This window comes from Pseudomonas sp. P20 (genome assembly GCF_016463925.1).
GTDB classification, from domain to species: Bacteria; Pseudomonadota; Gammaproteobacteria; order Pseudomonadales; family Pseudomonadaceae; genus Pseudomonas; species Pseudomonas aeruginosa.
This window is the reverse complement of record NZ_JAEMVM010000035.1, coordinates 1-56,342: the sequence shown is the minus strand read 5'-3', so window position 1 is coordinate 56,342 and position 56,342 is coordinate 1. Positions and strand designations below refer to the sequence as shown.

Annotated in this window: 52 protein-coding genes, 3 tRNA genes and 5 pseudogenes; 17 read left to right on the top strand and 43 right to left on the bottom strand. The window is 63.6% G+C overall.

The annotated features are described in order from the left end of the window. The first annotated feature begins 234 nt into the window (after nt 1-234). A complete protein-coding gene (locus JHD77_RS28770; protein ID WP_003102498.1) occupies nt 235-1,998 on the top strand; it encodes a cyclic di-GMP phosphodiesterase in 1,764 nt (587 codons plus the stop codon). A 58-nt stretch (nt 1,999-2,056) separates the two neighbouring features. Here JHD77_RS28770 and JHD77_RS28765 read toward each other — a convergent pair whose 3' ends face one another. The 5 genes from JHD77_RS28765 to JHD77_RS28745 form a co-directional block, all read right to left on the bottom strand. Continuing rightward, nucleotides 2,057-2,464, bottom strand: a complete 408-nt coding sequence (locus JHD77_RS28765) for a hypothetical protein (RefSeq protein ID WP_003102495.1) — start codon at nt 2,462-2,464, stop codon at nt 2,057-2,059. 121 nt (nt 2,465-2,585) lie between these two features. Continuing rightward, complete coding sequence (locus JHD77_RS28760) at nt 2,586-2,927, bottom strand: hypothetical protein (protein ID WP_003120049.1); 342 nt, start codon at nt 2,925-2,927, stop codon at nt 2,586-2,588. 273 nt (nt 2,928-3,200) lie between these two features. Then, complete coding sequence (gene lecA, locus JHD77_RS28755; RefSeq protein ID WP_003102492.1) at nt 3,201-3,569, bottom strand: PA-I galactophilic lectin; 369 nt, start codon at nt 3,567-3,569, stop codon at nt 3,201-3,203. 415 nt (nt 3,570-3,984) lie between these two features. Further along, nucleotides 3,985-4,071, bottom strand: a tRNA-Leu gene (locus JHD77_RS28750). Nucleotides 4,072-4,184: 113 nt separating this feature from the next. Beyond that, complete coding sequence (locus JHD77_RS28745; protein ID WP_031629074.1) at nt 4,185-5,597, bottom strand: ATP-binding protein; 1,413 nt, start codon at nt 5,595-5,597, stop codon at nt 4,185-4,187. Between the two features lie 77 nt (nt 5,598-5,674). On the opposite strand from JHD77_RS28745, the gene JHD77_RS28740 reads away from it, so the two are divergent. After that, nucleotides 5,675-7,018 (top strand): response regulator, encoded by a 1,344-nt coding sequence (locus JHD77_RS28740; protein ID WP_003102481.1) that lies wholly within the window; start codon nt 5,675-5,677, stop codon nt 7,016-7,018. A gap of 10 nt (nt 7,019-7,028) precedes the next feature. Here JHD77_RS28740 and JHD77_RS28735 read toward each other — a convergent pair whose 3' ends face one another. Next, entirely contained in the window at nt 7,029-8,636 is a 1,608-nt protein-coding gene (locus JHD77_RS28735; protein WP_031755459.1) for a methyl-accepting chemotaxis protein, read from the bottom strand. A 111-nt stretch (nt 8,637-8,747) separates the two neighbouring features. Then, a complete protein-coding gene (gene alkB1 / locus JHD77_RS28730; RefSeq protein ID WP_003102475.1) occupies nt 8,748-9,896 on the bottom strand; it encodes an alkane 1-monooxygenase AlkB1 in 1,149 nt (382 codons plus the stop codon). A 346-nt stretch (nt 9,897-10,242) separates the two neighbouring features. Here alkB1 and JHD77_RS28725 point away from each other — a divergent pair, with 346 nt between their 5' ends. Beyond that, entirely contained in the window at nt 10,243-10,845 is a 603-nt protein-coding gene (locus tag JHD77_RS28725) for a nitroreductase family protein (RefSeq protein WP_003113348.1), read from the top strand. 62 nt (nt 10,846-10,907) lie between these two features. On the opposite strand, the gene JHD77_RS28720 is transcribed toward JHD77_RS28725, so the two are convergent. Then, on the bottom strand, nt 10,908-11,807 hold the full coding sequence (locus tag JHD77_RS28720; RefSeq protein WP_003102472.1) for a DMT family transporter: 900 nt from the start codon (nt 11,805-11,807) through the stop codon (nt 10,908-10,910). Nucleotides 11,808-11,939: 132 nt separating this feature from the next. Here JHD77_RS28720 and JHD77_RS28715 point away from each other — a divergent pair, with 132 nt between their 5' ends. Beyond that, nucleotides 11,940-12,377 (top strand): Lrp/AsnC family transcriptional regulator, encoded by a 438-nt coding sequence (locus tag JHD77_RS28715; protein ID WP_003102469.1) that lies wholly within the window; start codon nt 11,940-11,942, stop codon nt 12,375-12,377. Nucleotides 12,378-12,391: 14 nt separating this feature from the next. Continuing rightward, nucleotides 12,392-12,953 (top strand): annotated as a pseudogene (locus tag JHD77_RS28710) (GNAT family N-acetyltransferase). 31 nt (nt 12,954-12,984) lie between these two features. On the opposite strand, the gene kynA reads toward JHD77_RS28710, so the two are convergent. Continuing rightward, a complete protein-coding gene (gene kynA, locus JHD77_RS28705; protein WP_003120044.1) occupies nt 12,985-13,851 on the bottom strand; it encodes a tryptophan 2,3-dioxygenase in 867 nt (288 codons plus the stop codon). Nucleotides 13,852-14,175: 324 nt separating this feature from the next. Next, nucleotides 14,176-14,766, bottom strand: a complete 591-nt coding sequence (locus JHD77_RS28700) for an NAD(P)H-dependent oxidoreductase (protein ID WP_003113351.1) — start codon at nt 14,764-14,766, stop codon at nt 14,176-14,178. 423 nt (nt 14,767-15,189) lie between these two features. Between JHD77_RS28700 and JHD77_RS28695 the strand changes: the two genes are divergently transcribed. Beyond that, complete coding sequence (locus JHD77_RS28695; RefSeq protein WP_017149102.1) at nt 15,190-16,230, top strand: hypothetical protein; 1,041 nt, start codon at nt 15,190-15,192, stop codon at nt 16,228-16,230. 392 nt (nt 16,231-16,622) lie between these two features. On the opposite strand, the gene JHD77_RS28690 is transcribed toward JHD77_RS28695, so the two are convergent. The 8 genes from JHD77_RS28690 to pqsH form a co-directional block, all read right to left on the bottom strand. Further along, nucleotides 16,623-16,696, bottom strand: a tRNA-Cys gene (locus tag JHD77_RS28690). Nucleotides 16,697-16,985: 289 nt separating this feature from the next. Further along, complete coding sequence (locus JHD77_RS28685) at nt 16,986-17,519, bottom strand: ProQ/FINO family protein (protein ID WP_003099002.1); 534 nt, start codon at nt 17,517-17,519, stop codon at nt 16,986-16,988. A 90-nt stretch (nt 17,520-17,609) separates the two neighbouring features. Further along, nucleotides 17,610-20,588: an ATP-binding protein gene (locus JHD77_RS28680; RefSeq protein WP_031755461.1), complete on the bottom strand. Its 2,979-nt coding sequence runs from the start codon at nt 20,586-20,588 to the stop codon at nt 17,610-17,612. A 641-nt stretch (nt 20,589-21,229) separates the two neighbouring features. Beyond that, a tRNA-Gly gene (locus JHD77_RS28675) sits at nt 21,230-21,305 on the bottom strand. Nucleotides 21,306-21,373: 68 nt separating this feature from the next. Beyond that, complete coding sequence (pgsA, locus tag JHD77_RS28670; RefSeq protein WP_003090349.1) at nt 21,374-21,934, bottom strand: CDP-diacylglycerol--glycerol-3-phosphate 3-phosphatidyltransferase; 561 nt, start codon at nt 21,932-21,934, stop codon at nt 21,374-21,376. A 33-nt stretch (nt 21,935-21,967) separates the two neighbouring features. Continuing rightward, nucleotides 21,968-23,794, bottom strand: coding sequence for an excinuclease ABC subunit UvrC (uvrC, locus tag JHD77_RS28665; protein WP_031755462.1), 1,827 nt, complete (start codon nt 23,792-23,794; stop codon nt 21,968-21,970). Next, nucleotides 23,795-24,439, bottom strand: a complete 645-nt coding sequence (gacA, locus tag JHD77_RS28660; protein WP_003090351.1) for a response regulator transcription factor GacA — start codon at nt 24,437-24,439, stop codon at nt 23,795-23,797. Between the two features lie 341 nt (nt 24,440-24,780). Beyond that, nucleotides 24,781-25,929 carry a 2-heptyl-3-hydroxy-4(1H)-quinolone synthase gene (gene pqsH, locus JHD77_RS28655; protein WP_191519435.1) on the bottom strand — a complete coding sequence of 383 codons (1,149 nt, stop codon included), beginning with the start codon at nt 25,927-25,929 and terminating at the stop codon, nt 24,781-24,783. Between the two features lie 617 nt (nt 25,930-26,546). On the opposite strand from pqsH, the gene JHD77_RS28650 reads away from it, so the two are divergent. Further along, nucleotides 26,547-27,575, top strand: a complete 1,029-nt coding sequence (locus JHD77_RS28650; RefSeq protein ID WP_003097554.1) for an AraC family transcriptional regulator — start codon at nt 26,547-26,549, stop codon at nt 27,573-27,575. 15 nt (nt 27,576-27,590) lie between these two features. On the opposite strand, the gene JHD77_RS28645 is transcribed toward JHD77_RS28650, so the two are convergent. From JHD77_RS28645 to vqsR, 3 genes are all read right to left on the bottom strand, one after another. Further along, on the bottom strand, nt 27,591-28,805 hold the full coding sequence (locus tag JHD77_RS28645) for an MFS transporter (RefSeq protein ID WP_003113355.1): 1,215 nt from the start codon (nt 28,803-28,805) through the stop codon (nt 27,591-27,593). A gap of 10 nt (nt 28,806-28,815) precedes the next feature. Beyond that, the gene (locus JHD77_RS28640; RefSeq protein WP_031755463.1) at nt 28,816-31,470 is read right to left on the bottom strand and encodes a TonB-dependent receptor; all 2,655 of its coding nucleotides are present in this window, start codon (nt 31,468-31,470) and stop codon (nt 28,816-28,818) included. Between the two features lie 119 nt (nt 31,471-31,589). Next, nucleotides 31,590-32,396, bottom strand: a complete 807-nt coding sequence (gene vqsR / locus JHD77_RS28635) for a transcriptional regulator VqsR (protein ID WP_003097562.1) — start codon at nt 32,394-32,396, stop codon at nt 31,590-31,592. Nucleotides 32,397-32,548: 152 nt separating this feature from the next. Between vqsR and JHD77_RS28630 the strand changes: the two genes are divergently transcribed. Together JHD77_RS28630 and qteE are read left to right on the top strand one after the other, a co-directional pair. Further along, nucleotides 32,549-33,652 (top strand): polyamine ABC transporter substrate-binding protein, encoded by a 1,104-nt coding sequence (locus JHD77_RS28630; protein ID WP_023464797.1) that lies wholly within the window; start codon nt 32,549-32,551, stop codon nt 33,650-33,652. A 206-nt stretch (nt 33,653-33,858) separates the two neighbouring features. Next, nucleotides 33,859-34,431 (top strand): quorum threshold expression protein QteE, encoded by a 573-nt coding sequence (gene qteE, locus JHD77_RS28625; RefSeq protein WP_003090369.1) that lies wholly within the window; start codon nt 33,859-33,861, stop codon nt 34,429-34,431. Nucleotides 34,432-34,497: 66 nt separating this feature from the next. Here the strand turns inward: qteE and JHD77_RS28620 are convergent, their stop codons facing one another. The 8 genes and pseudogenes from JHD77_RS28620 to JHD77_RS28585 all read right to left on the bottom strand — a co-directional run bounded on the left by JHD77_RS28620 (nt 34,498) and on the right by JHD77_RS28585 (nt 43,144). After that, nucleotides 34,498-35,457 carry an aliphatic sulfonate ABC transporter substrate-binding protein gene (locus JHD77_RS28620; RefSeq protein ID WP_003097598.1) on the bottom strand — a complete coding sequence of 320 codons (960 nt, stop codon included), beginning with the start codon at nt 35,455-35,457 and terminating at the stop codon, nt 34,498-34,500. A gap of 135 nt (nt 35,458-35,592) precedes the next feature. Beyond that, nucleotides 35,593-36,549: an ABC transporter substrate-binding protein gene (locus JHD77_RS28615; RefSeq protein WP_003097601.1), complete on the bottom strand. Its 957-nt coding sequence runs from the start codon at nt 36,547-36,549 to the stop codon at nt 35,593-35,595. A gap of 11 nt (nt 36,550-36,560) precedes the next feature. Then, nucleotides 36,561-37,547 (bottom strand): aliphatic sulfonate ABC transporter substrate-binding protein, encoded by a 987-nt coding sequence (locus JHD77_RS28610; protein ID WP_003113358.1) that lies wholly within the window; start codon nt 37,545-37,547, stop codon nt 36,561-36,563. Nucleotides 37,548-37,654: 107 nt separating this feature from the next. After that, nucleotides 37,655-38,806 (bottom strand): acyl-CoA dehydrogenase, encoded by a 1,152-nt coding sequence (locus JHD77_RS28605; RefSeq protein WP_191519434.1) that lies wholly within the window; start codon nt 38,804-38,806, stop codon nt 37,655-37,657. 4 nt (nt 38,807-38,810) lie between these two features. Beyond that, nucleotides 38,811-39,893, bottom strand: a complete 1,083-nt coding sequence (locus JHD77_RS28600; RefSeq protein ID WP_003097607.1) for an LLM class flavin-dependent oxidoreductase — start codon at nt 39,891-39,893, stop codon at nt 38,811-38,813. Between the two features lie 9 nt (nt 39,894-39,902). Continuing rightward, entirely contained in the window at nt 39,903-40,847 is a 945-nt protein-coding gene (locus tag JHD77_RS28595; RefSeq protein ID WP_003097609.1) for an ABC transporter substrate-binding protein, read from the bottom strand. A gap of 9 nt (nt 40,848-40,856) precedes the next feature. Beyond that, nucleotides 40,857-41,908: pseudogene (locus tag JHD77_RS28590) on the bottom strand (LLM class flavin-dependent oxidoreductase). Between the two features lie 339 nt (nt 41,909-42,247). Beyond that, nucleotides 42,248-43,144 carry a LysR family transcriptional regulator gene (locus JHD77_RS28585; RefSeq protein ID WP_003090383.1) on the bottom strand — a complete coding sequence of 299 codons (897 nt, stop codon included), beginning with the start codon at nt 43,142-43,144 and terminating at the stop codon, nt 42,248-42,250. 112 nt (nt 43,145-43,256) lie between these two features. Between JHD77_RS28585 and JHD77_RS28580 the strand changes: the two genes are divergently transcribed. The 3 genes and pseudogenes from JHD77_RS28580 to JHD77_RS28570 form a co-directional block, all read left to right on the top strand. Then, a complete protein-coding gene (locus JHD77_RS28580) occupies nt 43,257-43,862 on the top strand; it encodes a 3-mercaptopropionate dioxygenase (RefSeq protein ID WP_003097613.1) in 606 nt (201 codons plus the stop codon). Beyond that, on the top strand, nt 43,859-45,442 hold the full coding sequence (locus JHD77_RS28575) for a rhodanese-related sulfurtransferase (RefSeq protein WP_031755470.1): 1,584 nt from the start codon (nt 43,859-43,861) through the stop codon (nt 45,440-45,442). Before JHD77_RS28580 ends, JHD77_RS28575 begins: the two co-directional genes overlap by 4 nt. A 426-nt stretch (nt 45,443-45,868) precedes the next feature. Further along, nucleotides 45,869-46,378: pseudogene (locus tag JHD77_RS28570) on the top strand (hypothetical protein); the annotation flags it as partial. A gap of 273 nt (nt 46,379-46,651) precedes the next feature. Here the strand turns inward: JHD77_RS28570 and JHD77_RS28565 are convergent. The 10 genes and pseudogenes from JHD77_RS28565 to JHD77_RS28525 form a co-directional block, all read right to left on the bottom strand. After that, entirely contained in the window at nt 46,652-47,140 is a 489-nt protein-coding gene (locus tag JHD77_RS28565; protein WP_021263881.1) for a hypothetical protein, read from the bottom strand. A 104-nt stretch (nt 47,141-47,244) separates the two neighbouring features. Continuing rightward, the gene (locus JHD77_RS28560) at nt 47,245-47,508 is read right to left on the bottom strand and encodes a hypothetical protein (RefSeq protein ID WP_003160542.1); all 264 of its coding nucleotides are present in this window, start codon (nt 47,506-47,508) and stop codon (nt 47,245-47,247) included. Between the two features lie 35 nt (nt 47,509-47,543). Beyond that, nucleotides 47,544-47,807: a hypothetical protein gene (locus JHD77_RS28555; RefSeq protein WP_003130908.1), complete on the bottom strand. Its 264-nt coding sequence runs from the start codon at nt 47,805-47,807 to the stop codon at nt 47,544-47,546. Next, nucleotides 47,804-48,172: a hypothetical protein gene (locus JHD77_RS28550; protein ID WP_031755474.1), complete on the bottom strand. Its 369-nt coding sequence runs from the start codon at nt 48,170-48,172 to the stop codon at nt 47,804-47,806. Before JHD77_RS28550 ends, JHD77_RS28555 begins: the two co-directional genes overlap by 4 nt. Next, nucleotides 48,169-48,798: a glycoside hydrolase family 19 protein gene (locus JHD77_RS28545; RefSeq protein ID WP_031755475.1), complete on the bottom strand. Its 630-nt coding sequence runs from the start codon at nt 48,796-48,798 to the stop codon at nt 48,169-48,171. Before JHD77_RS28545 ends, JHD77_RS28550 begins: the two co-directional genes overlap by 4 nt. 42 nt (nt 48,799-48,840) lie before the next feature. Next, nucleotides 48,841-49,248 (bottom strand): phage tail fiber protein, encoded by a 408-nt coding sequence (locus JHD77_RS28540; protein ID WP_223309039.1) that lies wholly within the window; start codon nt 49,246-49,248, stop codon nt 48,841-48,843. Further along, nucleotides 49,218-49,763: a hypothetical protein gene (locus JHD77_RS32515; protein WP_023088262.1), complete on the bottom strand. Its 546-nt coding sequence runs from the start codon at nt 49,761-49,763 to the stop codon at nt 49,218-49,220. Before JHD77_RS32515 ends, JHD77_RS28540 begins: the two co-directional genes overlap by 31 nt. Before the next feature lie 34 nt (nt 49,764-49,797). After that, nucleotides 49,798-49,977, bottom strand: a pseudogene (locus JHD77_RS32510) (DnaT-like ssDNA-binding domain-containing protein); the annotation flags it as partial. Nucleotides 49,978-50,558: 581 nt separating this feature from the next. Further along, entirely contained in the window at nt 50,559-51,131 is a 573-nt protein-coding gene (locus tag JHD77_RS28530) for a hypothetical protein (RefSeq protein ID WP_023088261.1), read from the bottom strand. Between the two features lie 31 nt (nt 51,132-51,162). Continuing rightward, nucleotides 51,163-51,381, bottom strand: coding sequence for a transcriptional regulator (locus JHD77_RS28525; RefSeq protein WP_016561979.1), 219 nt, complete (start codon nt 51,379-51,381; stop codon nt 51,163-51,165). Nucleotides 51,382-51,479: 98 nt separating this feature from the next. Between JHD77_RS28525 and JHD77_RS28520 the strand changes: the two genes are divergently transcribed. Both JHD77_RS28520 and JHD77_RS28515 read left to right on the top strand, forming a co-directional pair. After that, on the top strand, nt 51,480-52,331 hold the full coding sequence (locus tag JHD77_RS28520; RefSeq protein WP_021263391.1) for a S24 family peptidase: 852 nt from the start codon (nt 51,480-51,482) through the stop codon (nt 52,329-52,331). Nucleotides 52,332-52,464: 133 nt separating this feature from the next. Continuing rightward, nucleotides 52,465-53,115, top strand: a complete 651-nt coding sequence (locus JHD77_RS28515; RefSeq protein ID WP_031755477.1) for a BRCT domain-containing protein — start codon at nt 52,465-52,467, stop codon at nt 53,113-53,115. Nucleotides 53,116-53,142: 27 nt separating this feature from the next. On the opposite strand, the gene JHD77_RS28510 is transcribed toward JHD77_RS28515, so the two are convergent. After that, a complete protein-coding gene (locus JHD77_RS28510) occupies nt 53,143-53,463 on the bottom strand; it encodes a hypothetical protein (protein ID WP_153562506.1) in 321 nt (106 codons plus the stop codon). 207 nt (nt 53,464-53,670) lie between these two features. Here JHD77_RS28510 and JHD77_RS28505 point away from each other — a divergent pair. The 3 genes and pseudogenes from JHD77_RS28505 to JHD77_RS28495 all read left to right on the top strand — a co-directional run. Next, nucleotides 53,671-53,772 (top strand): annotated as a pseudogene (locus JHD77_RS28505) (transposase domain-containing protein); the annotation flags it as partial. Nucleotides 53,773-53,832: 60 nt separating this feature from the next. After that, the gene (locus tag JHD77_RS28500) at nt 53,833-54,192 is read left to right on the top strand and encodes a nuclear transport factor 2 family protein (RefSeq protein WP_071536349.1); all 360 of its coding nucleotides are present in this window, start codon (nt 53,833-53,835) and stop codon (nt 54,190-54,192) included. A 136-nt stretch (nt 54,193-54,328) separates the two neighbouring features. Next, nucleotides 54,329-54,754 carry a GNAT family N-acetyltransferase gene (locus JHD77_RS28495; protein WP_071557658.1) on the top strand — a complete coding sequence of 142 codons (426 nt, stop codon included), beginning with the start codon at nt 54,329-54,331 and terminating at the stop codon, nt 54,752-54,754. A 196-nt stretch (nt 54,755-54,950) separates the two neighbouring features. Here the strand turns inward: JHD77_RS28495 and JHD77_RS28490 are convergent, their stop codons facing one another. The 3 genes from JHD77_RS28490 to JHD77_RS28480 form a co-directional block, all read right to left on the bottom strand. Further along, nucleotides 54,951-55,400, bottom strand: a complete 450-nt coding sequence (locus JHD77_RS28490; protein ID WP_031300117.1) for a GNAT family N-acetyltransferase — start codon at nt 55,398-55,400, stop codon at nt 54,951-54,953. 277 nt (nt 55,401-55,677) lie between these two features. Then, nucleotides 55,678-55,920, bottom strand: coding sequence for a DUF1654 domain-containing protein (locus JHD77_RS28485; protein WP_223697257.1), 243 nt, complete (start codon nt 55,918-55,920; stop codon nt 55,678-55,680). Then, nucleotides 55,917-56,342 (bottom strand): DDE-type integrase/transposase/recombinase (locus JHD77_RS28480; protein ID WP_199506542.1); only part of this gene is annotated, 426 nt, incomplete at its 5' end. The genes JHD77_RS28485 and JHD77_RS28480, both read right to left, overlap by 4 nt.

Genomic DNA, 56,342 nt, shown 5'->3' with positions numbered 1-56,342 from the left:
TGCGACCGTTTTAGCGAGCGGTGATGCTGGCCGATATAGGAAGAGTCCGTTTACCAGGTAATCGATTTCGCAGAGCTGGCGTCGGCGTCGAAGGCCGTACCGGCATGACCGCGATCAACCTCCACGCCCTTTCATCGCTGCAATCTGGGAAAAGAGCCCGCGCTCCACGAAATAAAGGCACAATGACATCATTGATTGCCGATGCCCGACATCGCAGTAGCCCAGGAGTCCAGCATGGCAACCCCACCCTATCCCGAGGACGAGCATTCGAGACAGGCCTACGTCGACCAACTCGGTCTGCTGGAAGAAGGTGCGGACGAGGTATTCGAGGAAATCCTCGCCGCCGCTACGTCCTACTTCCAGACGCCCATCGCGCTCATTTCCATCCTCGACCATCAGCGCCAGTGGTTTCGCGCGAGCATCGGCCTCGATATCCGGCAGACGCCGCGACGGGATTCGTTCTGCGCCTACGCGATCCTGGGCAAGGGAGTCTTCGAGGTGGCCGACGCCACCCTCGACCCGCGCTTCCGGGACAACCCCTATGTGCAAGGCGAACCGCGCATCCGCTTCTACGCCGGGGCTCCGCTGGCCACCGCGGAAGGTCTCAACCTCGGCAGCCTCTGCGTCATCGACCGGGAACCACGCGGGCCGCTGGCCGAGCGGGACGTCGCCATGCTCGAGCACTTCGCTCGGCTGGTGATGGCCCGTATCCATACGCTCCGCTCGACCAACTACATCGACGAGCCAACCGGCCTGTACAACCGTCTCCGCCTGCAGGAGGACGTTTCCCTGCGCCTGCAGCGCGACGGCGCCCTCACCGTGATCGCCGCCGACCTCCTGCCCCTCGCCCTGCTGAATACCATCATCCGTACGCTGGGCTATCCCTTTTCCAACGACCTCATGCTCGAGGCGCGCGACCGCATCCGCGCGGAACTGCCGGATTTCACTCTCTACAAGATCAGCCCGACGCGCTTCGGACTGCTCCTGCCACGGCAGCAACAGGAAGAAACCGAGTCGGTCTGCCTCCGCCTGCTGCGGGCCTTCGAAAGCCCCGTCGTATGTCGCGGGATCCCGATCAAGGCCAACGTGGGCCTCGGCGTACTACCGCTTGCCGACGATCCCCTCGACGGCGATCAGGACTGGCTGCGCCTGGTGGTCAGCGCGGCCGACGACGCCCGCGACCGCGGTGTCGGCTGGGCCCGCTACAACCCGCCGCTGGACCAGGCCCAGCAGCGTGCCTTCACATTGCTGACCTCGCTGTCCCAGGCGATCGGAACCGAAGAAGGCTTCCATCTGGTGTATCAGCCGAAAATCGACCTGCCGACAGGCAGGTGCACAGGCGTGGAAGCGCTGCTGCGCTGGCGGCACCCGCAACTCGGCTTCGTCAGCCCCGCCGAATTCGTGCCCCTGGCGGAGAAAACCGCACTGATGCGCCCCCTCAGCGACTGGGTGCTGCGCCATGCCATGGCCCAGCTGGCGCAATGGAACGCACGGAACATCCCGCTCAGGCTGGCGATCAACGTATCGGCATCGGACATGGAAGACAGCAGCTTCCTGGAAGAGGCCGTCAGACTCGCCAAAACCTACGACATCGACCTTTCCGCCCTCGAGCTGGAATTCACCGAAAGCGTACTCATCCGCGACGCCTCGGCGGTCGGCTCGGTGCTGCTGCGTGCCCGGGAGCTTGGCATGGGCATCGCGGTGGACGACTTCGGCACCGGCTACAGCAACTGGACCTACCTGCGCGATCTGCCAATCACCGCCATCAAGCTCGACCAATCGTTCACCCGCGACCTCGCCGGCTCGCCGAAGGCGCAGAGCGTCACCCAGGCGGTGATCGGCCTGGCCAGCCAGTTGGGTTATCGGGTGGTCGCGGAAGGCATCGAGACCCACGACACCTTCCACCTGCTGCAGGCCTGGGGCTGCCACGAGGGCCAGGGCTATCTGATCGCCCAGCCGATGCTGCCGGAGCAACTGGAGGACTGGCTGCGGCGTTAGCCAACGCAGGCACGTGGAATGGGCCGTACCAGCATGCTCGCCAGCCTCGGCGCGTCGCTCAGGGACTGGCGAGCAAGGCCCAGACCAGATAGATCGAGTAAAGGGTCAGGAGTATCAGTGCCAACAGCACCGCCCTGCTGGCATGGCGCGCAGCCACCCAGCGGGAATTGCGCCCGCAGCGCCAGACCACGACGAGGCTGAGGCACAGGTAGGCCAGCCTAACCAGCTCGACACCGACCATTCCCCACAAGGTCAGGGCCACCGCATGTTCGCCGGGAGCTTCCTGCATCAGCGGATCGACAATGGCCACCATCGCCTGCCTGGCGGCGACGCTGAGCAATAAGAAACCCGCAGCGAAGAACAGCCAGAATGCCTTCCACAGCGGCTGCCCGCCGGAAAGGAAACCTCTCGCAGTCAGCTTCTCCTCGGCCAGGTCCGCCTCTGGGGTCTTGTATGGGTGCTCCATGCCCTGGGTCCTCCCTGCAAACAACGGGCACCCTAGCACATCCCACGCCGCTCGCCTTCTTCAGCGGGCGGCAGACCGTCCGTTGCACCTCGCGATGTTTCCAGCGCTCGGCCGAGCGTCTCTAGCGCGGGCAGGAGACCTGCGTGCCTTCCACCTTGCGGATGTGATCGCGATAGGAGCCGGAAACCAGGATCGATTGCGTGCCGCCCTTCTCGCTGAGAATGCCATCGCAACTGTAATCGCAGCCAGCCTCGATGCTGAGGCACACGTCCTGTCCCTCGAAACGGTACAGGTTGGCAGGCCACCCCGTGCAATCGTACAGGCCTGCGCCAGGGCATTCGACGGCCTCGAGTCTTCCGGCAACGACGATGGTCGAACCTGCCATGTCCTTGAGTTCCTCCGCGGCGCCAGCGGCAATGGAGAAGAGAGCGGGAAATACAACCAGGGAAAGTCGGCAGGGCATCGGCTTCGGTACTGTCTACTATGTGGACGGAATTCTGAATCGGGTCAGGAATCGATATTCCCGTTCAGACCGAAGCGTGTTGAAGCAGTTCCCCGCCCCCTCTCGCTCGGTTTCCCACGACCGCGGCAGCCCCAGGAGTTCGATACCCTTGTCATTGGTAGTCGCAACTGCGAAGCGCTGCCTGTCCGTTCATAACGGCCACACGGGCAACTTCACTTTATTTGCATTTAAAAAAAGAGCCCATTCGGGCCCTTTTTTTTCCGAGACAAGTTATCAGGACTGATCCTTTCCAATATTGACACTGAACGAGCCGGAGTTATTGCCATAGGTTCCGGGCACGTCGTTGTAGATAAGAGTGATTGCACCCTGGACATTATTGGGTGCAACCCAACGGAACAACCCGGTATTGACCGGAATGGTTCCGCTGTTGCCAATCTTCATGACCAGCGCACCACAAAACGCATCGTGGCAGATCAGCCCTTGGTCCGGATGCTCCCGATCGCCCTGCGGCCCCCATTTCTGGGTAGGTCCGTAACTGGCCCAACCGGCGGCGACGATGGTAATGACATCGCCCGGATTGTAGATAATCGACGTTACCTGCCCTGCTTCGTTATTAGCCAGAACCTCACCTTTCCAAGCCATGATTGATCTCCGATATATGAATTCCTGTTCATAAACGAAAGAGGCGAAAAACCCTGATTCGCGATCCTTCCCTGTCAGCAAAGCACAGCAACGAGGAAGTACCGCCTACCAATTCATGCAGGAGAAAAGAGGATAATTCCGCCAGTGAATTGAATATATTCGGAAAGGAAATTAAAAAGCAGGAGCAGAAGATAACGACAAAAAATCAAACTTCCAAAGACAACTACTTCAAGCTGCACAAACACTCCCGCACACCAGCCAGGGCGAACCCTATACGGAGCCGTACTAGAATGAAACGCCTCCAAGGCCGAGAAGGGAAAGAAGGCAACGTCGACTCGTTGACTGCCGCGCGATTGCGGGCCGGAAGAAAATCGGGGAAGGAGCGCAGAAGTCGGCTGAACGCCAGGAAACACAATGGTGCCCGGAGCCGGGGTCGAACCGGCACGGGGTTACCCCCGAGGGATTTTAAGTCCCTTGCGTCTACCGATTTCGCCATCCGGGCAGGATCTCGCTTCAAGTGAGCCGGCAACGGGAACCAAACCGGCATCCCAACCCGAGACCCACCCCAAACGGTAGATAAATCATTGTCTTACGTTACTCTAGCCGGCGCAACAGTTAATTTCCGTGGGCTCCGCCCAGGTTGCCGGGTGATTCCAGGGGAAGCACGATCCGGAAAGCGCTGCCGACTCCCGGCTGGCTGCGTACCTCGATGGTGCCGCCGTGTTTCTGGACGATGCCGTAGGAGAGCGACAACCCCAGGCCGGTCCCCTTGCCTACCGGCTTGGTGGTGAAGAACGGATCGAAGATGCGCGGCAGGATCTCGGGGGAGATACCCTGCCCCGAGTCTTCCACTTCGATCCAGGCATGCTCCACGGTATGCCCCGTGCGAATCACGATGCGACCCCGCTCCGGCCCCATCGCCTGGGCCGCGTTCATCACCAGGTTCATCACCACCTGGTTGATCTGCGACGGCAGGCACTTCACCTCGGGTAGATCGCCGTATTCGCGGACCACGTCGGCCCGGTACTTCAGTTCGCTGGCGACGATATTGAGGGTCGACTCGATCCCCTGGTGCAGATCGGTCCACTGCCAGTCGTCCTCGGCGTCGACGCGGGAGAAGTTCTTCAGGTCCTGGACGATCTTGCGCACCCGCCCTATACCTTCCCTGGATTCGCGCAGCAACACGGCGACATCCTCCTTGACGAAGGCCAGTTCGACCCGCTCGCCGAGCTGCTCCAGGCGTCTTGCCAGCGCCTCGTCGCGGATCGCGGGGCGAGCCTCTTCATAGGCTTCAAGTACCTCCAGCAAACGCCTGACGTGCTCCTCCAGGGTGGTGTAGTTGGAGGAAACGTAGCTGATGGGGTTATTGATCTCATGGGCGACGCCGGCGGCCAGGTGGCCGATCGAGGCAAGCTTCTCCGTCTGCACCAGTTGGCTTTCCAGTTCCTTGCGCTCGCCGATCTCTTTCTCCAGCGCCTCCTTGGCCTGGCCGACTTCCCGGGTGATCTCCTGGATGGCAGCCTCCATCCGGCTCATCTGCAACTGGAGGTGAGCCGTCACGTTCCACTTGGCGCTGAGATTGCCGGCCATCTGGCGGACCTCCTGTCCCTGCAAAGGCAGGCCGAGGAGCAGCAGGCGCTCTTCCGCAGCCCACGGCGCCAATAGCGGAAAATCGGCGGGAGGCGCATGCACCACGACCTGCAAGCGGGAGTCGAGACGCCAGAACCGCTCGAGAACGGGAATATCCGCGCCTACCGACGGCATCCCGAGAAACACCACGGCATACGGCGCATCGGCCTGGAGGGCCGAGCGTATCCGCCCCAATGCCTCCTCGGCGCTTCCCGCCGTATCCACCTGGTAGCCCCACTCAGGCGCCACGGGAGGCGATTCGGCCCCTAGGGTTCCCTGCAACAACCCGCATACACGGTCTCGATCCGCCTGCCGCTCATCGATCACCAGCAAGCGCCGGTTCCTGATGGGTAACGTCTCCATGATCCGCACCTCCGCTCGCCCAGCCGCCGCGTGCATGCGCCCTCGTCCAGGCCAGACTCGGACTATGCTTGCCTGAAGCATTCAGGCAAAACTCACCCGGTGGACAGACACTCATGAACGATAGCGCACCTCCTTCCAACGAGACGGAGATCCGCTTCAGCGTGCTGCTGGTCGACGACGAGCCGCTGATCCTCAGCAGCCTGCGCCGGCTGCTACGCAACCAGCCCTACGACCTGTTGCTGGCGGAGAGCGGCGAACAGGCCCTGCAACTGCTGGAAAGCCGGCCCGTGGACCTGGTGGTGTCCGACGCCCGCATGCCGAACATGGACGGCGCTGCCCTGCTCGCGGAAATCCATCGCCGCTCCCCGGAAACCATTCGCATCCTGCTCACCGGCCATGCCGACCTGCCAACCATCGCCAAGGCCATCAATGAAGGGCGCATCCACCATTACCTGAGCAAGCCGTGGAACGACGACGAGTTGCTGCTGACCCTGCGCCAGTCGCTCGAATACCTGCATTCCGAGCGCGAGCGGCGGCGCCTGGAGCGACTTACCCAGGAGCAGAACGACCGCCTCCAGCAACTCAACGCCACGCTGGAAAAGCGCGTTCAGGCGCGCACCGCCGAACTGCAGCAGACCGCCGACATGCTCGACCTCGCCTATGAGGAGCTAAAGCGCAGCTACGTGGTCGGCACCGAGGTCTTCTCGCTGCTGGTCAACCAGCGCCTGCCCAAGGACAAGCAGACCAACCAGCAAATCATCGAACTGGTCCGCGCCTGCTGTGCCAGCGGCCTCGTCGACGAATCGGATGGTCGCGACCTGGCGATGGCCGCGGCGCTCTACAACATCGGCAAGCTGAGCTGGAACGACACCCTGCTCAGCTCGCCCTCGGACCTGCTCTATCACCACGACCGCGATCGTTTCCGCGGCTACCCGGAGCTCAGCGAGTCGCTGCTGATGTCGCTGGAACCGATGCAGGACGCCGCCCGCCTGATTCGCCATCACCAGGAGCACTGGGACGGCAGCGGCTATCCGGACCACCTCAAGGGCGAGGCCATTCCCCTGGGCTCGCGCCTCTTGAAGCTGGCGGTGGATTTCGTCGAGCTGCAGCGCGGACTGATCCTCGAACGGCGCATGAATCGCGACGAAGCACTGATGTACATCCGCAAATACGCCGGCCGGCTGTACGACCCCGAGCTGATCGAACCGTTCATCCAGGTCTGCGCGACGACCCTTGCCGATGTCACCCTGGCCGATCCGCAAGTCCGTGCCCATGGCACCCGCGACCTGGTTCCGGGCATGGTGCTGGCGCGCAACCTCACCGCCAACAACGGCATGCTGCTGCTCAACGCGGGCAAGGTCCTGAACCTGGCGCTGATCGAGAAGCTGATCGCCTTCGAAGCGATCGAAGGCGCACGCTACACGCTGTTCGTGCGCCTCCCGGAGTCGACGACCTAGGCGGCTCCCGTCAGATCTTGAAGCGCTCCACCGACGAGCGCATGGTCGCTGCAACCTCGTTCAGGCGCCTGGCGGTGGCGGCCATCTCGTGCATCGCCTGGGTGTTCTGCTGCGAACGCTGGGCGATGAGTTCCACGCGCTGGGCGATTTCATCACTGGCGCGCGACTGCTCGCGGATGGTCTGGGAAATCTCATCGACCACCGACGCGGCATGACGGGTTCCATCGAGGATCTCGTTGATCGACACCCCTGCCTGGCGGGCGAACGACACCCCCTCGTTGACCCGGCTCACGCCGGCCTCCATGCTGTTGATCGCTTGCCCCGTGCTGGCGCGGATGCGCTCGATCATCGCGGTGATCTCCTGGGTCGACTGGGTGGTCCGCGCCGCCAGCCCGCGCACCTCGTCGGCGACCACGGCGAAACCGCGCCCGGCGTCTCCGGCCCGCGCCGCCTCGATGGCGGCGTTCAACGCCAGCAGGTTGGTCTGCTCGGCGATCCCCTTGATCACCTGGATGATCGAATGAATCTCGTCCGACGACTGGCCGAGAGCGGTGATGCTGGTGGAGGACTGGTTGACCACGTCGGCGATGCGGCTCATCCCTTCCACCACGTTGAGGATCACCTGCCCGCCACTGCTGGCCAGCTCCTCGGACTTGGCCGAGATCACCCTGGCGTTGTCGGCGTGGTCGGAAATCTGCGAGATATTGGTGATCATCTCTTCCATGCTCGCAGCCATGCTGGTGGCGCTGTCGGCCTGTTGGCTGGCGCCGTGGACGATCGACTGCGAGGTCTGGCCGATGGATTGGGAGGTGTCGTGGAGCTCTTCGCTTTCCTGGCGGATGATGGTGATCATCTGCCGCAGGTTCTCCTGCATCTCGCCCAACGCCCGCTGCAACTGGCCGGCCTCGTCATTGCTGTCGACGCCGATCGGCTCCTGCAGGTTGCCCTGGGCGATCACCCGGGCCGAGGCGACCAGCTTGCGCAGAGGCTTGAGGACGGCACCCAGCAACTGGCGACAAAGCTGCCCGAGGACCAGGCAGGCGACCAGGATGCCGCCCGCGAGCATCCAGGCGGAATAGCGCATGCTGTCTTCGCGCGCCCGGTTGGTCTGCTCGACGTGTTTCTCGATCAGGCTGCTGAGCGCTTCGTTGCGCCCTTCCAGCTCCTTGAAGGCCTGGACGAACTGCGGCAGCTCGGCCCGTGCCGCCACGGGATCGAGCAACGCCTTGCCGACGATGCTCTCGGCGGCGCCGATGTAGGCTTCCAGGTCGGGCCGCAACTCGACCAGCGCCTGGTGGATGGCGTCGTTGAGAGGCAGCCCCTGGTTCTGCTCGACCACCTTGCGAAACCACTGGCTGTGCTCCTGCAGGTCCTGGCGGACCTGCTCGGCCGCCGCGCCGTCGCCGGGCTGGACCACGAACGCCGCCAGGACGTCGGCGCGCAAGGCGTCGTGCATCATGTCGCCTTCCATGTGGTTGCGCAGCGCATTGACGCTCAGCTCGTTCTCCGACAGCGCCTTGCCCAACCGCAATTGCCCCCAAAAGCCGACCCCGCCTAGCAGCACCACAGCCACGATGCCGATGGCGCCCGAAGCGAGGATTCTCTGCCGAATGTTCATCCCTGGGCTCCTTTCCGTGCCGAGATATCGCTAAGGATAGTCAACCCCAGGCAAGGCGGGATTGCCCGAACGAAGAGCTATTCGGGCACGGAGCGGGGACGCCGGCCATTCTCAGGAAGCTGCCGGCCGCTCGCTCTGTTCGGCCGTCAACTGGAACTCTTCGCCCGCATAGTAGGCCCGCACCTTGGGGTCCATGACCGCCCGCCACAGCGGCGGGATCAGCGCCAGCACCACCATCCCGGCATAACCGCTGGGCATCTGCGGGCTATCGTCATAATGACGGAGGACCTGATAGGGGCGTTTGGCGAAGGCATGATGGTCGGAATGCCGTTGCAGATGGAACAGGACCAGGTTGGTGAAGACGAAGTTGCTGTTCCAGGAGTGGGTATGGTTGGTCCGCTCGTAGCGCCCGTCCTCGCCCTTTCGCCGATGCAGGCCGTAGTGCTCGACGTAGTTGATGATCTCCAGCAGGGTCACCGCGACGAACGCTTGGCCAAGGAAGAAAACCATCCCCAGCCAGCCGAACGCCCAACCGAAACCGACCAGCAACGCCAGGCTCAGCAGGTACCACCAGATCAGTTCGTTCTGCCAGCCGAACACCGGCAGGCCCTTCTTGCGCAGCCGCACCGCTTCAAGGCGCCAGGCGTTGAGGAAGTTGTACTTGTAGGCATGCGGCAGGAACTGGTAGACCGACTGGCCGAAACGCGCCGACGAAGCGTCCTCCGGCGTAGACACATGCACATGGTGGCCGCGCACATGCTCGACCTTGAACCCCGCGTAGCACACGGCGGCCAGCAGAATGCCGCCGGCAGCCTGCTCCAGCGCCGAGTCCTTGTGGATCAGCTCATGGGCGACGACGATCCCCACCGCTCCCATCACCGTGCCCATCGAGAGGATCCAGCCCAACCGGCCGAGCCAGCCCCACTCCTGGAAAGCGACGAACACGCCAGCGGCCCACACCAGCGTACCGATGAGCACCGGCACCGTGGCCAGGGTCAGCAATACGTAATAGCCCTGGCCGAGCAACTGCGGCGTCTGGGTTTCCTCGTCGGGGTTGGCCGGGTCGCGGCCGAACAGCATGTCCAGCAGCGGCCCGATGCCGAATACCGCAATCACCAGGGAAAATGCCCAGAAGGCCGGATGTGCGCTGTCCTGGGCCATCCAGTAGTTGAACGGCATGGACAACGCCAGCAGCAGCCAGAGCCAATAGGCGTACTTCTTGATGGCCAGCATGGTGCTGGGAGAGAAATTTTCAAACATCGTGCGCTCCAGTTTCTGTCCGACAATCCTACAATCGAACCATCACCGAGCCGGGCTGCCAGGTCACCATCACTAAAGGTTGGCCGCCTCCCCCGCCTTCACCCTGCTTGACCTGAATCAAAGGCCAAGTCCTCGCGGTTTTATGCCCATCGACTTTCTCGATATTCCATTTTCATCCGTACTGGCCGTCTCTCGCTGCCGGCCGCGCTGGACCGTGGATACCCGGCTTTCCTGGGGAAGCCGGGTATCCATCGCATCAGCCGATAGGAATCACCGGTTATTTCCCATTGATCTCATCGAGGCCGTCGCTAATATCGAATCCAATTTCCAAACAAGGAGCCTCACGATGTCTGACGCATTCCTCTCCTCCATCAAGAACCGCCGCACCATCTACGCCCTGGACAAGCAACTGCCCGTCTCCCAGGAGAAAATCGTCGAACTGGTCAAGGAGGCCGTCTCGCACAGCCCTTCCGCGTTCAACTCGCAGAGCTCGCGGGTGGTCGTCCTGTTCGGCGCCGAGCACGAGCAGTTCTGGAACATCGCCAAGGACGAGTTGAAGAAGATCGTTCCCGCCGACGCTTTCGCCGCCACCGAAACCAAGCTCAATTCCTTCGCCGCCGGTGCCGGCACCGTACTGTTCTTCGAAGACCAGACGGTAGTGCGCCAGCTTCAGGAGCAGTTCGCCCTCTACGCCGACAACTTCCCGGTGTGGTCGGAGCAGGCCAGCGGCATGGCCCAGTTCGCGGTCTGGACCGCCCTCGCCGAGCACAAGGTCGGCGCCAGCCTGCAGCACTACAACCCGCTGGTAGATGCGCAGACCCACAAGACCTGGAACCTGCCGGAAAGCTGGAAGCTGCGCGCACAGATGCCTTTCGGCGCCATCGCCGCTCCGGCGGGGGAGAAAGCCTTCATCGCCGAAAGCGAACGCTTCAAGGTCTTCGGCAACTGATCGGCCGAGATCGCCGTAGAAAAGCCCCGCCTCGTCGCGGGGCTTTTTCTTTCCCCCGCGCCTCAGCCGCGACGCACCGCCGGCCTCGGCAGGCGCACGCTCCAACCCTGCTGCATGCCTGCCGCGGCGAGCAGGATGGCGGCCACGCCAAGCCACTGGGCCAGGCTCAGGCGATGTTCGAAGACCAGCCAGTCCACCAGGATCGCCGCGACCGGATAGATGAAGGACAAGGCACCGGTCAGCGCCGTCGGCAATTTCTGAATGGCGCCGTAGAGCAGTACGTACATCAGCCCGGTATGGACGATTCCCAGGGTCGCCAGGCTGGCCCAGGGAGCAACGTCCCGGGGCAGTTCGGCAAGGTTCGCCAGCGGTGCGAGCATCAGCACGCCGGTGCCCACCTGGATCAAGGCGATAAGATGCGGCGGCGTGCCTTGCAGGCGCTTCACGATCAGCGCGGCAAAGGCATACAGCAGCGCGGCAGCGAGCGCCAGGAGGATACCGAACAGGTAGTCCCCGCGCGGGGCGCCGCTGTCGCCGTGGGCGTTGACGATCGCCAGCATGCCGGCGAACGAAAGCCCCAGCCAGCCCAGCTTGCGCGCCGTGACCTTCTCGCCGAGAAACGCCGCGCCTAGCCCCACCAGCATGAACGGCTGGACGTTGTAGACCGCGGTACCGATGGCGATCGAAGCCCGTGAGTAGGATGCGAACAGCAACACCCAGTTGCCGACGATGAACACCCCGCTGAGGAGCGCCAGCAGGAACGCCTCGCGCCCCAGGCTGCCGCGGCGCAGGAAGCCCAGCGCGGCACAGGCGACCAGCAGCGTGGCGAAACCGAATACGCAGCGCCAGAACACCACGTCCAGCACGGGCTGCCCGGAGAGCAGCACCAGCCAGCCAATGGTGCCGCAGATCAGCATGGCCGAAGTCATTTCCAGCGTACCGCGACGGATCGGATCGTTCATGGGCGCTCTCCCGCAAGACAGGCCTATGATTATCCAAAGTCGTCTTCCAGCCCTCCATCGCATTACTCAGGCAAAAACCCGTGACGACCTTTTTTATCAGGGCTATTTTGAAAAAAAACTTTCGAGGCCGACATGACCGACGACATCGACCAACGCCTGATCAACGCCCTCATGGCTGACTCGCGACTGTCCCTCAAGGCTCTCGCCCAGGTCAGCGGGCTATCGGCCCCGAGCGTCGCCGAACGCCTGCGCAAGCTGGAAGAACGCGGCGTGATCCGCGGCTACACCCTGGATGTCGACCCCCGCTGTTTCGGCTACCAGTTCCAGGCGATCGTTCGCATCCGCCCCCTGCCCGGCAGGCTGCACGAGGTCGAGCGACAGATCCAGGACATCGCCGAGTTCACCGAGTGCGACAAGGTCACCGGTGACGACTGCTTCATCGCCCGCCTCCAGGTTCGTTCGATGGAACAGCTCGACACGCTGCTGGACAGGATCAACGGCTACGCGGAAACCAACACCGCCATCGTCAAGAAGTCCCCGGTTAAACGCCGGCTCCCCCCGATGACCTGAGCGAGGCACTCCGCATGCCCACACCCGGCACGGGTTCCGTCCCGGAACTGCAACTCGTCCCATTCCAGCTGGAACACTTCCCAATCCTGCAACGCTGGTTCGCCACGGAAAAGGAGCTGGTGCAATGGGCCGGCCCCGCCCTGCGGCATCCGCTGAGCCTCGAGCAGATGCATGAAGACCTCGCGGAAAGCCGCCGGCGACCGCCGCTGCGCCTGCTCTGGAGCGCTTGCCGGGATGACCAGGTCATCGGCCATTGCCAGTTGCTGTTCGACCGCCGCAACGGCGTCGTCCGCCTGGCTCGCATAGCCCTGGCGCCAAGCGCGCGCGGCCAGGGCCTGGGGCTGCCGATGCTGGAGGCGCTGCTCGCCGAGGCCTTCGCCGACGCCGACATCGAGCGCGTTGAATTGAACGTGTACGACTGGAACGCTGCCGCCCGTCATCTCTATCGACGCGCGGGGGTTCCGCGAAGAAGGCTTGCGCCGCTCCGCCACCCGGGTCGGCCGGGAACGCTGGAATGTCGTTCTCATGGGGCTTTTGCGGCAAGAGTGGGCGGCGGGAGGCGCCGGCAACGACTGAGGCGCAGGCGGATGCTGCGCCTCATCCGGTACTACAGGTTGGAACGGAGCCGCCACAGTTCGGGGAAGAGGATGGTATCGAGCATGCTGCGCAGATACCCCACTCCCTCGGTTCCGCCCGTGCCGGGTTTGAAACCGATGATGCGCTCCACCGTGGTCACGTGACGGAAGCGCCACTGGCGGAACGAGTCCTCCAGGTCGATCAGTTTCTCCGCCAGCTGATACAGGTCCCAGTAGCGTTCCGGCGCCTGGTAGACCTGTCGCCACGCCGCCTCCACCGAGGCCTCGTAACAGGTGCCGGCCGCCGCGTCCCGGGCGAGCCGCTCCTGGCTTACCGGCAACCCCTGGGCGGCCATCAGGCGGATCGCTTCGTCGTATAGCGACGGCGTATGCAGGGCCTGCTCCAGGGCCGCCAGCAGCTCGGCACGGTGAGCATGGGGCTTGAGCAGGGTGGCGTTCTTGTTGCCGAGGATGAATTCGATCTCGCGGTACTGGTAGGACTGGAAACCGGAAGACTGGCCCAGGTACGGGCGGATGGTGTTGTACTCGGTCGGCGTCATGGTGGCCAGCACCGCCCAGGCGTGTACCAGCTGGTCGAAGATCCGCGAAACCCTGGCGAGCATTTTCAGCGCCGGACCGAGCTTGCCTGACTTGACGTGCTCCCGGGCGGCCCGCAGTTCGTGGAGCATCAGCTTCATCCATAGCTCCGAGGTCTGGTGCTGGATGATGAACAGCATTTCGTTGTGGTCGGGCGAAAGCGGGAACTGGGCGTCCAGGACCTTGTCCAGCTTCAGGTAATCGCCGTAGCTCATCGCATGGGTGAAGTCCAGGGCGGCGTTATGCCACTCAGCCTCTCCGTCCGTTTCTCCCTGGGCCTGGGAGTGAGGGCAAGGACACATGTGAATCTCCTGAATTCGGCGGCAGGCGTCGGAAGTCGATGAGCGACCTGCCGGCAACGTTGTCGGGGGTGGCTTCGACACGGTCGAAGCGCGCTCATTTTACGATGCGCCCATTCGAATATTCGTGCAAAGCATCCTTTCCTGCCCGTCCCCGATGAAATCTAATTCGACGGATCGATGGAAAAATCGAATTTCGGATCACTCGCGGGTCGTGGCCGAGAAAAGCCCGGATAGCGGATCCGTGACCATTAGGCCTCGTCCCGAGAGCCTGGATTTCGACCCGCCACTCCATCCAGCGAAGCGACACGAGGCCCGCCGTCGAACTCAGCCGGCGCGCCCGAACACCCTGTCCAGGTGCGCCTGGTAGGCAGCGACGGTAGCCGGGACGTCCGGGCGCTTCATCACATCCACCGCGAGGAACGTCGGCAGGCCGGACATGCCGAGGAACTGGTTGGCCTTGTGGAAGGGGAAATACACCGCATCCACGCCTTTCCCTTCGAAGAAGTCGCTCGGATCGTCGAACGCCTGCCGTGGTGCATTCCAGGTCGCCGAGATCATGTAGCGCTTGCCCTGCACCAGACCGCCGCTGCCATATTTCTGCGTGCTGTCGGAGCGGGTACGGCCGTCGTTGGCATAGAGGCTGCCATGACCGGCCGTGAAGACTTCGTCGATGTAGCGCTTCACTGTCCATGGCGCGCCCATCCACCAGCCGGGCATCTGGTAGATCACCACGTCGGCCCAGAGGAACTTGTCCACCTCCGTCGGGATGTCATAGCCACCGTCGATGAAGGTCTGGCGCAGGTCGAAGCCACGGCGGTCCAGATGGGCCAGGGCGGTTTCGTGCAGGGTCTGGTTGAGGCGACCGTCGGAATGGGCGAAACGCTTTCCGCCGTTGAGCAGGAGAATGTTTTTCATGGTGTTCCGTACATGCTGGAACCGCAGCGGAGATGCCTGCCGATCCCGGGTTGAAGAGAGCGGCAGGTTAGATAGGCGCAGGGAACGGAAAAAGTCGTACGGCGGTAAAACAGATTTGATCCGCACTCACGAATCGCCAGAAGAGCTGGGATGCGCGTCTTCATTGCGCCCCCACGCAGCCAGCCCTCGATGACCGGCACGAACTCTACCCGCAGCGAGCCATCACCAACGCAGTACGCACTGGCTCGCCAGCATTCGAACGCATGTGAGTACCCAGGATTGCAGCAACAGGCTGTGACGCGCTCGACTCAAACGCTCCTTCCTACGCGCGGGACGAACGCTCCTTGGGAATCCGCAAGGAGTAGATTAGGATTCTTCCCGCACTCGCCTTAAGTCATTGGCCCGTATAGATAAGGATATCTCATGAAAACCATCGCTCGGCGTCTGAGCCCCTTCGCGATCCTGCTCCCGGCAAGCCTGTTGTCAGCCTGCGCCTCCCTAGGCAACGCCGGACTCGGCGGTTCCCAGCAGAACCCCACCAACCAGCTCCTGAACATGATCGATGAGGCTACCCGCGAAGGTATGTCCGTGGTGCTGGTACCGGCACTCATGCCCAACAAGAGCGTGACGGACCTCTCCAGCTACTCGCATCGGGTCATATTCAAGAACAAGGACGTGCCCGGGATCGCCTACATGCAGGCCTTTGCCAACAACGACCTGGAGAAGATCAAGGAAGCCGTCTATCTGTGGGACTTCCTCGAGGTCAACATCGTCCCGCCGGGAACCTACCTGCTGTCCGGAGGGATCGACTACAAGATCGACAGCACCCTTGCCCAGATCAAGGCGCCAAAGGGGCAGCCGGCTGCCAGCCCACTTGGTTCGGTGAACCTGTCCGCCGTGCTGTATCGCCGGTTCGTGAAGGAGAACTACTGGCGCGACGCCTCCTATGCAGACAAAACCTACACACAGAATGTCTGCAGCGCCGTGCACATGGCCTCCGGCCAATGCGTGGGCTGGACCGAGCAGCAATACAGCCAGCGGGAAATGGTCTCGGATGCCGGTTGGACCGAAGGCACGAAGATCGAGGATGTCCCCTCCATCAAGCTGCAAGCGCAGATACCCGACGCCTATGCCCCGCTGTCCTTCACCATTCAGCCTGGGCAGATCCTGCTCAGCGATCGGTTCCACTTGAAGACCCCGGCCGTGAGCTATGACAGGAAGACCTGCAAGGCCGTGGACACGCAAAACATCAAGTGCGCCTTGCAGGATATCCAGGTCTTCATGAGGCCCGCGCCCATGGAGCTGACGAAAAGGTTCATCGATCGCGAGCAGCCAAGGCTTGATGAAACGGGCCGCCAGGTGCTCGCGCGGATCCAGCCGATGAAAACCGAGATACTCGGCGAAGCAGGCATGGAAGACCTGACCTGGGGCCTGCCGGTTTCCTTGAAACGCAAGGCAAGATGAAACGGGCCCTCCGCCGAGCGCCTTCCGCTCGCGGTCGCCACAACGGTTGATCGATAGAGGCCCGGAAGGCAGGCGGCAGGACAGACCGGCTCGGCTGGTCATGTTCGATGACGACCCGCCGATGACCGACCCAGACCGGATCTTGCGTCCAGATAGAAGCCGCGCGCGGGGCTGGATTGCAGGCAACGGCCGAAAACGTGACAGGTGCTGGGGTACTCCTCGGACACTCCGGGAAAGTAGTAATTACGGAGCGGCTTATCGGGAGAGGGAGGCGGTTGCGAGGCCGTAAAAGTATGAAAGTGTTATAGGGGCACCCCAAGGAACTTGCTTCAGCAATACCGGACAGGAAAGAAAAAAGCCCCGTAACTCGTTGAGCTACGGGGCTTTCCTGTTGGAGGCTGAGGTCGGAATCGAACCGGCGTTCACGGATTTGCAATCCGGTGCATAACCACTCTGCTACTCAGCCTTTGAGCGAAGCGACATGCGTTTGGCATATCGCTGAAATTTCTTTCCTGGCGCGATTTTGAACTTATAACCCTTTGATTTCAAAAGATTTTTAGCTCACCCATCGCTGGAATGGACGCAATTATGGACGGATTCGCCGAGCTTGGCAAGCGCTCTACGAAAAAAACTTTGCAGATCAGGCTATTGCGTAGCACAAGCCGGGAGAAACGGGCCCAGACGTCCGCGAAATGGGCCCGCAGCGACCGGCAACCGAGGAGCGCGCCAGGATCCGACGCGCCCTGCCCCGGCGATCAGTTCGCCTCGGGGCTCGCTTCGGTTGCGGGCGCTTCAGGCGTCGGCGCCTCCGTGGCGGCCGGCGCTTCGCCACCCGCCTGTGCACGCTTGGCGCGCTTCTCGCGCATCTGCTCGCGCTGCCGGCGAGACGCCTGCCGCCGCGCATACACCGCCTGCTCGGCGGTTACCTTGCCGGCAACCTGGCCTTGCAGATCCAGTCGCGGCGCATCTTCCACCATACAACTCCAGTAGCGGCTGCCCTGGCACCAGGTGGCGATGGCCTGTTTCAGTTGTTCGGCGGTGATTCCCAGTAGTTCGAGGTGCTGCTGCGCATCCTGGAGAATGCCCTGCTTGAGCGGAACCTTGGCCGCGGGACTTTTCGGAAACGCCAGCGGAAAATGCCGTTGCAGCCTCCAGATAGCCTCGACTCCCGGCTCGACGGCTTCACGTTTCTTCGCGCGTCCCGCGGAGCTTTTGGTTTGAGCCGGTTTCGCCTGCGCCGCCTGTGCGCGCAGACGGTCTCTCAGCTCGGCAAGTTGTTCAAAACCCATCGTTCGCTTCACTAGTGCTGGTTCATTTCTGCGAGAGATTACCCGATACATCCGCTCGCGGCACGCAAAACGGCAACCAGTCGGGCACTTTCATTTCGAATCGACGCTCGTAGGCATGAGCGGCTCTCCCCCGTTCAGCGCCCGAGCGAGCTCATCGAGCGTAGTCGGCTTGAACAGGACCCGGTCCATGCCGGCAGCCAGGCAGCGCTCCAGCGCATCCTTCTCGGCGCTGGCGGTAAGCGCTATCACCAAGCAGCGACGCCGACCGCCAAGGGCCTCTTGCGACCGGATCCGTCGCGCCAGCTCGTAGCCATCCATCCGCGGCATCATGCCGTCGGTAATCACGACATCGAAGTCTTCGCCCTGCCAACGTTCGAATGCTTCCTCGCCATCTTCCGTGGAGGTCACCCGGTGCCCAAGGCTTTCCAATTGCATGGTCAGGGTCAGCCGATTGAACGGATGGTCTTCCGCAAGCAAGATCGAGAGCGCCCTTGCCTCTTTCTGCTCCTCGACCTCGGCAACTCCGGAACGCGCTTCGCTGGACTCGCTGGGCGGAGGCCCGGTCAGCGGAAGATCGAACTCGACCGAGAAGCAGGAGCCGTTGCCCAGTTCGCTGCGCAGGCTGATCTGGCCGCCCATCAGGTGCACCAGGCGTCGGCTGATGTACAACCCCAGGCCGCTGCCGGACGCCTGGCCAAGCGCAGGCGAGCCGACCTGCGAGAATGGCCGGAACAGCCTGGCCTGGTCCTCCTCCGAAATACCGAGGCCGGTGTCGCTTACCTCGAGCAGCAAATGAAGCCTCTCCGCCTCGCGCCGCCCCACCGCCCGCACCGTTACCCCTCCGCGCTCGGTGAACTTGATGGCATTGCCCAGCAGGTTGAACAACACCTGCTTGAAATGCAGGGGATCCACCAGCACCCATTGCTCGAGATCCCCGTCGAGTTCCAGTGCCAGGGAAAGATTCTTCTGCCGCGTCAGCCCACCAACCAGCGGCAGGATTCCTCTGATCAACTCGCCAGGAAGCACTGGTTCGGGAGCGGAATCGAACCGACCGGATTCGATCCGCGACAAATCGAGAATATTGCCCAGCAGAAGCAGCAACCCCTGGGCCGCCTCCTGGGCAATGCTCAGCGAGTCCAGGTCCAACACGCCCTTCTCGCCCTTTTTCAGCACCAGTTCCTGCAGGCCGATGACCGCATTCAATGGCGTGCGGATCTCGTGACTCATCGTCGAAAGAAACACGCTCTTGGCACGGTTGGCAGCGTCGGCTTGCTCTTCTGCCTGGCGGGTCTTGCGCACCTGGCGCATCAGGTAGAAACCCCAGATGAGGGAGATGGAAATCAGTACGCCGAACAATCCGCCGATCTGCAGAATCTTGCTCCGGTGATCGCGCCAGAAGTCCGCCCCTCCCTTGGCGAAGCGAGGCTCCCAGCGGTGGAGGATTTCCGCCACTTCTTCCGGAGCGATCGCCACCTGGGCCTTCTCCAGGACACCCCGCAGCTCCGGCTGGTTCCTCGCCACGCCGATGCTGATCGGGATGGAGAGGTCATCGAGGATACCGACGACCTGGATCCGGTTGTCGAAATGCTGGGCGGACAGATAGCGACCGGTATAGTCGCTGCTGATGGCGGCCTCGCTCTGGCCGGCGTCTACGCTGCGCATGGCGGCGAGGAAGGTCGGATAGACCTGGAGCTTGATCTCCGGGTGCTCGCGTCGAATGAAGTCGTTGAGAAAGTAGCCAATCGTCGTCGCCAATCGCTTGCCCGCCAGGTCCGCGAGGCCATGGACACGCCCCACCCTTTCATCCCGGCCACCCTGGCGGGCGCCCATCAGCACCGTGGTGCTGCGTAGATAGGGCGTCAGCACTTCGAGGCCGGAATCGAAGCGCTCCGACGAAGGCATGGTCGGCGTAACCAATGCCTCCCCCGCATCCAGTCGGCTTTTCGTCTCGACGAAGTTGCGTGCTCCAGTGAAGGAAAACTGCAGGCCACTGCGCTTGCCGATCAGGTCCAGATAGTCACGCCCGATACCACTCAGCCTCCCCTCGTTATCCAGTTGCCCGAGCGCGCCAAGGGAATGGTTGATCACCACCGGCACGACCGGGTGCGCGGAGAGCCAACGCTGTTCCGCCGGCGACAGCGTCACCCGGGGCTCGTCGAAGCGCAGGCGCCGCCCGGCGCTCCAGCTGCGCAACAGTTCGTCGCCGTAGCGCCCGCTAATATGCGGCAGGGCGCGATCGATGAGCGCGAGCAGAGGTTCGTCACCTGGCCGGAGCAGGAAACGGAAACCCTGGCTGTCGATGGGTGCGAAGTTCTCGATGCGCAAGTTCAGCAGGTAATGGGTCTGGATGAGGTAGTGCGTGGAAACTGCGTCCCCCAGCACGCCATCGACATCCCCCATGCTCAGCGCTTCCAGGGCAAGCTGCGGCGAGTCGAACCAGATGATCCTGCTGTGCGGATAGGCAGCCTTGATACGTTCGGCGGGAAGATAGCCCTTGACCGTGGCCAGCCAGGACTCCGCCTGCGAATCGAACGGGGCACCGCTGGAAGACACCAGTACCGGCCGGTCGGAAAGATACGCAGCGGATACCAGCAAGCCGTGTTGTCGGGCCTCGACCTCGCTACCGACGCCAAGCAGGTCGATCTCCCCTTGCGACAACGCGTCGATTGCCGCCTGCCGCGACGGAAAGTCCCTGACGCGCAACGGCCGCTCGAACACCAGGGCCAGGTAATCGGCCGTGAAGCCCTTGTAGGAGCCTGCGTAGAAGATGGACAACGGCGGATAGTCGGGGGAAACCACGCCTACCGTCAGCGGCTCCCGTGCATCCAGCCACTGCCTGGCTCGTTTATCGAGCCAGGGACGCATCGTTGTCGTCGTACGCCCATCCGGCAGGATGGATTCGGCTTCGACGGGCAGCGGCTGCAGAGCGATCAGCAACAGGCAAAAGACCGCGGACAGCAACGACCTTGTCAGCATGTCGAGTCTACGATGGCAAAGTTCTCCGGCCGGACAGAAAGCAGCGCATCCGCGACCCGGAGCCTGCGGATACATCGGCAACGATGCCGCCATGTTAGCAGGTAGATGGATACTTTTCCCAGGAACCCACGCCTGTCGACACTCGCTCTGGCAGCCGCCTTATGCCCGGCTCGCGAAAACCCTCGACTCTTTCGCGTCGCCGGCTAGATCGATGAAGCCGCTTGCGATGACGTGCGCCCTGGCCGTGGCATGCCTGCACTCGAAAGCCCAGTTCGAGCCGCACATCGCCGAGGGCAACCTGGTAGCGTGCTGGAAGGCTGGTGCGATCCATTCCCGGGCTATTACCTCTATCACCCAAGTCAGAGGCAACCTTCGCCGACCTTCTCAGTGGTCGTCGAAGCGCTGGCCTTGGGACGGCTCGGTCGAACGTGGCAGCCAAAGCAACAGGCGCACGAAGGCGGTCCAAGGTGCAATGAATCGAGCCCCCCCCTGGAGTGCGACAGCCACACTTCTGATGTGCCGAGGCAGCATCTTGCGGCAAGCCGCCTCGCTGGCGAGACGAAGGGCTTCGCGAAACGTACGGCCCCGGTCGCCGGGAAAGCGGCAAGGAGAACCGCCCCTCGGCGCGGACGTTCCACGAACGGGTACGGGACTTGGAGGCGGAACGAAAAAAGGGCCCGAAGGCCCTTTCTCAATGATCTACAGACTTCATTGGAACTCTATAGATCTATATTTGGAGCGGGAAACGAGACTCGAACTCGCGACCCCGACCTTGGCAAGGTCGTGCTCTACCAACTGAGCTATTCCCGCATCGTCTTGGTGACGGGCGCCATTCTATAGCATCGCGGCGCCGTGTCAACTCCTTGATTCAAAAAAGTTTATTTCTCTTTCGGGGTGGTCGACAGATGCGGCCACGCGGCCAGCAGGTAGTGCACCATGGACCACAGGGTCAGCGCCGCGGAGATGATCAGCAGCACGTAGCCGAGAATCACCCAGAAGGTCATCAGCGGCGGATTCGCCAGGAGAATGACCAGCGCCAGCATCTGCGCCGCGGTCTTCCACTTGCCCAGGTTGGACACCGCGACCTGCGCCCTCGCCCCCAGTTCGGCCATCCACTCACGCAAGGCGGAAACCACGATCTCGCGGCCGATGATGATCACCGCCGGCAGGGTCAGCCACAGGTTGGCGTGTTCTTCCACCAGCAGGACCAGCGCAACCGCCACCATCAGCTTGTCCGCGACCGGGTCGAGGAAGGCGCCGAACGGCGTGCTCTGGCCGAGGCGCCGGGCGAGGTAGCCGTCCAGCCAGTCGGTGGCGGCGGCCAGGGCGAACACGGCACTGGCGGTCAGGTAGCTCCAGGACGTCGGCAGATAGAACAGCAGAATGAAGATCGGAATGAGCAGGACGCGCAGTAACGTGAGCAGATTGGGGATATTCATCGGACCATCTAGGCTGCGAGGTGAGCCGGCATTCTACTCGCTGTGCAGGACGGCATAAATCTGCTCGGCAAGCTTTTTACTGATACCGGGGGCTTTGGCCAGTTCATCGATACTCGCCCGCGACAATTCCTGCAACCCGCCGAAATGCTTGAGCAGATCGCGCCGACGTTTCGGGCCGACGCCAGGGACGTCCTCCAGCGTCGACGTCCGCCGTGCCTTGCCGCGCCGCGCACGGTGGCCGGTGATGGCGAAACGGTGCGCTTCGTCACGTATCTGCTGGATCAGGTGCAGCGCCGGCGAATCGGCCGGCAGGGTGAACTCGTGGGAGGCATCGTTCAGGTAGAGGGTTTCCAGCCCCGGCTTGCGGGTCACGCCCTTGGCCACGCCGAGCAGGATCAGACCGGCGACCGCCAGTTCCTGGAGCACCTCCTGGGCCATGGCCAATTGCCCCTTGCCGCCATCCACCAGGAGAATGTCGGGCATCTTCCCCTCGCCGTCCTTCAGGCGACTGAAGCGGCGGGTCAGCGCCTGGTGCATCGCCGCGTAGTCGTCGCCGGCCGTGACGCCTTCGATGTTGTAGCGGCGATAGTCCGACTTCAGCGGCCCTTCCGGGCCGAACACCACGCAGGAAGCCACGGTAGCCTCGCCGCTGGAGTGACTGATATCGAAGCACTCCAGGCGTTGCGGCGGCTCCGCCAGGTCGAGCGCCTCGGCAAGGGCTTCGAAGCGTGCCGCCACATGCTGGCGGTTGGCCAGGCGTGCGCCCAGGGCCTGTTCGGCGTTGGTCACCGCCAGTTGCTGCCAGCGGGCGCGGGTACCACGCACCCGGTAGCTGATCTCCAGTTCGCGGCCTCGCGCTTCGGCGATCGCCGAAACCAGCACCGGGAAATCCTCGTGCGTCACGTTGACGATCAACTCCGCCGGCAGGTCGCGCTCCTGGTGGCTGAGATAGTACTGGCCAAGGAACGCCAGCAGCACTTCGCCCACCTCCTCCTCGATCGCGACCTGCGGGAAGAAGTTCTTGCTGCCCAGCACCCGTCCGCCGCGTACGCTGATCAGGTGTACGCAAGCGCCGCCAGGGGTGACGATGGCGGCGACGATGTCGACGTCGCCGTTGCCACCTTCCATGCTCTGCTGGTCCTGGACCCGCCGCAGGATCGCCACCTGGTCGCGCAACTCCGCCGCCTTCTCGAAGTCCAGGCGCATCGCAGCCTGCTCCATGCCGACGTTCAGCTCGTCGGCCAGCGCGTTGCTCTTTCCTTCGAGGAACATCACCGAGTGGCGCACGTCCTCGGCGTACTCCTCAGGACTGACCAGCCCCACGCAGGGCCCCTTGCAGCGCTTGATCTGGTATTGCAGGCAGGGCCGCGTACGGTTGCGGAAATAGCTGTCCTCGCACTGGCGGACGAGAAACGCCTTCTGCAGCAGGTTGAGGCTCTCGCGGATCGCTCCCGCGCTCGGATAGGGACCGAAGTAACGCCCCTTGCACTTCTTCGCGCCACGGTGCAGGGACAGCCGCGGATACTCGTCCTCGCTGGAGAGGAACACGAAGGGATAGGACTTGTCGTCCCGCAGCAGGATGTTGTAGGGCGGCCGCCACTCCTTGATCAGCGTCTGCTCCAGCAGCAACGCCTCGGTTTCATTGGCGGTGATGGTGGTTTCCACCTGGGCGATCCGCGCCACCAGCGCAGCGGTCTTCGGCGCTAGGCCGGACTTGCGGAAATAGCTGGCCAGGCGCTTCTTCAGGCTCTTCGCCTTGCCCACGTAGAGAAGCTTGGCCTCCGCATCGAACATGCGGTAGACGCCCGGACGATTGCTGCAGGTAGCGAGGAAAGCGCTCGCGTCGAAAACGGCGCTCATCTAGCTGGCGGCATCGACCATGCCGTGGCGGACGGCGAGCAGCGCCAGCTCCACGTCGCTGGTGATCGAGAGCTTCTCGAAGATGCGGTAGCGATAGGTATTCACGGTCTTCGGCGACAGGCACAGCTTGTCGGAGATGCTCTGCACCTTGTGGCAGTTGGCGATCATCAGGGCGATCTGGATCTCGCGCTCGGACAGCGAATCGAAGGGGGAATCGTGCTGCTGCGGCTGGAAGGACTTCAGCGCCAGTTGCTGGGCGATCTGCGGGCTGATATAGCGCTGGCCGGCGAAGACCTGGCGAATCGCCTGGACCATTTCCTCCAGCCCCGCGCCCTTGGTCATGTAGCCGGCGGCGCCGGCCTGCATGAGGCGGGTGGGGAACGGATCCTCTTCGCAGACGGTGACTACCACGACCTTGATGTCGGGCTGGCTGCGCAGCAGCTTGCGGGTTGCCTCCAGGCCGCCGATACCGGGCATCTTCACGTCCATCAGGACGACATCCGGCTTCAGCTCGCGGGCCAGTTTCAGACAGTCTTCACCGCAGTCGGCCTGGCCGACCACTTGCAAGCCTTCGATGTCGGCCAGCATGCGGGTAATACCGGTGCGTACCAGATCGTGGTCGTCGACCACCAGCACCTTAATCACGCTGCACCTCGTCGCGCATTAGCAGACAACCGCCCACACGGGCCCCCAGGAGATTTCGGCAACCTTAACAGAAAGCCATCCCATGACCTAGCTTGGCGCAAAGGCGTCATAAATCAAGCGTCATGGAAACATCATTCGACGGCATCGAACGGGCGCTGCGAAGTATACCGCCAGCCCCCGGCGAGCGGCAGACCGGATCGCAGCAAAAACCGGCGAACCTGTGGAGAGCCCAGCGACGCCGGGCCTGGTAAAGCGCAAGCGCCCTGGTTGCCCGGGACTTCTCCATAGCGACCATCGCCGAAGTCGAAAACAGGCGACCAAGACGCCACTGGCACCGGCGGCTACTGCGCGGCCATCTCACCGACACCGGTGAAAAGACGCTGGTGGAGGCGCCTGCGACTGGCATTCGGCACCAGGCGAACGAGGGTATTCCTCAGCCAGACGCTCCAGGGCGATTCCCATTGACCAAGGCGGCCGACGATCCAGGATTGCTTCCTGATGAACTCGATCCGCGCCTCGCGTTGCTGCTGGAACAGGATCAGCGTCTCGGCGCGCGGCGCCAGACACCACAGGCGCGCCAGCAGGAAGGCGTCCTCCAGGGCCATGGCCGCGCCCTGCCCCAGGTTCGGCGTCATGGCGTGTGCGGCGTCACCGATCAGCACTACCCGTCCGCGGCACCAGGAGGCGCCGGCCAACTCCTCGAGGTCGTTGTGCACCAGCGTGGTGGCGCTCGGTATGAGCCGGGCGATGCTCGCGCCGATGCCGTCGAAGTCCGCGTAGTGGGCGGCCAGCCGTTGCGGGGTTACGAAGCCCTCCTCGTCCTCGGGCTCCTCCCGGCGCACCTTCAGGGTCGCGTAGACATACATCTCGCGCGGGCTGATCTGGATGAAGCCGAGGCGCTTGCCGTGCCCCCAGACCTCTCCCGCCAGCTCGGCGTCCTCCAGCCGATGGGGAACGACCAGGCGCCAGCAGGTTTCGCCGGAATGACGCAAGGTCGCCTCCGGCCAGACATAACGTCGCACGCTCGAACGAATGCCATCCGCACCGACCACCAGCGAACAGTCGTGGACAGTGCCGTCGCTCAGGGTCACGCGTTCGTGGTCGAGTCCGTCGAGGATCTGCACGATGGAGACCCCGACCCGAATGCGCGACTCATCCAGCCCCTCCAGTAGCGCCGCATGCAGTTCGTGGCGCTGTAACGCCAGGCCGCCGCGGGAATTCCCACCCAGACTGGAAGGCATCGACATCAGCATCGAACCGTCGTGGGCGTATACGTTGATGCCGGCCAACGGCATGCCACGGCGGAACAGCCGGTCGAGATCCAGGGTGCTGGACAACGCCGTCAACGCATTGCTCGCCAGGGTGATGCCGGTACCGATGGGCCTGATCTCGCTGGCCCGCTCGACCAGCAGCCAGTCGATGCCTGCCTTGGTGAATTCGCGCGCCAGCGCCAGGCCGGCGATCCCGGTCCCCTGGATAAGAACGGTCATCCGTTGCTCCTTAGCAGCGGCATCCGTCGCGACTTCGTGCGGTCGCGACAGGCCTGCCCGAGACGATGAAAATGTCCATCCTAGCCGCCCCGGACAGCCCACCGACCCTATCAGAAGATCGAGTTGACCCTGCTCGCCGACACCTCGCCGCTCGCTTTTCCTGTCCTCCAGGCCACCGGGAGTCCGGCGCGCCGGGAAGGCAAGCGTGGCCCGGGCACGGCACGCGTGGCCGGAAATCCCCGCTAGCCGCCGCCCGCCGCGGCGCTACGGTTTTCCTTGGCCAGCGGCCTCCCGAGCGCCGGCAAGCGGCGATGGCGCCTGAAGCTCAGGGCAACCGGCCCGCGCCACCACCGCCCACGACGATCATCCAGGCGCAGCCACCCCGGCGAGAGTGGCCGGGACGGCAGTGCTCAGCCGGGCCACGGCAAGCATGCACGACCGATCGGCACGGCGTCGCGGAGGCGCGGCTATACGCAGACCCCGCTCCTGTCAACCCCTTACGCAAGGTAGTGATTGCCGGAAGCCCAGCGTACGAAAATCAACCGAAACGACATCCGCATGGAATAACGAAGCCCTGACGCCTTCAGGGCGATAGCATCGCGTGCAAGAGGTAACCGATGAGCCCGTCCGAAAACATCCAGTACGATTTCGAGTGGCGACCACTCAACAACTACCTCGCCGTGCAACGCATCACGCCTCCGGACATGCGTCAGGGTTCGGCTGCCGAGCCGCGCCTGCCCAGCGAAGCGCTCTACGAGTGGATCGTGCTGAACGGACGCTCCCCCCTGGAAGGCCTGAGCCTGGGGGAGCACTACCGCCTTTCCGACTACGGCGTCGCCGGGCTGGCATTGCAGAGTGCCGGCACCGTGGGCGAAGCCTTGCAACTGATCAAGACCAACATGCTGCTGTTCCGCAAGGATATCCGCGGGATCGCGGTGCGACGTTCCAGTTGCGACACCGTGGATGTGGATATCGACCTGCAGGACAAGCCGGACTGGCCGCAGTCGGCCCGGCTGTATCACGCCAACGTCCTGGCGTCGGCCGCCTACGCGGTGTTCCGCGACCTGCTGCTGGGCGAGCTGGAACTGGTCCGCCTGCGCCTCCCGGAAAGGAACGGCGACGTGCGGGCATACGAGGAGTATTTCCGGGTGCCGGTGTATTTCGCCGGCGCAGGCATCACCTTCACCCTCCCCGAGGAATTGCTCGAGGCCGAGATCGCCACTGCCAACTCCGCCGTGTTCCAGGCCTCGCTGGCGCTCGGCAGCAAGGCCTTCAACACCCGCGTCACCCGCGAGATGGGCGGCTACCGCCAACGCATCGTGGCACTGCTGGAGGTGCTACAGGACCGCTACCCGAGCATCGCCTGGGTCGCCCGGCAGTTGAAGGTCACCGAACGGACGCTGCGCCGACGGCTCGCCGACGAGGGCACCAACTACCGGGAAGTGCTCGACCTGGTCCGCCACGACAGGGCGCGCCAACTGCTGCGGGACGAGCGACTGCGCATCGAGGAAGTCGCCGAGAGGCTGGGCTACATGGATACCTCCAGTTTTCGCCACGCCTTCCGTCGCTGGACGGGACAGTGCGCCAACGACTATCGCCAGGCCCGCCTCGCCGGCAAGACCGCGCGGCGCCAGGGCGAACGCTAGCCGGCATGATTCCCTTCAGGGCAATTTCTGCGGATAGGGGCGAAAGGCGAACAGGCTGCACGCAGCCAGGGAAAAAGCCGCGAGCAGCACCCATTCGGCCGTCCCGTAGCCTTCGGCGCGGTCGTACAGCCAGCCCAGCAGGTAAGCGCCGAGACTGATCGACAGGGCGAAGGTGAACGGCTGGATCGAACCGTAGATCACACCGAAGCTGCGCAGGCCGAAGTAGCGCATCAACAGGTACTTGGTGGTGCCGCTTTCCCCTCCTCCACCCAGGCCGACCAGGAACACCGCCAGCCATAGACCGCTCGGTGTGTCGCCCACCAGGAACCAGGCCATGCCGAGCACCGCCGCCAGGGCGAAGGGCAACGCCACCCGAGGCGTCGCCACGCGGTCGAGAAGCCAGCCCATCAGCGGCTGCGACAGCATCATGCCGACCCACAACGCCGACAGCGCGGTGCCCGCCTCGCCCCGGGACAAACCGCGCTCCACCAGCATCGGCACGCCATGGGTCATGATCCCGGACATCACGAACACCGCCAGTACCTGGTTGCCCAGCACCAGCCAGAAACTGGCGCTGCGCCAGGCCTGGGGCGCCGTCGATCCGCTCAGCGCGGTTTCCGCTACGGCCGTGCCGGCGGCCACGCCAGCATCCGGCGCTGGCTCGCGGAACAGCCAGGCCAGCAGCGGCAGCGCCAGGCCCAGTTCGAGCACGCCGTAGACCAGGAAAGCGCCGCGCCAGCCCCACGCTTCGAGGCTCTGGTGGCCGACCAGCAGGCCCAGCGGCCCGCCCACCCCGAAGCCCAGGCCTAGCAGGCCGTAGGCCACGCCCAGGCGTTGGCGGAACCAGAGTCCGAGGATACGTCCGTAAGGCAGGTTGCCTGGCGCCAGCAGGCCGATCAGCAGGAACAGCGCGTAGAGTTGCCAGACGGCATTCACCGCCGCCAGGCCGAGCAGCGGCAGCGACAGGGCGGCGGTCAGCCCGAGCATTGTCCGCCGCGCGCCCCAACGATCGATCAGCCAGCCCTTGAGCGGGCTGGTGATGGCGACCGCCAGTCCGAACAGCGTCACCAGCAACGACACCTCGGCGCGGTCCCAGGCGTACTCGGCGCTCATCGGTGCGATGAACAGACTGAAGGTGTTCAGCAGGATGCCGGTGGGCCCGAGCATGATCGCCACCACCGACGCCAGCAGCACACCGCCGCTGGTCGCGGAAAATTCTCGTTGCGCCACGCCTGGCCCTCTAGAAGCGGTATGCCGCGCGTAGGTAGTAGAAGGCGCCGTTGAAGCCGATCTGCGAGGCATAGGTGTCGTAGCGCAGCACGTCGCCATAGGTGGTGTTCTGCGCGGGCAGCTTGTCCGGACGGACGTCGAACAGGTTGTCGGCGCCGGCGGTCAGCGTCAGGTCGGCGCTGAGCCGGTAGCGCGCGGCGATGTCGGTGATGTACTTCGGGTCGTTGACGAAATGGTTGAATTTCTCCGTCGACCAGGCGTCCGGCCCTACCGTGTAGTCGAGTTCCGAGCTGGTCCGGCCGTAGCGCGTCAGGCGCAGGCTGACCTCCCAGTCCTGGCGGCTCCAGGTGCCGCCGAGGGAAACCTGGCTGCGCGGGGTGGAGCTGGTGATCCAGGCGACCTGCTGGGCATTGAGCAGCGGCTCGCCGTTGGCGCCTCGATGGTTCTTGCGCAAGGTGGTGCGGTTGAAGTTGGCCGACAGTTCCCAGTCGACCTGCCCGTACTCGCCAAGCGCGACGAGGTAGTGACCGGTGATGTCGACACCGCGGGTGCGGGTGTCGGCACCGTTGGCCAGGTAGTGGGTACTGACCGTACTGGCACTGGCCGGCAACGAGATCCCCGCCGCGGCCAGGGCATCGATGGCTTCCTGGCCGGAATAGGTGGCGCTGTCGACGATGCGGTCGCGGATGCTGATCTGGTAGGCGTCGATGTTCAGCCCGACGTTTTCCCACGGGCTGAGTACCAGGCCAAGGTTGAAGCTGGTCGACTTCTCCGGTTGCAGTTCGTCGGCGCCGAGCATCTTCGCCGCCGGCGAGTTGGCCGCCAGCAGGCCAAGGGCGATGGTCGGGCCGACGCTGAGGCCGGTGTAGTGCTCCTGGACCAGGGACGGCGCGCGGAACCCGCTGCTTACGCTGGCGCGCAGCGCCACCCGCGGATCGAACTGGTAACGGGTGGCGAACTTGCCGTTGGTGGTGCTGCCGAAGTCGCTGAATTTCTCGTGGCGCACCGCCACGTCGACCTCCCAGGCTGGGGTCAGGGAGGTACCCAGGTCCAGGTAGGACGCCCAGGCGTGCCGCGACCATTGCCCCTCGCTGAGCGGCGAGAGGCCAGCCAGGGATTCCGCCCCGCCGCTGTAGTAGGACGCCGGGTCGCCGGCGTCGATGCGGTAGCTTTCCCGCCGGTATTCCGCACCCAGCGACAACGCCAGCGGAGCAGCGAGGAAATCCAGTTCGAATTCCCGCCCCAGGTCCAGGTTGCTGGTCCATTGGCTGTTGCGGTAGCGCGCCAGGTCGAAGCTTCTCGGACTGTTGCCGGTTTCACGGTAGATCGCCGCGTTCACCGACTGGGTCATGCCGATATCGGGACGGTCGGCGCCGTAGCCACTGCTCAGGTCCCAGTGCCAGGCATCCAGCAGACGCTCGCCGCGCACCCCGGCGAGGAACGCATAGTCGTCCTCGTCGCTGTTCGGGCGCGGCGTGAAGCCGTCCGGATACAGCGTCGGCGCCACCGAAGCCAGGCGATAGTTGGCCGCCGAGGAGGCCTTGCGCCGGGTATAGGTGCCGAAGCCGTACACCTCGATATCGTCGCCCAACCCGAAACCCGAGTTGAGCGCCAACGATTGCCGGTGGAACGCGGGATCGCCCATGGAAATGTTGTCGCGCCGACCGGTGCGCTCATCGATGCCGCTGCGCATCGTGCGCTCCTGCTCGCGATATTCGGCGGTGAGGTTGACGAAGCCGCTATCGCCGAAGGCCAGCCCGATGTTCCCCCCGCCGCCATGGGTGAAGCCGTCGCCGTCGCCGGTCTGCCCGACGTCAGCGGCCGCCGACCCGCCGCTGTCGGCGGACTTGAGGATGACGTTGATCACCCCGGCGATGGCGTCCGAACCGTACTGCGCCGAGGCGCCGTCGCGCAGCACCTCGACCCGCTCGATGGCGTTGATCGGGATGGTGTCCAGATCGACGCCGGTGGAGCCCTTCTCCAGCCCGCCGCTGATATTGAGATTGGCCGTTTCGTGGCGACGCTTGCCGTTCACCAGCACCAGCACATGGTTGGGGCTCAGCCCGCGCAGCGACTGCGTGTGGGTCAACGCCGAGGCGTTGAACGGCTGGGCCTGGCGGGTCAGCGAGGGCAACAGTTTGACCAGCGCATCGCGCAGGTCGACCGCACCGCTGCTGCGTAGCTGGGTAGCGCTGACCACATCGATCGGGCTCAGGCTGCCCTGCGCCTTCACATCGCTCTTGCGCGTGCCGGTGACCACCACGGTGGACAAGGTCGGTGCCACCGTCGCACCTCGCGTCTCCTGCACAGGCGCCTGTCCGCGGCGCAGGACGAAGGCACCGCTTTCGTCCTGCGCGTATGCCAGCCCGCTGCCGGCCAGGGCACGCCGCAAGGCGTCCTCGACACTGAGCCGGCCGCGGATATCCGGTCCGCGCAACCCCGCCACCAGGCGCTGGTCGAAGGCGATCGGCACGTGTCCCTGGCGCACGATGTTCAACAACACCTCGGCCAGTTCGCCGGGCGCTATGTCGAATACCCGGGGCGCCGTGGCCGCGTCGCGCGGCCCACCGTCGGCGGCCTGCACCTCGCCCTGCAGCGCGCAGGCGAGCCCCACCGCACAGAGCACGGGGGTCAACGAACGAGAGGAAAGACGTACATCGGGCATGGTCGAATCGTCCTGGATGGAATTCGCCCATGAGTGCAATCCGACGCCGGCTTTTTCAGCGTCGGGCAATATGAATTTCGCATAACCTTATGCGCCCGGGTTCCTCCGCAGGCGGCGCACTAGCGTGCGTCGGCGAGCCGCGGCGCGGGCGGGTTGATCAACAGCGCGAATATCTCGGAGTGGGACTTCACGTTCAGCTTCGCGTAGATGTGCCGGCGATGCACCTTGATAGTGGCGATCGACAGCGTCAGCCGATCCGCTATTTCCTTGTTCGAGTATCCATCCAGCATCAGCCGGATGACATCCGACTCCCGCGCGGTCAGCGGCGATATCAACCCTCTCCAGGGCTGGACTTCCACCTCCGCCGCTGCGATCGGTTTCGCCTCCTCCCTGACCGCATCCTCGAAGTGGATGCGTTTTTTCATCAGCGCGATGACCCACGGGCGAAGCAGCTCGAACAGCGCGATCTGCTCGGCACCGAAGCGGCTCTCGCTGCCCAACGACAGGCATAGGGTTCTTTCACCATCCAGCGGGACGTTATATTGAACTTCGTCCGTCACCACATAATGCGCAAAGTACGTATTGTAATATTCGGTCGTTTCGAAATCTTCGGAGACGATATCCGCAAGATGAAAAAGCCCGCCGCGCCGACAGTTTCTGGATACCTGGTAGAAAGGATCTTGCAGATAAAGTCCGGTTATATATCGACTGATCAGCGGGTCCGGCTCGACTTCTTCTCTCTCCTCCTCCATGAAGGAAAGAATCAAGGGACTGGAATCGCTGAATATCAGGGCCGCCCAGTTGTCGACGGGGGCGAACTGGCCGAGGGTCTGCGCCAGGATCCGCCAGAAGAACGGCCGGTCCAGCGCTTCGAGCAACTTTCCCAGTGACTCGTGCCAGGCGCCGCCGTGCAATGCGATATCCACACAACTACTCCTCTGGGATTAGTCACTCGGCGTTATGTCATGAAGAGTTCCAATGTGCATAATATCGATGCCTTCGAAGATAGCCACAGGTCAGAACTACCAGTTCTGGTAGGTGCAAAATCCAACTTGTTTCGTTTCGGAAAGGAAATCCAATGAAAAAAGTTTGTGCACTGGCGTTATCGATCCTGACGACGATCGGTGCGACAGCGGCGGACAGTGCATGGGCTGCGCAAACCAGCGTCCATCTTTACAACTGGTATGACTTCATCGCCCCGGAAACGCCCAAGGCCTTCCAGCGGGAGACCGGCACCCGTGTCGTCCTCGACACCTTCGACAGCGCCGAGACCGCGCAGGGCAAGCTGATGGTCGGCCGCTCCGGCTACGACGTGGTGGTGATCACCTCCAACATCCTGCCCGGGCTGATCAAGGCGGGCGTCCTCCAGGAACTCGACCGCGACCGGCTCCCCCACTGGAAGAACCTCGACGCGGACATCCTCGGGAAGCTTCAGGCCAACGATCCCGGCAATCGCTATGCCGTACCTTATCTCTGGGGAACCACCGGGATCGCCTACGACGTGGACAAGGTCCGCAAGCTGCTCGGCCCCGACGCGCCGGTCGACTCCTGGGACCTGGTCTTCAAGGAGGAGAACATCTCCCGCCTCAGCCAGTGCGGCGTGGCCACGCTGGACTCCTCCACCGAGCTGGTGTCCATCGCCCTCAACTACCTGGGCCTGCCGCACAACAGCCAGAATCCCGAGGACTACCAGAAAGCCCAGGAACTGTTGCTGAAGGTTCGCCCCTACATTCGCTATTTCGACTCCTCCAGAGTCGACACCGATCTCTCCAACGGCAACGTCTGCGTGGTGGTCGGCTGGCAGGGCACGGCCTACATGGCCCAGGTCAACAACGAACAGGCCGGGAACGGTCGCCATATCGCCTACAGCATTCCCCGGGAAGGCTCGCTGGTCTGGGCCGAGAACATGGTGCTGCTCAAGGATGCACCGCATCCGCAGCAGGGTTATGCGCTGATCGACTACCTGCTGCGTCCGGAGGTCATCGCCAGGACCTCCAACTACGTGGGCTATCCGAATGGCAACCAGGCGGCGCTGCCGCTGGTAGAGCGGAAGCTGCGGGAAAACCCGGCGGTTTACCTGAGCAAGGAAACCATGGCGACCCTCTTCCCGCTGGAAACCCTGCCACTGAAGGTCGAGAGAATACGTACCCGGGTCTGGAGCCGGGTCAAGACCGGGAGCTGACACTCGCCCGAGACGCCCCCTGGAAGCGCGGGAGCGCCCGGAGCCAGAAAAATCCAGCGAGGTCCGCCAGGACCGGCGTTCGCGTCTTTCACCGGGCGAGGCTCTGCCTCGTCCGTCAGGATGCGGCTTGCCGGCTGACCTGCGACCGATAGAGATACCTCTCCCCCAGGGCGGGAAAGCCCCGGGCATGCCTGATGGAGAAAACCATGCTTATCCATTTCTGCCCCAGGCTGCTGACGCCTGCGGGGTTCGACCTGCCGTGCGAGTTGATCGACATCCGCATCAAGGAGTTCGACCTGCACCTGCTTGGCGGGCGCGACGTGGTGGCGCGTCACCCCCTCCCCGACAAGCGCTACCACGTGGCCTGCCGCAAGTCCGGCTGCAAGGCGGTGAATGGCCTGCTGGTGGACGTGGAAAAGCACGTTCCGCTGTTCACCGTGGACACCCGCTGGAGCATCGACGCCGAAGTGGTCCTGCGCCACCGCGTCGAGTACGTGGTGCTCGACGCCGAGCACGATGCGGTGAGCGACTACATGCTGCTGTGGTGCGACGAGGTGCCCAACTACTTCCTCGGCCAGAGCACCCCGGCCATGCAGGTTCCGTTGATGGAACTGATGCGCGGCAATGCGTTGCAGACCGAGCGGCAGGATGTGTTCCGCCTGCCGACGCTGAGGTCCGAACGCCTGCGCCAGGGCAACGCCGATGCCAACCAGCATCTTCCGAGCCGTGAGCAGGCGTTCCACGTCAAGGCCGAGCAGATCAGCTATGGGCTGGCCTGAAGGACGCGCGCCAGCGGCAAGCTACGCTGGCCGCCGGTGCCGCGCATCACAGGGCAGCCGCGCCGCTCAGTGCCGCGGCTGCCATACCTCCACGGCGCGCGCATCCACCGGTTTGGGTAGCAGTCCCTGGGCGTGGAAGGCGTCGGCGATGCGCTGTTGCTCGTCGAGACCATCTGCGCTCACCGGTTGTACGTCGTAGCTGCGCCGCGCATTCGCCTGCTCGACGGTAGCGGCATCGAGATTGCCCCACAGCGGCCCCAGCACCTTGGCCGCGTCGGCCGGGTGGCTCTTGAGCCAGCGCCCGGTGCGCTGCAGTTCGGCGAAGACCTGCTGGAGCACTTCAGGATGTTTCCTGGCGTAGTCGCTGGAGGCGAGGTAGTAGCGCTGGTAGCTGGCCAGGCCCTGGCCGTCGGCCAGTACCCGCGCGCGTTGCTGGCGCTGGGCGCTTGCCACGTAGGGGTCCCAGGTCACCCAGGCGTCGACCTTGCCGTTCTCGAAGGCGGCGCGGCCGTCGGCTGGCGTCAGGTAGGCTGGCTGGATGTCGGAGAACTCAAGCCCGGCGCTGGCCAGCGCGGCGATCAGCAGGTAGTGGCTGCCGGCGGCCTTGGTCACGGCGATGCGCTTGCCCTTCAGCTCGGCCAGGGACTTCAGCGGCGAATGTTCGCCGACCAGTATCGCCTGCGCCGCGGGCGAAGGTGTTTCGCGGGCGAAGTAGGTCAGGCGAGCACCCGCCGCCTGGGCGAACACCGGCACGGTGTCGGCGACGTCGGCGGAGAGATCGACGTTGCCGACATTGAGCGATTCGAGCAACGGCAGGCCGCTGGGGAACTCATGCCAGGACACCCGGATGCCCTGCCTGGCCAACTCGCGCTCGAAGGTGCCCTGGCTGCGGATCAGGGTCAGCAGAGTCGAGGATTTCTGGAAGCCGATGCGCAAGACCTCCTCGGCCTGTGCGCCACCAATGCCCGACAGGACGACGGAAGCGGCAAACACGATGGCCAAGCGACGCAGGAACGGACGAGACATGCGATGACTCCTGGGATAGGTGCGAGCGCCCGCAGGGACGGGAGTTCCAGCTGCCGGCGACGGAACGGATAGATTATTGGAATAAAAAACAATCGATAAATAACTTATAGTTATCAATTAATGCCCGGGCAGCGCCTACCGGATATCCGCATCCGACGCCTGCCTGACCGCAAAGCCGCTGGCGAAGGTCGGCCGCACATCGAGGCGCTGCGGAATCAATCCATGGGCCTGGTAGAAATCGGCGGTCTCCTGCTGCTGGCCGAGCGTTCGCTCATCCAGCGCCTGCCAACGCAAGCGCCGGCGTTCGAACTGCAAGCGCGCGGCGTCCTCGGGGAAGCCGATGATCTGCGCCAGGCTTCGCGAATACTCGTCCAGGTGCAGGTACGCCCAGCGCTGGGCGCTGGCCAGGCGTTGCAGGTAGTCCTGCAGCACGGCGCGTTTCGCCGGGTCGGCCAGTGCGCTATCGGTAGCAGCGAGGAAGCTGTTGCCAGCCCACAGGCCGCGCCCGTCGACCAGTACCCGAGCCTTGTCGGCGGTCTCCGCGAACGCGGTGTAGGGCTCCCAGGTCGCCCAGGCATCCACGGAACCATTGGCGAGGGCCATTTTCGCGTCCACCGGGCCGAGGAAGCGGAATTCGACGTCCTTCTCGCCCAGCCCGACCGAGGCCAAGGCCTTGAGCGCGACGAAGTGGCCGATGGAACCGCGCCCGGTGGCAATGCGCTGACCTTTCAGGTCGTTGGCCGAGCGCAGCGGCGAATCCCCTCTCACCAGCACGGCGGTACCGTAGGGATCGGATTTGTCGACGGCGATGGCCTTCAGCCGGGCACCGGCGGCCAGGGCGAAGAGCAATGGCGCGTCGCCGATGATGCCGGCATCCACCGCACCGGCATTGAGTGCTTCGGCGAGGGGGGCGGCGGCGGGGAATTCGAACCAGCGGATGTCGTAGGTCAGGTCGTCCAGCGCGCCGGCAGCCTCCAACTGGGCGCGCATGTTGCCCTTCTGGTCGGCCAGGCGCAGGGTCACGCGCTCGTCGGCACAGGCCTGGCCGACGAGCAGGCAGAGAAGCAGGAACAGGCTCAGGGTCTGACGCATTCCGTAACTCCTCAACGCTGGCCGACGCGGAGGTCGGCGGGCAACTGGCGGGCCACTTCGGCGGCACCGGCGGACAGGCTGAAGTCGAACGCCGGGGCGACCTCCAGCGACTTCGGCAGCACGCCTTCGGCATGGAAGAAATCGGCGGCGGTCTGCAGGGTGGCGGCAACCTCCGGACCGAAGACCACAGGACTGATGCGCGCCTCGCCAACCCAGCGCCGAGTGACTTCGCGCGGCATGTTCAGATCCTTGGCCAGGGCCTCGGCGAACGCCTCCGGATGCCTCAGGGCCCAGGCCTGGGCACGCGCCAGGCGGGTCAGCAGGTCGCTGATCGCGGCCTTCTTGCGGGCGATCGCAGCGTCGCTGGCCAGGGCATAGGAGTAGCCGGTCATGATCCCGGCACCGTTGTCGATGACCCGCGCCTGATCGAGCAGCACGGCGCTGGAGGTATAGGGCTCCCAGGGCACCCAGGCGTCTACCGAGCCACGCACCAGGGCGGCGCGGCCGTCCACCGGACCAAGGAAGGAAAAGCTTACGTCCTGCGGTCCGAGGCCGGCGCGACGCAACGCGCCAAGGGCGAGGAAATGCCCCCAGCCGCCGCGATTGACGGCAATGCGCTTGCCCTTGAGGCCGGCCACCGAACGGATCGGCGAGTCCTTGCCGACCACCAGCGCCACGGTCGCCGGGTTGAAGTGCCAGGCGCCCACCGCCTTGAGCGGCGCGCCGGCAGCGTAGACGAAGAGGAACGGGATGTCGCCGGTAAAGCCTATGTCCAGGGCCCCGGCGTTGAGCGCCTCGAGCACCGGTGCACCGGAGGGGAACGCCGACATTTCCAGCTTGTACGGCAGGTCGTCGAGCTCGCCGGACGCGCGCAGGGCGGCGTAGCGGTCGCCCTTCACATCGCCCAGGCGCAGGCTGATGAGGTCGGCGGCACTGGCGGCTCCAGCCAGCAGGGTCGCGGCCAGCAGGCCGGCAAGCACACACAGGGGTCGTTTCATGGGCAATCTCCAGGCAGCTCCGCACGGAGCCGGGGCTATCCTGGGCTATCCGTTCCGCCGGTGCGGTCGCCGACAAGGCCAGGGTCGAGAATCGTGGGAGGTACGTTTCAAAGACTCAGCGCCGCCCTCCCCGCCGCGCTCCAGACGCTATCTTTCTGTGGCGTGTGGACACGTCCGCAAAGCACGTCGCGGTAGTGCCGCTGTAGCGGATTGTGCCGGCTGAGGCCGTGGTTGCCGCTCAGTTCCAGGGCCTTCTCGACCACCGCCAACGCGTTGTCGATGACCGCGACCTTGAGCAGCCCGGAGTCGCTGGCGGGCAACTGTCCGCAGCACGCGGCATCGAGCAGCAGGCGGTTCTGCAGGAGCAGGCCGTCGATCCCGCCGAGCGCCTCCTGCATCCTCGGCAGGCTCGCCAACGGCGCGCCGAGACTGGCCGGCACGCGCTCGCGCAGCCAGCCGACGAGCCACTCGCGGGCGCTCCCGGCGATACCGTCGTAGAGAGCGCCAAGCAACACCGCGCTAGCCTGGGCGAAGTCGCGCAGCACGGCCTGGTCCGGCGCCGGAGGCTGGTCGTGGGGATGCAGGCCGATGGCGTTTTCCAGAGGCACCGCCACCTCTTCGAAGAGCACCTCGTGGCTGCCGCTGGCGCGCATGCCCAGATGGTCCCAGCTCTCCACGATACGGATGCCTGGGCTGTCGCGGCGCACCAGCCAGGTACCCACGCGGGGGGTCGGCTCGTCGCTGCGCGCCCATACCGCCAGCCAGGTCAGGCCGGGAATGCCGGTGGTGAAGAGCTTGTGCCCGGACAGCTGCCAGCCGTCGCCGACACGCCGCGCCAGCGTACCCGGCAGACCGCCGCGTGACGGCGAACCCAGCTCGGGCTCCACGCGCAGGCTATTGATCAACGCCCCCTGCTCCAGCACCTCGCGCGCCACGCGCCGCTTGAGCGCGCCGGGCCAATCGGGGTTATCGGCCAGGCGCCGCAAATGCAGGTACTGCATGCACAGCACCAGGGCCGTGGAGGGTTCGCCGCGAGCCACCGCGCCGATTACCCGGCGCAGCTCGCCGAGGCTGGCGCCGGGACCGCCGAGCGCAGGCGGCAAGGCCAGGGCGAGCAGCCCGTGGTGTCGCAGCAGGGCCAGGTTGGCATGGGGAAAATCTCCGCTGCGGTCATGGGCATCGGCGCTTTCCGCCAGTTGCCGGGTCAGTTCTGGCAGCCGTTCATCGAACGCCGCCGAGGGAGTCTGCAGGACGGCCATGGGATCAGGCCGTGGCGCGCCGGCGCTCGCGCTCGGCGACTTTGGCGCGGGTCAGCGGGATCAGCTCGCGGCCATATTCCACGGCATCGGCGAGGGGATCGAAACCGCGAATGAGGATATTGCGCACGCCCAGGTCGTAGTAGGCGAGCAGAGCGTCGGCCACCTGTTCCGCGGTACCGACCAGGGCGGTGGAGTTGTGCCCGCCACCGACCAGCCTGGCGATTCCGGTCCAAAGGCGCTCGTCGAGGCGCTCGCCCTGCTCCACCGCCTTGAGCAGACGCTGGGCGCCGACGCTCTGCGGCTTGCCCTTGGGGAAGCCGGCCTCGCCCAGGCGCGCGCCGGCGCTTGCGCGTATCGCCTCGGCCTTGGCCCAGGCCTCGTCCTCCGTGCGCCCGAGGATGGGCCGGAACGACAGGCTGAATTCCACTTCGCGACCATTCGAGCGCGCCTGTTCGCGCACAGCGGAGATGGTTTCGGCGGCCTGTGCCAGGGGTTCGCCCCAGAGCATGAACACATCGGCCTGCTTGCCGGCGACCTTCAGCGCGGCTTCCGAGGAGCCGCCGAAATACACCGGAATGTGCGGTTTCTGCTGCGGACGGATGGCCGAGAAGGCGTGCTCCACGCGGTAGTGCGCGCCGTGGAAATCGAAGGGTTCGGTGCTGGTCCAGGTGCGCTTGAGCAGTTCGATGAATTCGTCGCTGCGGGCATAGCGCTGGTCGTGGTCGAGATAATCGCCGTCCTTGCGCTGGTCGGCGTCGCTGCCGCCGCTGATGATATGCACCGCCAGGCGCCCGTCGAGGAGGTGTTCGAGGGTCGCCAGCTTGCGCGCGGCCAGGGTCGGGGCGACGAAACCGGGGCGGTGCGCCAGCAGCAGACCGATCCGGGAAGTGGCCAGGCCAGCGGCGGCGGCCACCAGGAATCCATCCGGCTGGTCCGACCAGTAGCCGACCAGGATTCGATCGAAGCCGGCCTCTTCGTGGGCGCGTGCGAAAGCGGCGATGTAAGGCTTGTCGAGGATAGGTCCGACCGGCGCGAGGGTCTCCGAGGCCAGGCGATGGCCGATCATGCCGAGAAACTGGATGCTCATGGTCCGTACTCAGTGGAAGGCTTCGTTGAAGGACGTGTCGATCACCGTGGAAGTGTCGAACGGCTTGGGCAAGGCACCGGTCTGCAGCAGGAAATCCGCGGTCTCCTGGTAGTCGGTGGCGGCCTGGGCGTCTACCGGGCCGACGCTCATGCCGGCCTGGCCGATCCAATGGCGGGAGACTGCCCGGTCGAGATTGGCCTTCTGCGCCCAGAGGTCGGCGTACTGCTCCTTGTGTGCCTCGACCCAGGCCCGTGCCTTGCGCAGGCGGCCGAGGAAGTCGGCGATCTGCGCGCGCCTGGGCTCGATGGAAGCAGCGTTGGCGGCGATGCTGGACAGCCCCGGCATCAGGTCGCGGGCGGTGAGAATCGGCCGTGCGCCGGAAACCACGATCTGCTGCGAGATATACGGCTCCCACACCGGAAAGGCATCGATGCTGCCGCGCGGCAAGGCGGCGGCGGCGTCGATCGGCATCAGCTTGACGAACTCCACGTAGTCCTTCGGCAGGCCGGCTTTCTCCAGCGCGCGCAAGGTCAGTTGCTGGCTCCAGGCACCGGGCCAGTAGGCGACTTTCCTGCCCTTGAGATCGGCAATGCTGCGCACCGGAGAATCCTTCGGCACCAGCAGGGCTATGGTATCGGGGTTCTGCCGCGAGACGCCGACCAGCTTCACCGGCGCACCCTTGGCGGCGAGGAAGATGAAGCCCGAGTCGCCGAGGAAACCCAGGTCCAGCGCTCCGGCCTGCAACCCTTCGGCCACCGGCGCGGCGGACTGGAAATGCTTCCATTCGACCTGGTAAGGCGCGCCTTCGAGAACTCCCGAGGCCTCCATGGAAGCCCGCACGTTGTAGTAGTTCTGGTCGCCCACACGCAACGTCGGCAGCTCTGCGGCCTGGGCCAGGGAGGCACCGAGCAGAAGCGTGGCGAAGCTGGTTAGCAGGTATTGCTTGAGTTTCATCGGAGCTCCTCAACCGGCGTGCCGCAACAGCGGCAGGCGGGCGATATGGTCATGTATGGCGGGAATCAGGCCCTGGCCGTAGCGCACGGCGTCGCCGAGCGGATCGAAGCCTCGAATCAGGAAGGTCGAGACGCCCAGCCGGTAGTACTCGCCAAGCGCAGCGGCAACCTGCTCGGGGGTGCCTACCAGGGCGGTGGAGTTCCAGCGCGCCCCGGTCAGCCGGGCCACGCCGGTCCACAAACGGCTGTCGAGCACCTCGCCCTGCTCGGCGGCGGCCAGCAGGCGCTGCGAACCGACATTCTGCGGCTGGTGGTCGCGCAGCGGCAGACCGAGGCGCGCACGGTTCTCGCGGACCTGTTCGAGCACCTCGGCGGCACGCTTCCAGGCGGCCTCCTCGGTATCCGCGACGATCGGCCGGACGGATCGCGTCCCTGGGCCTTGGCGGCGGCGCGCACTCTGCGGATATGCCCGTCGACCGCGGCCAGCGGCTCGCCCCAGAGCATGTAGGTGTCGGCGTGCCTGGCGGCGACCTCGATGGCTGCGTCGGAGGAGCCACTGAAATAGATCGGTATGTGCGGCGACTGGCGCGGGCGCACCGCTGGCGAGGCGCCCTGGAAGCGGTAGAACTCGCCGTCGAAATCCACCGGTCCCGTGGCGGTCCAGATAGCACGCAGGGCTTGCAGGTATTCGTCGGTACGGGCGTAGCGGCGGTCATGGTCGAGGTAGTCGCCATCGCGCGCGAGGTCCTCGTCGTTACCACCATTGACTACGTTCAGGGCCAGGCGGCCCTCGCTGAACTGATCCAGGGTAGCCAGTTGGCGTGCCGCCAGCGGCGCTGCGATCACCCCCGGGCGATAGGCCAGGAGAACGCCAAGGCGCCGGGTGGCAGCGGCGACGAAGGAACTGACCACCGCGCCCTCGGCGGCATTGCTGAAATACCCCACCAGCACCCGGTCGAAGCCGGCGTCCTCATGGGCCTGGGCGAAACGCCGGACGAAACCGGCGTCCACAGCCTCCCCCAACGGCTGGTCCACCTCGGAACTCGGTGTGGCGGTGATCATGCCGAGAATTTCCACGCTCACGCTGTTGCCCTCGCCTGGGCCGCTCGACTGATAAGGTTGGCGGCTGTCGTTATAAGAAAAACATCTGCATGGGTGCTTTTCTTAGAAGCTACAGGCTGAAACTACATGATGGAAATTCATTTTTGTCATATCTTAATATGCTAAACACGCATATTTAGCTTTTCCGTCTTTGCGTTTCCCAAGGCGGACACTATGCATAGCAGCCCTCGCTCCCTCTTCCCTCTGAAGCGAAAAGGGGCTCGCAGGGGAATGTTGATCCCGACTGCAGCCCCTTCTCATTCACGCTCCCGTCTCCCGGGGATCTCCCGGCGCCGCTACTCAACCGGCTTGCATATCCAACCCCTCGGCCACCGCCCTGCCGAACAGCCGTGCCGGCGTCTCCAGATTGCCCAGCAGGCGCGGACGCACCAGCCAGAGCTGGATCAGCGGCTGGAAATCCTCCAGTTGCAGCACCTGCAACTGATCGCGGTAGCGGCTACGCGCCAGGGCCGGCGCCGGCACCAGGCCGAGACCCCGACCCGCGGCGACCAGGCCCAGTTGCAGCTCGCTGCCGAAAGTCTCGAGGTTCAGTTGCAGGCCCAGGCCCTGATCGGCCAGGGCCCGTTGCAGGCCGGCACGGAAGCCGCAGCCATCGGGGTTGAGCACCCAGCCATGGTGGTAGCAATCGAGCAGGCGTCGCGCCTGGATGGCACTGTCGCGGGCGACCACCACGCAGAGTTCCATGCGCCCTAGGGGCGTGGCGCCGAGTTCTTCGGGGAACACCTTGCTTGGCGGAAACAACACCACTGCCGCGTCCAGTTCGGCATTCTCCAGGCGCGCCAGCAAATGGCTGCCCCAGCCAGTGCCGACCTGCGCGCGCAGCTCCGGGTACTCGTCGGCCAGCCGCCGAAGGGCATCCAGCAACACCACCTCGCCGATACTCTGCGGCACGCCCAGGCGCAGCACGCCACTTGGTGTGGCGTCACCGGCCACCAGTTCACGCAGGCCATCCACCTCGCGGAGCACCCGCCGGCACTGTTCGTAGACCCGCAGTCCGCTGGCGGTGGGTTTGAGCGGCTTGGTATTGCGGTCCAGCAATGCCACTCCGAGGGACTCCTCCAGGCTCTGTACCCGCCGGGTGATCGCAGACTGGGTCAGGCCCAGGCTCTCGGCGGCCTGGCTCAGGGAAGCGTTGCGGATCACCGCGACGAAGGCGTCGATGTCATCGATTTTCATGGGGCCGGCACCAATTGCATTTCTCGCATATTAGCTTAGATTCAAAATGCATTTCAGGAATAAAAAAGCGTTTGCTACCGTACCGCCAGAACTTCCCGGAGTGAATCCCCGCATGTCATCCATCCTGCGCCTCGACCGCCTGCGCCAGTTCATCGGCGAGCTGGCGACACTGCTCGACAGCCGTCCCGACGAATCCACCCTGCTCGCCCAAGCCCACCCCCTGCTGGCCGAGCTGGTGCGCCAGGACGACTGGCTGCCGGAAGACTGCGCCCGCCCCGATCCACAGCGCTACCAACAGTACCTGCTGCATGTCGACTCACGGCAGCGCTTCTCGGTGGTCAGCTTCGTCTGGGGGCCGGGCCAGATCACACCGGTACACGATCATCGGGTCTGGGGCCTGATCGGCATGCTCCGCGGGGCCGAATACTCGCAGCCGTACGCCTTCGATGCGGGGGGGCGTCCGCATCCCAGCGGAGCCCGTCGACGCCTGGAGCCCGGCGAGGTCGAAGCGCTGTCGCCACGCATTGGCGACGTGCACCAGGTGAGCAACGCCTTCAGCGACCGCACATCCATCAGTATCCACGTCTACGGCGCCAATATCGGTGCGGTACGGCGTGCCGTGTTCAGCGCCGAAGGTGAGGAAAAACCCTTCATTTCCGGCTATTCCAACAGCCGCTTGCCCAATATCTGGGACCTGTCGAAAGAGAACCCCGCATGAGCCAGATCGCCGTACGCACCTTCCACGATATCCGCGCCGCTCTCCTCGCCCGCCGGGAGCTGGCGCTGCTCGACGTGCGCGAGGAGGACCCGTTCGCCCAGGCCCATCCCCTGTTCGCCGCCAACCTGCCGCTGTCCAGGCTGGAACTGGAGATCCATGCCCGGGTGCCGCGCCGCGACACGCCGATTACCGTCTACGACGACGGCGAAGGCCTGGCGCCGGTCGCCGCGCAACGCCTCCACGACCTCGGCTACAGCGACGTGGCCTTGCTCGATGGCGGCCTGTCCGGTTGGCGAAACGCCGGCGGCGAGCTGTTCAGGGATGTGAACGTGCCGAGCAAGGCCTTCGGCGAACTGGTGGAGGCCGAGCGCCACACGCCATCGCTGGCCGCGGAGGAAGTACAGGCTTTGCTCGACGCCAGGGCCGAGGCGGTGATCCTGGATGCCCGTCGTTTCGACGAATACCAGACCATGAGTATCCCCGGCGGCATCAGCGTGCCCGGCGCCGAACTGGTGCTGCGCGTCGCCGAACTGGCGCCGGACCCGCGCACCCGGGTGATAGTCAACTGTGCCGGGCGCACTCGTAGCATCATCGGTACCCAGTCGCTGCTCAACGCCGGCATCCCCAACCCGGTGGCGGCATTACGCAACGGCACCATCGGCTGGACGCTGGCCGGTCAGCAACTGGAACACGGCCAGACGCGACGCTTCGGTGCGATCTCCCAGGACACTCGCAAGGCCGCCGCCCAGCGCGCCCGTGCCGTCGCCGACCGCGCCGGCGTCGAACGCCTCGACCTGGCCGGTCTGGCCCAATGGCAGGACGAGCACGACCGCACCACCTACCTGCTCGACGTACGCACGCCCGAGGAATACGAAGCCGGTCACCTGCCTGGCTCCCGCTCCACGCCCGGAGGCCAGCTGGTTCAGGAAACCGACCATGTCGCCAGCGTGCGCGGCGCGCGCCTGGTACTGGTGGACGACGATGGCGTACGCGCCAACATGAGCGCCTCCTGGCTGGCCCAGATGGGCTGGCAGGTCGCGGTACTGGACGGACTCTCCGAGGCCGACTTCAGCGAGAGGGGCGCCTGGAGCGCGCCGCTGCCGAGGCAACCCCGGGCCGACACCATCGACCCGACCACCCTCGCCGACTGGCTGGGCGAACCGGGCACCCGGGTGCTCGACTTCACCACCAGCGCCAACTATGCGAAACGCCACATCCCCGGCGCCGCCTGGGTATTGCGCAGCCAGTTGAAGCAGGCACTGGAACGGCTGGGCACGGCCGAGCGCTACGTACTCACCTGCGGCAGCAGCCTGCTGGCGCGCTTCGCCGTGGCGGAAGTCCAGGCACTCAGCGGCAAGCCGGTGTTCCTTCTCGACGGCGGCACCAGCGCCTGGGTCGCCGCGGGCCTGCCGACGGAAGACGGCGAAAGCCTGTTGGCGTCGCCGCGCATCGACCGCTACCGCCGCCCCTACGAAGGTACCGACAATCCGCGCGAAGCGATGCAGGGCTACCTGGACTGGGAGTTCGGCCTGGTGGAGCAACTCGGTCGCGACGGAACTCACGGCTTCTTCGTGATCTGAAGCCATTACCCGACGAAATCGGAGAGTCATCGAATCGACGCCGGGCAGGCTGCGGAAACGACCCGGAAGTGCGGAAGAGCGGCGCCCCGAAAATGCAAAAGCCCCGCTCAGCGGGGCTTTTCAGTACGCGGATATGGCGGAGGCGGTGAGATTCGAACTCACGGAAGAGTCTCCCCTTCGACGGTTTTCAAGTCTATCGCTGAATTCAAGGTTTACGCGGGTTTCGGCTGGATTTCGTTTCCGCAATTTAGCCATTTCTCATTCTCTGGATGCCGCTTGCTGCCTGGGGCGATGCATAAATTGCGGAAATGATTTCAGCCCCTTCCATGGCATTCCCATGCGCCACTCTCCGCTCGTCGGTCGCTCTCGTATACTGGATATTCATACAGAATAATTTCCGGCCCACTCGCCCGCCGGAGATTTCCTATGTCCTGCTCCGACCCCCGCATCTGCCACCACCAGCGCGTCACCCAATGGCTCGCCGCGATACGGCAGCATGCCGCCTGGCTGTACGCCGCGGATGAGCAGTACCTGTACCTTGTGGCCGAGGCTAACGAGCTATACCAGTGCGGAATCGTGGGCCTGCAGGACCGCCACGACATGGTCACCGACGCCTTGGGGATGTACGGCTGGGCGATCGAGCACGGCATCACACGCGAGACGCACTACTGCGCGGACTGCTGCTACGACGTGCTCGACGGCGACCATGTGGTGGGGACAGTGAACAGCGAGGGGATCTACCATGCGCCTGCCCCGGGACGGCAGCGGCTGGGCTACATCAGCCGGGATTCGCTGGATGGAATGACCTATCTGCGCCTGGGACAGGCGCTTGAGCGCTCGGGCGTCGTGCGCGGCCTGCTGATCGAACTCGACGCCGGCGGCACGCTGCAACTCGTCGAGCAAATACCCGCGGATTTCCGACCGTGGCGGTGGCCCGCCCTAGAGCCTCCGGTCGGCCTGCGCGCCATCATTCATCTGCTTTTGAGAACTTGTCCCGTCGAAAAAAAAGGTCAACCCCGAGGATGCCAAGGCAAATCCCCAAGATATCAAGACCAAAGCCTGCCAACTTGACCGAGGAGAATCGAAGAATAAGCACCCAAGCCGCAACAAACACAGCGATCCCAAGCCACTTACGGACCTCCCTGTTGCGCACTAGGTGACCGACCGCAACAATGACTACAGTCCAGATGGCGAACTGGATGACATCATTCATGCGGGCTCTCCCGCGCTCTGGACGATCTCCGACTTGACCGAATGCTGAGGCCCGATCCCGCCGGACACCTCCCCTTCAACGCTGATTACGACATCACCGGAGTGGTAAGTCGGCAGACTCTCTTGGGTCGCCCAACGAACTGCAAGGCCGCTGCCAACTCCAACAAAAGTGTTGATGCGTTTACCGGCTACACCCGCAAGCATACCGACCATGCCAGCAACGGTGACACGCTGCTGGTTCAGAGAGTCAGCCTGAGCTCGGGTCAGGGGCAGCGAGACAAAAACCCTCAGTATGCAAGGTCGGTCCTTTGCCTGCATCCGGTCGAAAACCTCAACCGCAAGATCAGCAGTCGCGTGACTGGCTTTCACTGACGGACAGTACTTCATGTGAAGCAGCCGGCTGCGCTCCGCCCATGCGAGGCGAATGATCGCCAAGCTGAAGTTGATGCCGTGCTGGCTGTGAATATGCGTCCGTTCGATATCCATGGCGTTCCTTCCGTGCTTCGAGCGCGCAGTTTCGGTAGCCAACAACACCGCAACCACTAGCAAAACAGCTAGCTCTCAACATCCACACCCAGACGGAGTTAGACTCAGCGCTCCGCCTCATAGGCAGCAACGCCCGTCCCTATGGCACGCCACTCATTCTGCGGCATGCGCGCGTCGCAGATGAATACCTCGACTTCGCCGCTTTCCTTCGGCTCCGCCGGCCGGATCGCTGCATGCCGGAGAATCGTCTGCATGTCTGGGACGTAGCTGCTCTCCGAGCCGTGGAATGACCAGATGCCGAACTTCCCTGCTCCACCCACCTGGTGGTCGAGTTTCACCGACCAGCCCTTGAATCGAATGACCAGCATCGCCCTGCTCCGTAGGAAAAGGCCGTAGTCTACTCCTAATTCTGACAGGCCTGGTTCGCAGCCAGGAGTTGCGCCTCGTAACCAATCCGCTGCCGCCGCTCGGCCAGCAGCGCACGGACCTTGGTCTGTAGGTCGTCGCTCTTCTTCAGCCCAGCCGCTGCCCAGGCCGGCACTTCTACCGCCGGCACTCGGCACGGCACCGCAACAGGCACTTCTACGCGCACCGTGCGCGGCTCAGGCTCGACCTGGCCGGCGCATCCCGCCAGCGCGCCCATCACCAGCATTAGCACCACCCTCATAGACCCAACTCCTGATCAATGACCGCCTCGGCGGCCGCACACTGCCCGCCGGCGGTTCGCTCACGTACCAGGCGCTGGGCTTCGGCATACTGCTCCGCGGCCTGCTGCCGTCCCCGATCCACAGCCTGCGCGGCATCCCGGGCGCGCTGCTCGCCAGCCTGACGCAGCGCGGCAACCTGCCGGACCTGCTCCGCCACTGCGTCCTCCAGGCCTCCCCTGGCGGCGCGGCAGGCGACCAGATCCGCCAGCGCAGCATCAAGCTGCGGCCGGTAGTGCCGCGCGCCGAGCCAGACACCGCCGGCGGCGCCGAGGCCAAGCAGTAGCAGGCAGGCCAGCGCGACCGATAAAGCACGGGCGGAGATCACGACAGCACCCTCTTCGCCCGCTCCCACAGCGCCAGGCGCTCCGCCTGGCCGTTCGTGCCGCCGTTGATGCGCCGAGTGATGGCGGCGAACTCGCCGCGGTCGGCCAGGTCGTTCAAGCCGTGACTGGCCCACCACCAGGCCGCCGACAGCGCAGCGAACTCCGGCTGCTCGAGCAGCTCTGGTTCCTGCTCCAGCGGCTGGCCCAGCCCGGCGCCGGCGGCGCGGTAGTTCGACCGGCCGGTGATCTGCAGCAGGCCGCGCCCGCGATACCGCCAGCCGTCGCCGGAGGCCTCGTCGCCATTGCCGTTGCGCGAGGCGTAGGCGTTGTTGGCGATGGCCCGAGGATTGCGCGCCAGGCGCTGCGCCAACGCGTTGGGCTGCCCGTCGGCGCCGAGGTAGCGAATCGGCCAGATCGCAGCCAGGCCGCGCGCGCTGTAGTTGAGGTTCTCCACCAGGCGGGTCAACTGGCCGCTTTCATGGCCGATCTGGGCCAGAAACGCGGCGACTCGCACAGGCGACGTGATACCGAAGCGCGTCATCCCGCGGTTCAGCGCACCAACAAAAACGCCGGCGCGAGGGCCGGCGTTCGGGAGGATTTGCAGCAGTTGCTGCTCAGTGATAGGCATGCTGATCTCCAGGCACAAAAAAGCCCGCAGAGTGCGGGCTGGTCATAGAGTCTCGGGCTGCATCTCGGGAGGTGCCGGCATCGACAATCGGACATCGATCCAACTGTTGAGCGGGACATCCAGTGGGGCGCCCTTCCCGAGCACCATTTCGCCGTCGTCACTGAGTGTCCAGCGCTGTTTGAAGAGCCGGATGGTGACCGTCCCATCCTCAGCCTGTTCGCTGTCAGTGATACCGAGTGGGCGACCGCCGTCGGGAGACGCAGGGTCGATCACGCGCCAGCCCTCTTTCGCTAGCCCCAGGCTACCAGAGACCTTGTAGACGCCAACGGCGAGCCGTTGAACAGTAACGCCGCGGGCCTCTGCGTTGGCTACACCCCAAGCCCCCGCAGTCTCGAAGTCCAGTTCGTTGAGGTCCGGTCTCAAGCTCCCATCAACGTTGGCGATACGCACGACCGGCGATGCAGCACGAAGCGTCCCGTCGGTTGCTCTCGCAGATCGAAAACGCCGGTCGCCTCGGCGGCGGCCTTGACCACCTGGTGGCGGTAGCGGCACGCCAGAGCTTGGTGGAACGCGGTGTCGTGGTCCGGCAGACCGAGCGACTCCGGTTGGACGCTCAGGCAGAGTTCTCGGAATGTCGGCGCCGCCAGCGGCCAGTCGAACCGGCTGCCCATGAACGTCAGCATGTTGAGCCCGTGGGCCAATTGCTGGCCGGTCAGCCCCTGGAGCACCGTAGCCCAGGCGCCGTCAGGATTCGGGTTGTCGCCAAAACTCGACGTCCAGCGGTGCCCGTACATCTCGGTCATCTTCACCCAGAGCCGTTCCAGCAGCCTGTCGGGCAGCCTCGTTGGCGGCGACGATTGCGTTGACGCGGTCGACGGCTGAGCGAGGGCCCTGTCGATGTGGGAGGCCGCGCTTTGCGGCACGATGGCCGGCTTGGCCTTCGGCGTTTCCTGCTTGGTTTCCATAGCTGCTCCTGTTCTGGTCGAAGCGCTGGTTGCGGCGGATTTTCTGTGCCAGTTCGTGCTCCCACTGGCCTTGGGACTGGAATTTCTCGGGGCGGTTGATCCAGTAACTGCGGAATTCGAGAAGCTCGTCGTCGCGTAGCTGGTAGCTCCCAATTCCGTTGCGGACCAGCGTTGCCGCCCACCCCTTCGCACTCGGCACCCAGGCCTCATGCATCGGGAATCGGTCAGCACCAGATACCGGCTCTGCCTCGCGCGCGTTACGTGACGGAGGAGGTATCGGAGGAAGACCGGATGTAGGCCCCACCTCTGGCCCCACCTCGGGATAACCTCCGGCCCCACCTCTGGCCCCACCTGCTCCAACCTCTTCGCTGTAGCCCAGTAGTTCCGGGGCTTCTGGCTCTAAATCCTTGGCCCCACCTAGGGCCCCAGGTCTGGCCCCACCTTGGTCAAACCTCTGGCCCCACCTCTCCGAGACGGATTGATCCCGCGAAGCCTTCGGCAGGTGGAAAACGAAAGGACCGATGCTGGGCATAGGCTCGACCATGCCACGGCGCACCAGCGCATCGATGGTGTAGCGGGCCTCCTTGCGGGTCGCCTTGTGCGCAGGACGCCCAGGTGATGCCGGGATGCTCAAAACCTCAATCAGCATCTGCTCGCTCAGGCGGCGGGTTTCGCCAGCGATGCCGGTCCTGTAGTCCATGAACATCCGGATCGCGCAGTACACCTTCAGAAGCTGATGCGGCTCGTCGAAGAGCGCATCCCACTCCTCGTCGTTGATCTGGAAGGACGGCACGGCTACCCCTGAACAAGGCGCGGCCGGCGCATCTGGTCGATCATCCGCAGCGCCTCATCTGCCGCCGCCCTGGATTCGGAGAGCTCCCGGTGGGCCTCCTGCAGTTCCTGGTCATCAGCGCCATCGACGAGGTTGGCCACGGCCTGCTGCGCCTCACCGTTCTCCTTGATGAGTGTCCGGAGCATGCAGAGCACCTCCGGCCGCTGGCCGGCATCGCCGCCGATCAAGCGCACCGACACGCCCAGCGGCGTCAGGATGTCGCCCAGGGCCTGGACCTTCAGGTCAGTCGGCAGCGCCGCGAGGATGCTGGGAACGAAGTTCGCCGGCACCAGGTTGGTGTCCTTGGTTCCGTCGTCGAGCCAGCGGAACACGCGGTCAGCGTTGACCTTCATCCGCTCAGTTGTATCGCGCGTTGGCGGGTCGAAGACGATGCCGGTGACCAGCGCTCCCTGGATGCGCTCGTGCGCCTCCACGATGTGCTGGACGACGGTCTCTCGGCTCCACCCCTCTCGGCGGCGCCATTGGTTCACCACGCCGAGCAGCGTGGAGATCAGGGTGTGCGATTCGCTTCGCATGACGTGGCGGCTCCTGGCCAGTAAGGTGTGCTCAGGCAGCCGCACCCCATGGGAACGACGGGCAAAGTTCACTTCGAAGGACCCGACCTGCGGTGAGCGCCTCAATCTCAACTGCGCGCTTCGCCGGGATTGGTCGAACGCCTGAACACCATTGACTTACGGTGGGTGCTCTCACATTGAGCTTTCGCGCCAACTCGGCCCTACTGCCCAACATCTCGGCGGCCTGGCGCACTGCTTCTGCTGGAGTCATGCCTCTTCTCCGGGGAATGTTGGAGAAAACAGTAAGTCAATAGCTAATCACAGGCAAGCCATTGCCTAACAACACCACAACTGACGTTAAATTAGGCAATGCTTACCGGACCCCAACTCGGCGCCGCTATCGAGGCCGCCAGACTCGCCAAAAACATGTCGAAAAAGGCTCTCGCAGAGCAGTTCGGCGTGAAGCCCCCTTCTGTCCAGGGATGGATCAACACCGGCAGGATCGATAAAGCGAAACTGATCGAGTTGATATCGTTCTTCTCAGGCGTCGTTGGCGCAGAACACTGGGGGTTGAGCGAAAAGGAGGCGGAGCTTATTGCGCCAGGTAGTTCGCCTCAGCGCCCTGGCTCATCGGCCGCGGAAAAGGTGATGGAGATGCTCCAGCGCCACGGTAAAGGGCTGAGCGGCGAAGCTAAGGAGAAAATCGCGCAGGCAGTAGCCGAGTCTCTCGATGGCGATCAATCGACGACATCGAACGTGATTCACGCTGACTTCAACCGCACCACTCTGGTGAAAGGAAATACGATTTCGATCGCCCAGTACGACGTGCGCGCTGCCATGGGTGGCGGCCAGGTACCGGCCGAGTACCGCGAGTTCGTCAGGAATCTGGTGGTCGACAAGGTCCAACTGGATGACCTTGGTCTGAAGTACACCGATCCGGCCAACCTCAAGATCATCACCGGGTGGGGCCAGAGCATGCTGGGCACCATCGAGGACAAGTCCCCGATCCTCGTCGACGTGGGCATCACCGACTTCGTCGAGGAAGGCGTCTACGTCTTCACCTGGCTGCAGCACCTGTTCGTGAAGCGGGTGCAGATCCACGATGCCGAGCACTACCTGCTGGTGTCGGACAACAAGTCCTTCGAGCCGCAGAAGGCACGCATGGAAGACGTCCATTTCCAAGCCAAGGTGCTGGGCGCCTGGAATTTCAGAAAGCTTTGACAGGCAAGGTAATCTGGCGGAGTGGGGATTTGTAAAGCGACGAGCATGGCCAAGACCAGCATACATGCCAGGTGCTGCTGGTGTGGAATGCGAAAAGGTTGTGATGGACACCTGACGTTCAAGGAGAGAAGCAATGGTCGACTGGCACGCTGAATTTGGGAAAAGTCGAATTTTCCACGAGAAGCGCATAGACCGAAGGTCTGTCGATGCGCTCTCAGGACTGGCCGCTGGGATCACTGCTGATGGGCATATCAATCAGCATGAGGCCGAGTTCCTACAGGATTGGATCGCTACGAACTTGATCCATCTTGACGATCCAGTGACCAACCTCCTCTACCGGAGGCTCTCAGACATGCTGTCCGATGGCGTGTTAGACGCTGATGAGTCTGCCGAACTGCTTGAGATTCTTAGAGGGTTTGGTGGCCTCTCTGCTTCCAAGCCGAAACCAAGCGACAATTCCTTTACTCCATCGAATGCTCTTCCGCTCAACAATCCAGCTCCCAAGCTTGAGTGGTCGGGCCATCTCTACGTTTTCACTGGCGTCATGGTCTACGGCCCCAGAAAGCATTGCGAAGAGATCGTCGTCAACCGCGGCGGGGGAATAGCCTCAGGCATCAGCAAAAAGGTGCACTACCTGGTCGTCGGCGAGATAGGCAACGAGCAGTGGCTACACAGTACGTATGGAACCAAGATCAAGCGAGCTGTCGAGCTGCGCGAGGAAGGCCATCCCATCGCAATCATCAGCGAGAAGCACTGGCAAGCCTCGATGTTCAACCTGATCTAGATGAAGCGTAGCGTCATCGTATATGGGTTACAGGCTCACAAGCACCGCATCATAGGCAAGGTCATATGGCATTGGAGGCGGCATTGGATAGGAGATCGCTTTGGTTGTGTTTATCGCTTGCCTAGCAGCTTCCCTTTTGGACCCATTGGTGTTCGTCCTTTGCGCGGCTATCGGGTTCTTCATCAAGAGCAGAATCTCGGTACTGATCTCTGCTTGTGTATATGTCGCTATCACGCTTGCCTTTTCAGGCAGTATCCCAGCCAGCGAGAACCCTACTACTCTCCTTCTGGCCAAAGCAGCAGCAGGCGCCATTTTCTGCCTGCTTGGCATGGCCATCAGGAGATTCACGCTAAGACGCCGCAGATAGAATCTTTCCAAAGGAGCCAGGTCATCTGGCGGTGTATTGATCTCTAACCCATGCCGCAGGAGTACCGGAAAATCATGGGGTAGTGACCGCCGGCCTGGAGGCCGTGCCCCGACTCAAACGCGGCCTTATCGTTTACTCCCCCGGCAATCGTGACAGCATGATCTAGGCCTCAACCAGGGCTGTTGCTCAATGATCCGTATGTCTACCTCAAAGAGGTGCTGACGCGGCTGCCGACGTTACGGTCGAAAGACATCAGCCAGTTGCTGCCGCATCAGTGGGTACAGATCTAGCTTATGTGATCTATTGTCCCCTGTGAAACATATATAAATCACACTTGGTAGGTGAGGGAAATGGATATTCGTCTGGAGATTTTAGCGCTTGAACAGCTGTTGCTAGATCCGGAAGCGAGAAAGAATGATCGACTGCTTAAACAGCTGCTTGCCGAAGACTTCGTTGAATTTGGAGCTGTCGGCAAAAGCTGGACGAAAGCGGAGGTGATCGTGGGACTAAAATCCCAGACTTGGATCAAAAGGACAATCGAGGATTTCAAACTGCGTGTGCTTGCAGATGGTGTCGCGTTAGCAACGTACCGATGCCGTCATCAAAATGCTAATGGCGATGAGTCGTTATCAATGCGTAGCTCTATTTGGAAAACCTACGAAGATGGTTGGCACATGGTATTTCACCAAGGCACGAGGGTCTCCGAGTAGATGTCGATACAAAAGCCAATGTGCATGAGGCGGTATCTCACACATATGAAACGATTCTTTTGCTGATACGGCTCAACCTAAGTAAAGGTGTATTGGCCGTACGCTTACTACCAGTATAGATATCAAGGATTAGCGAATGAATGCTCGTATCGAAATCACGGTCAACCCAGGAGAAAATGAACGCTCGGCTATCCTTAAACCCTTACGGGCTCATGATTTTTCTAAAGCGGGTGATCCAAAATCGGAGTCAATCGCTCTGCTAGTCCGCGATGAGCAAACCAACGACATCATTGGGGGGCTTTACGGTGAGATATTTTATCGTTGGTTATTTATCGAGTTGCTAGCCATACCCGAGGAAACGAGGGGGCAAGGCACGGGCTCACGCCTAATGAATATGGCGGAAGACGTCGCGCGTGAAAAGGGCTGCGTTGGAATCTGGCTCGATACCTTTGACTTCCAAGCACCAGCTTTCTACCAACGACATGGTTTCACCGAGTTCGGTCATCTCGATGATTTCCCACCACAGCATAAGCGTTTCTTTTTCCAGAAACGACTTGTCTAACGTGCTGCTTTAAAATTTTTGCCGAAAGACCTGCTACGCGTCTGCTCACTGAAACGCTGAAAGGCGTGAGTAAAAGTTTCGTTAGCGGGTGGGGTCCGCTTGGTAGGGCTGCAAATGGCGTCCACTTGAATGTGATGGGCGCCACAGTTAATAGCCGTAGCAAAAAGTCAGGTGTGTTAGCCAGACGGTTACAATCCTACAGCCGCTTCTCCATAATGATGGTGCGCTCCGCCCCATGAAACTCGTCGCGGATTTTCTGATAACCCAGCACGGTATAAAACCTTTCAGCTGTAATCGACGATGGCACACGTACAGCTTCAATTCCTGCGCTGGCAGCAGTCGTATGAATTACATCCATCAAGTGCCGCCCGATACCGCCTCTCTGGTGAGATGGGTCAACAAAAACACTTCTGACGACATCACCGTCGAGACCGGCAGTGCCAATAATGTTTTCGCCCAGTAAGGCAACGAAGACCCTACGCTTCGTAAGCTGCGTAGTAATGGCTTCAGGAGAAAAGCTCTGCTCAACCTGAGCGATCACGTCAGGTGGATAGTCCTGTGAATTTGACTCACGCAGGGCGGCTATAACTACGCGGCTTATTGCTGCTGCATCTCTGCTCGTAGCGGGACGAACGTGGCATTCCATGTTGATACCTCAATCCTAAAGGATTACAGCTTAGCGCATCGCAGTATGCCCTCCCCGAACGCTTACCCTGCTTGATGCGATGCCGCGTACTCATCCTATCCACTCATGCGACGACATTGCCAAGACGCGCAGATTGATGACTATCAAGAAACGACTTGGCCGCATCGTTGTAGCCGGGCTCTATGTAGATGATTTGGTCTCGTCAGCGCACAGCGCTCTCAGTCGTACCTACGACCGATAGCGATTCGGAGCCCGCTACGCGCGGGCTCTCCTTCCGCTAGATCCTCTCCTCATGTAGACGCTGAACCACCATGTCCAGCTCCTGCACCAGTTCAATCCCATCGACCACTTCAACGCCCTCCTCGTCTCCCGCCTCCCAGGTGAGCGTAACCACTCCATCCTCCCCCAGCGACATCTCGAGTCCATCGGTTTCGGCCAACTCCTCCAGCACATGCTGCCAGGCCTCTTCCGAATCCCCCTGCGCCTTCCAGATTGACGCCCTGCGCTCTGTAGTGGTCAACCCATCCCGGACAGTGGGTTGAGTTTTTCTTCGGCCACCGCAGGTGGTAACCCGTCGTTGAATTGATGCGGGCTGATCCAGTTGTAGCGGTGCATCAGGTAATGACTGATGTCCCGTTGGGCCTCCTGCGCCGTCAGGTAACCCGTTGACGGGACCCACTCCGACTTCAGACTGCGGAACAGGCGCTCCATCGGCGAGTTATCCCAGCAATTCCCTCGGCGACTCATGCTCTGCTGCATCCGATAGCGCCAGAGCCGTTGCCGAAACAGGCGGCTGGCGTACTGGCTGCCCTGGTCTGAATGGAACAGCACCTGCTGTGGCTTGCCGCGCTGTTTGTAGGCCATGTCCAGGGCCTTGATCACCAGTTCGGCATCCGGCTTGGCCGAGAACGCCCAGCCAGTCACCCGCCGGGTATGCAGATC

Coding starts and splice junctions, on each gene's coding strand:
- JHD77_RS28770 (WP_003102498.1), top strand. CDS start 235: ATGGCAACCCCACCCTATCCCGAGGACGAGCATTCGAGACAGGCCTAC.
- JHD77_RS28765 (WP_003102495.1), bottom strand. CDS start 2,464: ATGGAGCACCCATACAAGACCCCAGAGGCGGACCTGGCCGAGGAGAAG.
- JHD77_RS28760 (WP_003120049.1), bottom strand. CDS start 2,927: ATGCCCTGCCGACTTTCCCTGGTTGTATTTCCCGCTCTCTTCTCCATT.
- lecA (WP_003102492.1), bottom strand. CDS start 3,569: ATGGCTTGGAAAGGTGAGGTTCTGGCTAATAACGAAGCAGGGCAGGTA.
- JHD77_RS28745 (WP_031629074.1), bottom strand. CDS start 5,597: ATGCACGCGGCGGCTGGGCGAGCGGAGGTGCGGATCATGGAGACGTTA.
- JHD77_RS28740 (WP_003102481.1), top strand. CDS start 5,675: ATGAACGATAGCGCACCTCCTTCCAACGAGACGGAGATCCGCTTCAGC.
- JHD77_RS28735 (WP_031755459.1), bottom strand. CDS start 8,636: ATGAACATTCGGCAGAGAATCCTCGCTTCGGGCGCCATCGGCATCGTG.
- alkB1 (WP_003102475.1), bottom strand. CDS start 9,896: ATGTTTGAAAATTTCTCTCCCAGCACCATGCTGGCCATCAAGAAGTAC.
- JHD77_RS28725 (WP_003113348.1), top strand. CDS start 10,243: ATGTCTGACGCATTCCTCTCCTCCATCAAGAACCGCCGCACCATCTAC.
- JHD77_RS28720 (WP_003102472.1), bottom strand. CDS start 11,807: ATGAACGATCCGATCCGTCGCGGTACGCTGGAAATGACTTCGGCCATG.
- JHD77_RS28715 (WP_003102469.1), top strand. CDS start 11,940: ATGACCGACGACATCGACCAACGCCTGATCAACGCCCTCATGGCTGAC.
- kynA (WP_003120044.1), bottom strand. CDS start 13,851: ATGTGTCCTTGCCCTCACTCCCAGGCCCAGGGAGAAACGGACGGAGAG.
- JHD77_RS28700 (WP_003113351.1), bottom strand. CDS start 14,766: ATGAAAAACATTCTCCTGCTCAACGGCGGAAAGCGTTTCGCCCATTCC.
- JHD77_RS28695 (WP_017149102.1), top strand. CDS start 15,190: ATGAAAACCATCGCTCGGCGTCTGAGCCCCTTCGCGATCCTGCTCCCG.
- JHD77_RS28685 (WP_003099002.1), bottom strand. CDS start 17,519: ATGGGTTTTGAACAACTTGCCGAGCTGAGAGACCGTCTGCGCGCACAG.
- JHD77_RS28680 (WP_031755461.1), bottom strand. CDS start 20,588: ATGGCGGCATCGTTGCCGATGTATCCGCAGGCTCCGGGTCGCGGATGC.
- pgsA (WP_003090349.1), bottom strand. CDS start 21,934: ATGAATATCCCCAATCTGCTCACGTTACTGCGCGTCCTGCTCATTCCG.
- uvrC (WP_031755462.1), bottom strand. CDS start 23,794: ATGAGCGCCGTTTTCGACGCGAGCGCTTTCCTCGCTACCTGCAGCAAT.
- pqsH (WP_191519435.1), bottom strand. CDS start 25,929: ATGACCGTTCTTATCCAGGGGACCGGGATCGCCGGCCTGGCGCTGGCG.
- JHD77_RS28650 (WP_003097554.1), top strand. CDS start 26,547: ATGAGCCCGTCCGAAAACATCCAGTACGATTTCGAGTGGCGACCACTC.
- JHD77_RS28640 (WP_031755463.1), bottom strand. CDS start 31,470: ATGCCCGATGTACGTCTTTCCTCTCGTTCGTTGACCCCCGTGCTCTGT.
- JHD77_RS28630 (WP_023464797.1), top strand. CDS start 32,549: ATGAAAAAAGTTTGTGCACTGGCGTTATCGATCCTGACGACGATCGGT.
- qteE (WP_003090369.1), top strand. CDS start 33,859: ATGCTTATCCATTTCTGCCCCAGGCTGCTGACGCCTGCGGGGTTCGAC.
- JHD77_RS28620 (WP_003097598.1), bottom strand. CDS start 35,457: ATGTCTCGTCCGTTCCTGCGTCGCTTGGCCATCGTGTTTGCCGCTTCC.
- JHD77_RS28615 (WP_003097601.1), bottom strand. CDS start 36,549: ATGCGTCAGACCCTGAGCCTGTTCCTGCTTCTCTGCCTGCTCGTCGGC.
- JHD77_RS28610 (WP_003113358.1), bottom strand. CDS start 37,547: ATGAAACGACCCCTGTGTGTGCTTGCCGGCCTGCTGGCCGCGACCCTG.
- JHD77_RS28605 (WP_191519434.1), bottom strand. CDS start 38,806: ATGGCCGTCCTGCAGACTCCCTCGGCGGCGTTCGATGAACGGCTGCCA.
- JHD77_RS28600 (WP_003097607.1), bottom strand. CDS start 39,893: ATGAGCATCCAGTTTCTCGGCATGATCGGCCATCGCCTGGCCTCGGAG.
- JHD77_RS28595 (WP_003097609.1), bottom strand. CDS start 40,847: ATGAAACTCAAGCAATACCTGCTAACCAGCTTCGCCACGCTTCTGCTC.
- JHD77_RS28585 (WP_003090383.1), bottom strand. CDS start 43,144: ATGAAAATCGATGACATCGACGCCTTCGTCGCGGTGATCCGCAACGCT.
- JHD77_RS28580 (WP_003097613.1), top strand. CDS start 43,257: ATGTCATCCATCCTGCGCCTCGACCGCCTGCGCCAGTTCATCGGCGAG.
- JHD77_RS28575 (WP_031755470.1), top strand. CDS start 43,859: ATGAGCCAGATCGCCGTACGCACCTTCCACGATATCCGCGCCGCTCTC.
- JHD77_RS28565 (WP_021263881.1), bottom strand. CDS start 47,140: ATGGATATCGAACGGACGCATATTCACAGCCAGCACGGCATCAACTTC.
- JHD77_RS28560 (WP_003160542.1), bottom strand. CDS start 47,508: ATGCTGGTCATTCGATTCAAGGGCTGGTCGGTGAAACTCGACCACCAG.
- JHD77_RS28555 (WP_003130908.1), bottom strand. CDS start 47,807: ATGAGGGTGGTGCTAATGCTGGTGATGGGCGCGCTGGCGGGATGCGCC.
- JHD77_RS28545 (WP_031755475.1), bottom strand. CDS start 48,798: ATGCCTATCACTGAGCAGCAACTGCTGCAAATCCTCCCGAACGCCGGC.
- JHD77_RS32515 (WP_023088262.1), bottom strand. CDS start 49,763: ATGGAAACCAAGCAGGAAACGCCGAAGGCCAAGCCGGCCATCGTGCCG.
- JHD77_RS28530 (WP_023088261.1), bottom strand. CDS start 51,131: ATGCGAAGCGAATCGCACACCCTGATCTCCACGCTGCTCGGCGTGGTG.
- JHD77_RS28525 (WP_016561979.1), bottom strand. CDS start 51,381: ATGACTCCAGCAGAAGCAGTGCGCCAGGCCGCCGAGATGTTGGGCAGT.
- JHD77_RS28520 (WP_021263391.1), top strand. CDS start 51,480: ATGCTTACCGGACCCCAACTCGGCGCCGCTATCGAGGCCGCCAGACTC.
- JHD77_RS28515 (WP_031755477.1), top strand. CDS start 52,465: ATGGTCGACTGGCACGCTGAATTTGGGAAAAGTCGAATTTTCCACGAG.
- JHD77_RS28500 (WP_071536349.1), top strand. CDS start 53,833: ATGGATATTCGTCTGGAGATTTTAGCGCTTGAACAGCTGTTGCTAGAT.
- JHD77_RS28495 (WP_071557658.1), top strand. CDS start 54,329: ATGAATGCTCGTATCGAAATCACGGTCAACCCAGGAGAAAATGAACGC.
- JHD77_RS28490 (WP_031300117.1), bottom strand. CDS start 55,400: ATGGAATGCCACGTTCGTCCCGCTACGAGCAGAGATGCAGCAGCAATA.